This is a genomic window from Magnetococcales bacterium, from assembly GCA_015228815.1.
Lineage (GTDB): Bacteria > Pseudomonadota > Magnetococcia > Magnetococcales > UBA8363 > UBA8363.
The window spans coordinates 1-57,671 of record JADGCV010000025.1 but is presented as its reverse complement, the minus strand read 5'-3'; the positions used below and the strand labels follow the sequence as shown (position 1 = coordinate 57,671).

At 55.9% G+C, this 57,671-nt stretch carries 49 protein-coding genes (1 of these 49 running past the window's edge); 34 read left to right on the top strand and 15 right to left on the bottom strand.

Annotation, left to right across the window (positions count from 1 at the left end; translation table 11 throughout):
• The 3 genes from HQL76_11530 to HQL76_11520 all read left to right on the top strand — a co-directional run.
• Positions 1–928, top strand: the 3' portion of a protein-coding gene (locus tag HQL76_11530; protein MBF0109798.1) for a hypothetical protein. It extends 428 nt beyond the left edge of the window; 928 of the gene's 1,356 nt are visible here — the last part of the coding sequence; the start codon falls outside the window, past its left edge; its stop codon occupies positions 926–928.
• Between the two features lie 631 nt (positions 929–1,559).
• On the top strand, positions 1,560–2,912 hold the full coding sequence (locus HQL76_11525) for a hypothetical protein (GenBank protein MBF0109797.1): 1,353 nt from the start codon (positions 1,560–1,562) through the stop codon (positions 2,910–2,912).
• 175 nt (positions 2,913–3,087) lie between these two features.
• The gene (locus HQL76_11520) at positions 3,088–3,645 is read left to right on the top strand and encodes a DUF3576 domain-containing protein (GenBank protein ID MBF0109796.1); all 558 of its coding nucleotides are present in this window, start codon (positions 3,088–3,090) and stop codon (positions 3,643–3,645) included.
• Between the two features lie 71 nt (positions 3,646–3,716).
• Here HQL76_11520 and HQL76_11515 read toward each other — a convergent pair whose 3' ends face one another.
• Positions 3,717–4,319 (bottom strand): hypothetical protein, encoded by a 603-nt coding sequence (locus tag HQL76_11515; GenBank protein ID MBF0109795.1) that lies wholly within the window; start codon positions 4,317–4,319, stop codon positions 3,717–3,719.
• Between the two features lie 332 nt (positions 4,320–4,651).
• Between HQL76_11515 and HQL76_11510 the strand changes: the two genes are divergently transcribed.
• Positions 4,652–4,879 carry a sulfurtransferase TusA family protein gene (locus tag HQL76_11510; GenBank protein ID MBF0109794.1) on the top strand — a complete coding sequence of 76 codons (228 nt, stop codon included), beginning with the start codon at positions 4,652–4,654 and terminating at the stop codon, positions 4,877–4,879.
• Positions 4,880–4,891: 12 nt separating this feature from the next.
• A complete protein-coding gene (locus HQL76_11505) occupies positions 4,892–5,362 on the top strand; it encodes a DsrE/DsrF/DrsH-like family protein (GenBank protein MBF0109793.1) in 471 nt (156 codons plus the stop codon).
• 60 nt (positions 5,363–5,422) lie between these two features.
• Here the strand turns inward: HQL76_11505 and HQL76_11500 are convergent, their stop codons facing one another.
• Positions 5,423–7,579 (bottom strand): PAS domain S-box protein, encoded by a 2,157-nt coding sequence (locus HQL76_11500; protein ID MBF0109792.1) that lies wholly within the window; start codon positions 7,577–7,579, stop codon positions 5,423–5,425.
• A 115-nt stretch (positions 7,580–7,694) separates the two neighbouring features.
• Between HQL76_11500 and HQL76_11495 the strand changes: the two genes are divergently transcribed.
• Entirely contained in the window at positions 7,695–9,914 is a 2,220-nt protein-coding gene (locus HQL76_11495) for a hypothetical protein (GenBank protein MBF0109791.1), read from the top strand.
• 60 nt (positions 9,915–9,974) lie between these two features.
• Here HQL76_11495 and HQL76_11490 read toward each other — a convergent pair whose 3' ends face one another.
• Positions 9,975–10,961 (bottom strand): Rpn family recombination-promoting nuclease/putative transposase, encoded by a 987-nt coding sequence (locus HQL76_11490; protein ID MBF0109790.1) that lies wholly within the window; start codon positions 10,959–10,961, stop codon positions 9,975–9,977.
• Positions 10,962–11,155: 194 nt separating this feature from the next.
• On the opposite strand from HQL76_11490, the gene HQL76_11485 reads away from it, so the two are divergent.
• Genes HQL76_11485 through rpe form a run of 10 tightly spaced genes read left to right on the top strand, consistent with a single transcriptional unit; the run spans position 11,156 to position 19,350 of the window.
• Positions 11,156–11,689 (top strand): HAD hydrolase family protein, encoded by a 534-nt coding sequence (locus tag HQL76_11485; GenBank protein ID MBF0109789.1) that lies wholly within the window; start codon positions 11,156–11,158, stop codon positions 11,687–11,689.
• Positions 11,686–12,846: a class II D-tagatose-bisphosphate aldolase, non-catalytic subunit gene (locus tag HQL76_11480; protein MBF0109788.1), complete on the top strand. Its 1,161-nt coding sequence runs from the start codon at positions 11,686–11,688 to the stop codon at positions 12,844–12,846. The genes HQL76_11485 and HQL76_11480 overlap by 4 nt, the downstream gene beginning before the upstream one ends.
• The gene (locus tag HQL76_11475; protein ID MBF0109787.1) at positions 12,846–13,670 is read left to right on the top strand and encodes a hypothetical protein; all 825 of its coding nucleotides are present in this window, start codon (positions 12,846–12,848) and stop codon (positions 13,668–13,670) included. The genes HQL76_11480 and HQL76_11475 overlap by 1 nt, the downstream gene beginning before the upstream one ends.
• A gap of 26 nt (positions 13,671–13,696) precedes the next feature.
• Positions 13,697–14,065 (top strand): cupin, encoded by a 369-nt coding sequence (locus HQL76_11470; GenBank protein ID MBF0109786.1) that lies wholly within the window; start codon positions 13,697–13,699, stop codon positions 14,063–14,065.
• Between the two features lie 3 nt (positions 14,066–14,068).
• Positions 14,069–15,655, top strand: coding sequence for an NTP transferase domain-containing protein (locus tag HQL76_11465; protein MBF0109785.1), 1,587 nt, complete (start codon positions 14,069–14,071; stop codon positions 15,653–15,655).
• On the top strand, positions 15,627–16,553 hold the full coding sequence (locus tag HQL76_11460) for a class I SAM-dependent methyltransferase (GenBank protein MBF0109784.1): 927 nt from the start codon (positions 15,627–15,629) through the stop codon (positions 16,551–16,553). Before HQL76_11465 ends, HQL76_11460 begins: the two co-directional genes overlap by 29 nt.
• A 5-nt stretch (positions 16,554–16,558) precedes the next feature.
• Positions 16,559–16,891, top strand: coding sequence for a nuclear transport factor 2 family protein (locus tag HQL76_11455; protein MBF0109783.1), 333 nt, complete (start codon positions 16,559–16,561; stop codon positions 16,889–16,891).
• A gap of 6 nt (positions 16,892–16,897) precedes the next feature.
• Positions 16,898–17,758: a glycosyltransferase gene (locus tag HQL76_11450; protein ID MBF0109782.1), complete on the top strand. Its 861-nt coding sequence runs from the start codon at positions 16,898–16,900 to the stop codon at positions 17,756–17,758.
• Positions 17,759–17,812: 54 nt separating this feature from the next.
• Positions 17,813–18,676 carry a zinc metalloprotease HtpX gene (gene htpX, locus HQL76_11445; protein ID MBF0109781.1) on the top strand — a complete coding sequence of 288 codons (864 nt, stop codon included), beginning with the start codon at positions 17,813–17,815 and terminating at the stop codon, positions 18,674–18,676.
• Complete coding sequence (gene rpe / locus HQL76_11440) at positions 18,673–19,350, top strand: ribulose-phosphate 3-epimerase (GenBank protein MBF0109780.1); 678 nt, start codon at positions 18,673–18,675, stop codon at positions 19,348–19,350. The genes htpX and rpe overlap by 4 nt, the downstream gene beginning before the upstream one ends.
• Before the next feature lie 78 nt (positions 19,351–19,428).
• Here the strand turns inward: rpe and HQL76_11435 are convergent, their stop codons facing one another.
• Complete coding sequence (locus HQL76_11435) at positions 19,429–20,577, bottom strand: anhydro-N-acetylmuramic acid kinase (GenBank protein MBF0109779.1); 1,149 nt, start codon at positions 20,575–20,577, stop codon at positions 19,429–19,431.
• 80 nt (positions 20,578–20,657) lie between these two features.
• Between HQL76_11435 and HQL76_11430 the strand changes: the two genes are divergently transcribed.
• Positions 20,658–21,875: a tyrosine--tRNA ligase gene (locus tag HQL76_11430; protein MBF0109778.1), complete on the top strand. Its 1,218-nt coding sequence runs from the start codon at positions 20,658–20,660 to the stop codon at positions 21,873–21,875.
• 20 nt (positions 21,876–21,895) lie between these two features.
• Here the strand turns inward: HQL76_11430 and HQL76_11425 are convergent, their stop codons facing one another.
• Together HQL76_11425 and HQL76_11420 are read right to left on the bottom strand one after the other, a co-directional pair.
• Positions 21,896–22,543, bottom strand: coding sequence for a TSCPD domain-containing protein (locus HQL76_11425; protein ID MBF0109777.1), 648 nt, complete (start codon positions 22,541–22,543; stop codon positions 21,896–21,898).
• A gap of 28 nt (positions 22,544–22,571) precedes the next feature.
• Positions 22,572–24,695, bottom strand: coding sequence for an adenosylcobalamin-dependent ribonucleoside-diphosphate reductase (locus tag HQL76_11420; GenBank protein MBF0109776.1), 2,124 nt, complete (start codon positions 24,693–24,695; stop codon positions 22,572–22,574).
• A gap of 331 nt (positions 24,696–25,026) precedes the next feature.
• On the opposite strand from HQL76_11420, the gene HQL76_11415 reads away from it, so the two are divergent.
• The 6 genes from HQL76_11415 (at position 25,027) to HQL76_11390 (ending at position 33,733) form a co-directional block, all read left to right on the top strand.
• The gene (locus HQL76_11415) at positions 25,027–28,557 is read left to right on the top strand and encodes a PD40 domain-containing protein (GenBank protein ID MBF0109775.1); all 3,531 of its coding nucleotides are present in this window, start codon (positions 25,027–25,029) and stop codon (positions 28,555–28,557) included.
• Between the two features lie 78 nt (positions 28,558–28,635).
• A complete protein-coding gene (locus HQL76_11410; protein MBF0109774.1) occupies positions 28,636–30,402 on the top strand; it encodes a TolC family protein in 1,767 nt (588 codons plus the stop codon).
• Positions 30,399–30,983, top strand: a complete 585-nt coding sequence (locus HQL76_11405; GenBank protein MBF0109773.1) for a hypothetical protein — start codon at positions 30,399–30,401, stop codon at positions 30,981–30,983. The genes HQL76_11410 and HQL76_11405 overlap by 4 nt, the downstream gene beginning before the upstream one ends.
• A gap of 182 nt (positions 30,984–31,165) precedes the next feature.
• Positions 31,166–31,837 carry an efflux RND transporter periplasmic adaptor subunit gene (locus tag HQL76_11400; protein ID MBF0109772.1) on the top strand — a complete coding sequence of 224 codons (672 nt, stop codon included), beginning with the start codon at positions 31,166–31,168 and terminating at the stop codon, positions 31,835–31,837.
• Positions 31,827–33,209 (top strand): HlyD family efflux transporter periplasmic adaptor subunit, encoded by a 1,383-nt coding sequence (locus HQL76_11395; GenBank protein MBF0109771.1) that lies wholly within the window; start codon positions 31,827–31,829, stop codon positions 33,207–33,209. The genes HQL76_11400 and HQL76_11395 overlap by 11 nt, the downstream gene beginning before the upstream one ends.
• Positions 33,210–33,334: 125 nt before the next feature.
• Positions 33,335–33,733 carry a hypothetical protein gene (locus tag HQL76_11390; protein MBF0109770.1) on the top strand — a complete coding sequence of 133 codons (399 nt, stop codon included), beginning with the start codon at positions 33,335–33,337 and terminating at the stop codon, positions 33,731–33,733.
• Between the two features lie 237 nt (positions 33,734–33,970).
• Here the strand turns inward: HQL76_11390 and ubiB are convergent, their stop codons facing one another.
• The 4 genes from ubiB to HQL76_11370 form a co-directional block, all read right to left on the bottom strand.
• Positions 33,971–35,605, bottom strand: coding sequence for a 2-polyprenylphenol 6-hydroxylase (ubiB, locus tag HQL76_11385; GenBank protein ID MBF0109769.1), 1,635 nt, complete (start codon positions 35,603–35,605; stop codon positions 33,971–33,973).
• Between the two features lie 5 nt (positions 35,606–35,610).
• On the bottom strand, positions 35,611–36,318 hold the full coding sequence (locus tag HQL76_11380; GenBank protein ID MBF0109768.1) for an SCP2 sterol-binding domain-containing protein: 708 nt from the start codon (positions 36,316–36,318) through the stop codon (positions 35,611–35,613).
• A gap of 3 nt (positions 36,319–36,321) precedes the next feature.
• Complete coding sequence (ubiE, locus tag HQL76_11375; GenBank protein MBF0109767.1) at positions 36,322–37,071, bottom strand: bifunctional demethylmenaquinone methyltransferase/2-methoxy-6-polyprenyl-1,4-benzoquinol methylase UbiE; 750 nt, start codon at positions 37,069–37,071, stop codon at positions 36,322–36,324.
• 80 nt (positions 37,072–37,151) lie between these two features.
• The gene (locus HQL76_11370) at positions 37,152–38,183 is read right to left on the bottom strand and encodes a DUF475 domain-containing protein (protein ID MBF0109766.1); all 1,032 of its coding nucleotides are present in this window, start codon (positions 38,181–38,183) and stop codon (positions 37,152–37,154) included.
• 85 nt (positions 38,184–38,268) lie between these two features.
• On the opposite strand from HQL76_11370, the gene HQL76_11365 reads away from it, so the two are divergent.
• Both HQL76_11365 and HQL76_11360 read left to right on the top strand, forming a co-directional pair.
• Positions 38,269–40,086 carry a UbiD family decarboxylase gene (locus HQL76_11365; GenBank protein ID MBF0109765.1) on the top strand — a complete coding sequence of 606 codons (1,818 nt, stop codon included), beginning with the start codon at positions 38,269–38,271 and terminating at the stop codon, positions 40,084–40,086.
• Positions 40,083–40,616: a thermonuclease family protein gene (locus HQL76_11360; protein ID MBF0109764.1), complete on the top strand. Its 534-nt coding sequence runs from the start codon at positions 40,083–40,085 to the stop codon at positions 40,614–40,616. Before HQL76_11365 ends, HQL76_11360 begins: the two co-directional genes overlap by 4 nt.
• Here HQL76_11360 and HQL76_11355 read toward each other — a convergent pair.
• Positions 40,611–41,297 carry a TIGR04211 family SH3 domain-containing protein gene (locus HQL76_11355; GenBank protein MBF0109763.1) on the bottom strand — a complete coding sequence of 229 codons (687 nt, stop codon included), beginning with the start codon at positions 41,295–41,297 and terminating at the stop codon, positions 40,611–40,613. The genes HQL76_11360 and HQL76_11355 overlap by 6 nt on opposite strands.
• Before the next feature lie 78 nt (positions 41,298–41,375).
• Between HQL76_11355 and argB the strand changes: the two genes are divergently transcribed.
• From argB to HQL76_11340, 3 genes are all read left to right on the top strand, one after another.
• Entirely contained in the window at positions 41,376–42,260 is an 885-nt protein-coding gene (gene argB / locus HQL76_11350; protein MBF0109762.1) for an acetylglutamate kinase, read from the top strand.
• A gap of 50 nt (positions 42,261–42,310) precedes the next feature.
• Positions 42,311–43,711 carry a glutamate--cysteine ligase gene (locus tag HQL76_11345; GenBank protein MBF0109761.1) on the top strand — a complete coding sequence of 467 codons (1,401 nt, stop codon included), beginning with the start codon at positions 42,311–42,313 and terminating at the stop codon, positions 43,709–43,711.
• Positions 43,712–43,779: 68 nt separating this feature from the next.
• Positions 43,780–44,580, top strand: coding sequence for a sulfite exporter TauE/SafE family protein (locus HQL76_11340; protein ID MBF0109760.1), 801 nt, complete (start codon positions 43,780–43,782; stop codon positions 44,578–44,580).
• A gap of 116 nt (positions 44,581–44,696) precedes the next feature.
• Here HQL76_11340 and HQL76_11335 read toward each other — a convergent pair whose 3' ends face one another.
• The 4 genes from HQL76_11335 to HQL76_11320 form a co-directional block, all read right to left on the bottom strand.
• On the bottom strand, positions 44,697–44,951 hold the full coding sequence (locus tag HQL76_11335; GenBank protein ID MBF0109759.1) for a DUF1640 domain-containing protein: 255 nt from the start codon (positions 44,949–44,951) through the stop codon (positions 44,697–44,699).
• 90 nt (positions 44,952–45,041) lie between these two features.
• Positions 45,042–46,436 carry a phosphomannomutase/phosphoglucomutase gene (locus tag HQL76_11330; GenBank protein MBF0109758.1) on the bottom strand — a complete coding sequence of 465 codons (1,395 nt, stop codon included), beginning with the start codon at positions 46,434–46,436 and terminating at the stop codon, positions 45,042–45,044.
• Positions 46,437–46,439: 3 nt separating this feature from the next.
• Positions 46,440–47,756 (bottom strand): UDP-glucose/GDP-mannose dehydrogenase family protein, encoded by a 1,317-nt coding sequence (locus tag HQL76_11325; protein ID MBF0109757.1) that lies wholly within the window; start codon positions 47,754–47,756, stop codon positions 46,440–46,442.
• A gap of 92 nt (positions 47,757–47,848) precedes the next feature.
• Positions 47,849–48,241, bottom strand: a complete 393-nt coding sequence (locus HQL76_11320) for a hypothetical protein (GenBank protein ID MBF0109756.1) — start codon at positions 48,239–48,241, stop codon at positions 47,849–47,851.
• A gap of 413 nt (positions 48,242–48,654) precedes the next feature.
• Here HQL76_11320 and carA point away from each other — a divergent pair, with 413 nt between their 5' ends.
• The 6 genes from carA to guaA all read left to right on the top strand — a co-directional run bounded on the left by carA (position 48,655) and on the right by guaA (position 57,495).
• Positions 48,655–49,818 (top strand): glutamine-hydrolyzing carbamoyl-phosphate synthase small subunit, encoded by a 1,164-nt coding sequence (gene carA / locus HQL76_11315; protein MBF0109755.1) that lies wholly within the window; start codon positions 48,655–48,657, stop codon positions 49,816–49,818.
• Between the two features lie 13 nt (positions 49,819–49,831).
• The gene (gene carB, locus HQL76_11310; protein MBF0109754.1) at positions 49,832–53,104 is read left to right on the top strand and encodes a carbamoyl-phosphate synthase large subunit; all 3,273 of its coding nucleotides are present in this window, start codon (positions 49,832–49,834) and stop codon (positions 53,102–53,104) included.
• A 46-nt stretch (positions 53,105–53,150) separates the two neighbouring features.
• Positions 53,151–53,627 (top strand): transcription elongation factor GreA, encoded by a 477-nt coding sequence (gene greA, locus HQL76_11305; GenBank protein ID MBF0109753.1) that lies wholly within the window; start codon positions 53,151–53,153, stop codon positions 53,625–53,627.
• 15 nt (positions 53,628–53,642) lie between these two features.
• Positions 53,643–54,296: a 23S rRNA methyltransferase gene (locus HQL76_11300; GenBank protein ID MBF0109752.1), complete on the top strand. Its 654-nt coding sequence runs from the start codon at positions 53,643–53,645 to the stop codon at positions 54,294–54,296.
• A 143-nt stretch (positions 54,297–54,439) separates the two neighbouring features.
• Complete coding sequence (gene guaB / locus HQL76_11295; protein ID MBF0109751.1) at positions 54,440–55,900, top strand: IMP dehydrogenase; 1,461 nt, start codon at positions 54,440–54,442, stop codon at positions 55,898–55,900.
• Positions 55,897–57,495: a glutamine-hydrolyzing GMP synthase gene (guaA, locus tag HQL76_11290; protein ID MBF0109750.1), complete on the top strand. Its 1,599-nt coding sequence runs from the start codon at positions 55,897–55,899 to the stop codon at positions 57,493–57,495. The genes guaB and guaA overlap by 4 nt, the downstream gene beginning before the upstream one ends.
• The last annotated feature ends 176 nt before the right edge of the window (positions 57,496–57,671 follow it).

The window sequence follows — 57,671 nt, the reverse complement described above, 5'->3', positions numbered from 1 at the left end:
CCTCAACGACAAGATCCTTGTCGGGGATGACACCTCCTCCCATGGCGGTCTGCTGCTCTCCAAAACCTTCGGCAACATCACCGCTGTCGTTGGCAACATTCGGATCAACGAGGACGTGAACGCCGGCACCGCCACCAATGACGCCGCCACCAAGGGCGCCGACAGTGACGATGCCAATCTGTGGGCCGCGAGCCTCTTTGGCAAGGTGGGTCTGGCCGACTACAACTTCACCCTGGCCTATGCCGATCTCCAGGAAGCGTCGGACTTCATGGAAGTCCTGGAAACCGTCTGCGGCGCGACCACCTGCACCACCACCGATGCGAGCAACATCTGGGCGGCTCTGACCCTGAGCGGCAAGCTGGGTTATGTCAACGCCGTCGGCACCTTGATCTACGAAGACGGCTATGATCTGTCGCAGGACACCACCGGTTCCAAGATTTCCAACCTGTGGTCCAGTTCCGGCATTCTCGGTGCGTTGCGCTTGAGTGGCGCTACCGGGTTCGGTGAATGGAATGCCTACGGCTTTGTCGCTTCCGAGGATTTCAACAACATCACCAACGATCGTGCGGAGTGGTCTCCGACCTGGGATATGAGTGGACCGGGTGGCATTGATCTTCTCAATACCTTCGCGACGGGCGGTGGCACCAATACTTCCCCCAGCGAAAACATGACCGGCATCGGCGTTGGGCTGAAGGTCAAGGCGGCGGGCTGGACCATCAATCCCAACCTGGACTACGCCGAAGTGACCGAAGCGCAAACGGGCGGTACCTGGGATTCCGCGATCGGTGGCAGCCTGCTCCTCTCGACCCAGATTCAAAAGGACACCACCCTGCTGCTCGAAGCGGCAATGGTGAATCCCGAAGGAATCAACATTACCAACGAGGACAACGCCTACTTCGCTCAGGCGGGCATCAAGATGAACTTCTGATCGGTTTGATTGACATACCGTTTCGCAAGGTATGACCAAAAAGGGGTGGCGAGCGATCGCCGCCCCTTTTCTTGTTTTGGGAAATGATGCTAATATGCAACATGCGCTGATGGATGGAGAGGTCGGTTTTAGCGGCAATCGTCTCCTGGAATCTGGTCTTTGCGTCAAATCTTTTTGGTTTTTGTTTTCATTGAATAGAAAGGCATTTTTTATTGTTTTCACAAAAAAGTCAAAAATAATGCCGTAAAGAACGCCATGATGCCCGAATCGAATGCACTGCTGATGCAACATTGGGCAGCCCCTGTTTTTCATGCGTTTGTGGCAGGATTATGACAGGGTGTGTTTATTTGGCAACATGTGGAGCCACTTGTAAAATTTCAATGAATTCAATCGGTTTTCTTTCATTGATCGTTGCTTTTGATTGTTGGCCTCTGGTTTGCAAGTACCTATGACAGTATGTGTGGCAAGTGTCGATGGTTCCTGGCCGATGTGTGGGAGATGGGTTTGACTTTGGGGCATGATCGGTCGCGTTCCATCCCATTGAGATGTCGTCACCTGTAAATCCCTTGGGATTCAGTGACATTCGATCCGGGATATCCGGAAACAGACTCTTTCGACAAGGAAAAAGCTGATGAAGAAAACGTTGATTCTTGGTTTGGCCGCTGTTGCCGCTGCCTGGATTCCTTCCGCCGACGCCGGTGAAGTCAAACTGGGAGGGGGGTACATGGGCCGGTGGCAGATGTATGATGCCAATATGGTGGATGAAGTGGCCCCGGCGGATCGTGGCGAGGGGTATGTTCATGAACTGATGTTGAACGCCGACATGATCGCCTCGGAAAAAAGCCATGCCCACATGCGCGTCATGGTCCTCGATTCGGCGGTGATCGAAGGGGCCGATCTGGGCTCGGTTTCTTCCGACACGGGCGCTGCGGGTGGCGTGTCCAACACCCAGGTTTCCAACGTCGTCAATCTGGCCGACCCCTGGGAAATCCGGCAAATGTGGTTGGAAACCGAAGCCTGGGGCATTGGCATCAAGTTTGGCGAAATGCCTTTGATGTTGAACGACAGCATCCTGGTGGGTGATGACACTTCCGCCAACGGTGGCTTGTTGCTTTCCAAGACGTTTGGCAACGTGACGGCGGTTTTGGGCAACATTCGCATCAATGAAGACGTGAACGCCGGCACCGCCGCCAATGACGGAGCCACCAAAGGCGCCGACAGTGATGATGCCAACCTGTGGGCCTTGAGCCTCTTTGGCAAGGTGGGTCTGGCTGATTACAACTTTACCCTGGCCTATGCCGACCTTCAGGAAGCTTCCGATTTCATGGAAGTTCTGGAGACTGTCTGTGGCGCGACCACCTGCACCACGACCGATGCGAGCAACATCTGGGCGGCTCTGACCATGAGTGGCAAACTGGGTTATGTCAACGCCGTCGGTACCTTGATCTATGAAGATGGCTACGACCTGTCGCAGGATGCCACCGGTTCCAAGATTTCCAACCTGTGGTCCAGCTCCGGCATTCTTGGTGCTTTGCGGTTGAGCGGAAACCTGAGTTTTGGCGAGTGGAACGCCTACGGCTTTGTCGCCTCCGAGGATTTCAACAACATCACCAACGACAACATGGTGTGGTCGGCGACCTGGGATCAATCCGGACCCAATGGTATCGATCTGCTCAACAACTTTGCCATTGGTGCCGGCACCAACACCTCTCCGAGCGAAAACATGACCGGTATCGGTGTCGGTCTGAAAATCAAGGCGATGGGCTGGACCATCAACCCCATGATCGACTATGCCGAAGTGACCGAGGCCCAGACGGGCGGCACCTGGGATTCGGCGACGGGTGGCAGTCTGCTCCTTTCCACCGACATCCAGAAGGACACCACCTTGTTGTTGGAAGCGGCGGTGGTCAGCCCCGAGGGGATCAATCGGACCGACGAAGATGGTGCTTTCTATGCTCAGGCGGGCATCAAGATGGCCTTCTGAACATTTTTCAAGCGCCAAGGTTGCATCGACAAAAGGGGGTGGCTCTGCGGGGTCACCCCCTTTTTTTTATTGATTTTGCAACGGATGGATAAAAAATTAACGACATCATTGGCGGTTTCGCGGGATTCTGATAAAGTGGAAAAAATTCCGAAACCTTGAACGTGACAGGAAAATCATGAAAGGAACGATTAAAATCATTTTTGTTGCCCTTCTGGCATGGGGTGTGGCGGGTTGCTCGAAGGATGTTTGGACCAGTCGCAACAAGCTGGATGAGCATCCATTGGCCAAATTTGGCCACAAGAAGGAACTTGATGACGCCAAGGAGAGCGGGTCACCCAATTCGGCGCATGAAGCGGGGAGCGAAAGCCTGTTCAGTTTTGGCAGTGAGGAAGGGGGGCTTTTGGGCCGAGGTTCGGGCAAGCGCAAGGAGCAAGTTCGTGCCGACAAATTGTTTGCCGGGGCCTTGGATGTCGCCTTGGGATTGCCGATTCAGGTAGCCAGTCGCGAGGGGGGGTTGGTCAGTACCGATTGGAAGATCGATCCGGAAAACAATAATGATCGGTATCGTCTTAATATTCGTGTGTCGGGCAGGGATCCTTACGGGGAGGTCAAGGTGGCTGTTCTCAAACAATCCTTGAGAAATGGTGTGTGGGAGGATGTTGCCGCCGATCCGACCATGGGAGACCATATTGCCAAGAAGATCAGGAAACTGGCGGAAGAGGCCCGCCCTTAGGGCGGGTCTTGTTATTGAAAGAAAAAAGGGGTCTGGGGGAGGGGGGGTCGTTTTTTATCTCTTCCCGAACATCAATCCATCTTCTTTTCATCCTCCGTTTCTTCCTCATCCGCGTCATCGTCGAAGATGACCTCTGGCGTTTTTTTCGCCGGTTCCGTGCTTTCAAGAATGACCGGTTTGGTTCCCACCGGCTGGACGGGAAGAGGAAGCGTCAGATTGACCATGGCGCGGGTGACCGGTGTTTCCAGGGGGGCGAACTGTCCGTTCTTGTAATCGACGAATGTGCCTGGCCAATCGTTTTCCCGGATGCGACCGATGATTTCGTTGGCCATGGTGGCGGGCGTATGCGCCAGGCAAATGCCGAATCCTGCCCGATCGGAGATGGCGATGGAAAACAGCTTGGTGGCGGAAGTGATTTTGGCCAGGGTGTCTTCCTTGAGATAACCCAGTTCCATCAGAGAACCTTCCGTGCCGGTAATGGTCCGTGGATAGTAATTTTTATCCCGGTAATGCTGAATGCAGGCGCGACTCAGGGTGTAAAACAGACCGACAAGGATGGTGGTTTTGTCGGGAGGGAGTTCCTGGTCCACCAGGCGTTCTCTCATGCGGCGCAGGCGCAACAGAAGCCAGAAGACGATGGCCAGAATCAGCAGAAGGATAAGGATGGCGGTCATGATGACATCGTCGGGGTTCGAGAGGGAAGGTTTGGGATCAGCCGTCTGGAAGGATAGGTCTTTTCGTGGCGCATTTCCAGATGGATTGGGCAAAGGGTCACAAGTAAATCCATCCAGGGACGACCGGGTTGGCGCGAACGGGGCAACTGAAAAACAATCCTTGGCAGAGGACGGCAAAACATGCACAATGGACTTTTTATCGTGTCCGTTCGGGTCGCGGAATGCATGGGCCGAAAAGGACACTCCGGCTTGAGACTCAAGCCGGAAAAAGTGAAAGGTTAACAAATTTTTCCAACAAACTCCCGCGAAAACCGATCTGGAGGTCAAAAAACATGGCTGACGCTACCCTTGACGCCAAAGGATTGAATTGTCCCCTGCCCATTTTGCGCGCCAAAAAATCCTTGAAGGGGATGACGGACGGTCAGATTCTGGCCATCGAAGCAACCGATCCCGGCTCCGCCAAGGACTTCGAGTCCTTCTGTGCCCAAACCGGAAACAAACTGGTCAAGGCCTCCGAAAACAACGGCGTTTTCTATTACGAAATCCAGAAAAACGGATAAGGGAGCGGGATCATGGCCAATCAAAAAAAGCTGGCGATCATCGCGACCAAGGGGACCCTTGATTTCGCCTATCCACCGTTGATCCTTGCCACGACCGCCGCGGCGCTCGACTATGACGTGACCATTTTCTGGACCTTCTATGGACTCCAGGTCGTCAAGAAGGAGCGAGATCTTAAAATTTCTCCCCTTGGCAACCCGGGCATGCCCATGCCGGTCCCCATGCCGGTCCTGGTCCAGATCCTTCCCGGGATGGAGGCCATGGCCACCGTCATGATGAAACAGAAAATGTCGAGCAAAGGGGTGGCGACCATCGACAGCCTGTTGGAAATGGCTCTGGAAGCGGATGTCAAGATGATCGCCTGTCAAATGACGGTCGATTTGTTCGATTTCAAACATTCCGAGTTGATCGACGGCCTGGAGTTTGCCGGTGCTGCCCGGTTCTTCGAAATTGCGCAGGATGCCGATATTACCCTGTTCATCTGATTTTTGACTGCGGGATTCCGGAAAGTGGTTGTCCTCGTTCCGGAATCCTCCTCTCCGAGGCTATGAATTGTTCCCCTTGTTGTGTTGCCGTGGTTGTCGTGTCACGATTCCCGTTCCTTCATTGTTTTCTCCCGCCGACTTTTTTTTCTCCAATTGTTCCTGGTAGAGTTCCTGTGTCGGCAACACGATCAGAAATTCCGTCGCCATCGGCGCCGATGTTGCGGGGGAATGGGCGCTGATCTGGCCGAAATGATCCTTGATGATGCCATCGACGATGGCCAGTCCCAAACCGGTCCCTTTGGTTTTTCCCTTGGTGGTGAAGAAGGGGTCGAAAATCTTGTCGATCAGGGTGGAAGGAATTCCGGGTCCGTTGTCCATGACGGCGATCCAAAGGTGTCGGTCCCGAAGGTGGCCCTGGATCATGATCTGTTTTTCCCGGGTATGAGATGTTTCCAGGGCATCCATGGCATTGTTGATCAGGTTGATGAACACCTGTGACATTTGTTGCCGGTCACAATAGATCATCAAATCGTGAGCAACGTCGAATTCCAGGCGGAATCCTTTTTTCAGGCGGTGGTTGAGGAGGATTTCCGCATCCTTGATCGGGTCGATGACGCGACAGCAGATGCGATCGGTTTCCACTCCCCCCTTGGAGTATGTTTTCAGACTATCGACAATCTTGGAGATTCGTTGTGATCCGATCATGATTTCATCGAGGGTATGATCCACTTCCCCGACAAAGGCACTGAGACGCGGCAGATTTTCCCGGTTGAGCGATCGTTCGAGGATGGGGCGGGCTTCGTGCCAGAATTGTTTGAGAAAATAGATATTGCCGGCGATGAAGGAGTTGGGGTTGTTGATTTCATGGGCCATGCCGGCGGAAAAGGTTCCCAGGGTCGCCAACCGTTCGGCGTGTACCAGTTGCCGGGTCCGTTCGGTGACCATGGTTTCGAGTTGCTCTGAATATCTTTTAAGTTTTTCTTCTGATTCCTTTCGTTGAGTCACGTCGCGCGCGGTGGTGATGAATTGTATCTCCTCGCCCATGCGTACATGGGTGATGGACAATTCGAGAAAAACACGACTGCCATCCTTTCGTTCTCCTGGAAACTCGCGGTTGGCCATTACCTCTCCCCGAAGATGCTGGTCGATCCGGTTCTGGACGTGGTGTTCATGAAAGGAAAGATACCGTGCGATCATCGTATGAAGCTCCTTGCGAAAATCGGCAGGGATCAGAATGTTGACGTGTTTTCCGGTCAACTCCTCGGAAGAGTGGAGAAAAATGTCGGCGACTGCCCGATTGGCAGTGCGGATGATTCCCTGTTTGTCGGTGGTGATGATGGCTTCGTTGACATTGTCCATGATGGTGGAGAGACGGGTTTCATTCCTGCCGATCAACTGATAGTTTTCCTGAAGCCGGGAGAGCATGTGATTGAAGGTTTCTCCGACCGATTCCAGTTCCAGGCTTTCCTGTGTTGCAACCCTCTGGTTCAGATCGCCGTCGCGGACCCGTTCCATGGTGCGGCAGACCTCTTGCAGGGGAATTTCCAGATGTCGGCGCATGCCGAAGTGGATGATTGCCATCATGATGATGAATGCCAGTAACGACAGTTGCGCCGAGAATTTTCCGGTGGTGGCGATCGATTTCAAAGCGGGATCGAGGCTGGTGGTCAATTGGATCAATCCCAGAATCGGTCGTGCAGTGTCGTGGCAATCATGGCAGGAGGGGTCGGACAGGATGGGCGCGAGAAAGGTCAGAAGACGGTGTCCCTGGGGATCGACATGATCATGGAAAGTGGTCTCATGGCTTGAGAGCACTTTGAGAAGATCGGGATCATTCTTGGAGAGGATTGGCACCGACTGTTGACGTGGTTTTCGGGGAAACGGATGGTGGTTGTTTTGTTGGTTGACCGCATCGATGGTTTGGTTGTCATGAAAGGCTTCGGTGCCATCGGTACGCAGTATTTGAAACTGGACGATTTCTGGAACCATTTTCAAGGAATCGGCATAGAGTTGGGCATTGCGGGCCGAACCGGAAAGCATGACGGTTTTGAGTCCTTGAATGGCGGTATCGATCATTTGTAATTGAGCGCGGCGGTTGTGTTCGAGGATGCTTTCCTCCTGGTGTCGAATATGAAAAAAAAGAAGGCCCGACAGGGTCAGAAGAATGGCCATTCCCACCAGTAGCATTATTTTGGTGCCGATCTTTACTTTCTTCATTGAAAACTCCCCTCCGGGAAAAAATATTGATAATTGTCCAGGTATCCTCCTGGGCAGTTACCTTTTTTCTTTTAATAATTTTTAAACGTAACCAATCAGGATCGGATTTTTCGTGATGAAACAGGATTTCACTCGCTCCGGAACCAACGGAAAATGGTTTCTTTTCTGGATGCTCTGGTCATTGGCCATTTCCAGTGTCTATTGGATTTTGGGTCCCGGCTCCTACCTCAGAATTCGCGATGCGGCGGATTCCGATCTTGCGCTGCAAATAATAGCCTCCAGAGATTTTCTGATTCATGGTGCCACATTCTGGAATCCACATGCCAGCGGTGGATTGCCAGCCTGGTGGTCGCATCAGGTGGACAGTCTGTTGCTGGCCATGCCATTTTTCTTCCTTCCCCCCTGGGCCGCCCTGGGGTTGATCTTGCAGTTGCAGCGGTTTGTCGCCGGATATTTTTCCTACCTTCTTTTTCGAAGATTGAATTGCAGCCCTGGCGTCAGTCTGCTTGGGGGTATCATTTTTTCTTTCAATAATTGGAGTTCTGATGACTGGAGGTTGATGGACGCCTTCGGACCCCCGGCGACCCCGATGTACCTTTACCTGTTCGATCGATTGCTGGGTCTGTCATCCAGGAAAGTCGCCATGGCTTTATCGGTGGCTCTGGGGATGGCGGTCGGTCTTGGGGCTTCGGCGGCCTATTATACCTCTTTTTTTTTATTGTTCTTGCCATTGTGGTTTGTCGTCGTGCGCAAGACTCCGTTGCGGCAACTCTGGCCTTTTTATCTTTTGTTTGCCGGTGGCGCCCTGTTGATGGAAGCACCCGAGGTCATCGCATTGTTTTTCTTTGCGCTTCGTTCCGCACGTGTCCTTGTCCGCGACAACGATGACCCCGGATTGATCGATATGCTGGATGGTACATGGAATTATTTTAATAATATTTTTCCAATGTCAATGATCATTCTTCTGTCGTTGTCGTTGTTTGGCATGATCCTTGGCCGCGCCGACCGCGGATTGTTTGGCAGGTCCTTCCTGATTTTTTCGTTTTTCCTGTTGTTTCAACCTGTATGCCAATGGTTTCTGTTTCTGTCCGGAAAAAAACTCCCATTTACTGGGGCAAGTATTTATGATCTGAAACAATTTTTATTTTTCTCCACGGTCGTCATCGTGACGGTCGGATTGCATCGGTTTTTGGAGGGCATCAAGGAATCGGGCCTTGTGCCGACCGTATGGAAATCAAGAATGGAATGGATGATCTTGACGGCATGTTTTTTATTGGTCGTGCATGCGGGCCAGGCAGTCGTGGTCAATCTTGCCCGGCGTATCCATTCCGACAATTATCAGGCCATTTTTGAAAATCCTGCGTTACTGGAACTGGCTGAGAAAACCAGGAATGATCCACCGTTTCGTGTCGCAAGCCTTGTTGCCCATGGTGCGACCACCAGCAGTGCCTCAGGGCATAATTTTTATCCCAATTATCAACTTGTCTATGGTTTTGCATCGATCGACGGCTTTTATCGCATGTATCCCCAACGCCTTTATCAATATTGGCGGCGGGTCATTTTAAAAGTCATCGAGGAGCGCCCCGTTTTGGGAGAAAAAATAAAATTCTACCAATATCTTTTCACGCCCGCTTCTCATGGCTTCGACAGAAGTCAGGCGATGATTCCCGTGGCCAATCCTGATCCCATTGATTTTTCAAGATGGTATCGGCTCAATCTCCTGTCATTATCCAATACTCGTTTTATTTTTTCCCATTGGCCCTTGAGCCATCCCGAGCTGCGCCTTGTTCATGATCCCGTGGAAGAAAAAAAGGTGCGTGGAAAATGGGAAGGGTTCCGGAAACGGGAGATGATTTGGCGGGCATTGCATGGAGACCTGCCACCACAGGCACTCCATATCTACGAAAACATTTCCGTTTTGCCTCGGGTGTTCATGGTGGGACAGGTGAGGACGTTTTCGGATCAGACCGCTTTGCTTGATACTTTGGAAGGGATGCCGGTGTCCGAACTTTCCCGGATTGGACTGGTCGAGGAGGGGGTGATCGAGAATCCATCCCGCTATCGGGCGCCATTGGCGGGGTTCAAGGCACATGTTTTTTATCCCCGTCCCGACCGGGTACGGATCCGGTGCCGCGCCGAGGCGTCATCCATTCTGGTATTGACGGACAACTATGACGTGTTGTGGCGTGTCTGGGTCGATGGCAGAGAACAAAAGCTGTTCCCGGTGGATCATCTGTACCGTGGGGTCGCGCTGGAACCGGGACCTCATGAGGTCATGATGACGTTTCAGAATGGATTGTCGTTGGCCCGGGTCATCAGGCAGGATCGGCATTGATTGGCATGGCGTTCTCTTTTGTTCTGGAAATTTCGGCATACCCAAATGAGCCGTAAACGCTCAATTCCGAAGCGCCAACGCCTCTTCCAGGGTTCGGGCATCCAGGACACGGTCGATCCATGTTTCAAGGGTTGCGATGTTGGCTTTGGCAATCCGGGTAGTGGCCCATTCCGGCAACGGCCCGAAACGGCGTTGCAGCAAACGGCGTAGCGACGTTGCTTCGCCTTCCTGTAGCCCTTTCCGCTCGCCTTCCTGTAGCCCTTTCCGCTCGCCTTCCTGTAGCCCTTTGGTGAAATGTTCCTGTGCAAAGATGGACATCATGTTCAGTTCCTCCTCGGGTTTGACACGGCGCACGATTTGCCGCACGGATGTTTCGTCCAGGCGGGAGAATGTCGTCAACAGATACAACAACACCGAAAACTGGAGTTCCGGTGTTTCTACCAGGATGGAGATGATTTCCTCCAGCGCGGCCATCTGGGTTTCCGGGTCACGGGTGCCATATTTGAGCACCATCAAACCGACCCGCAAATGGGCATGCCGGGAAAGCTCCCGGTCCGGAATAGGACCCAGATCGACCATCGCGAACCGAAAGTTCACAAGCCAGGGATGCATGGCTGCGTCGGCATCGATCAGGCTCAGGAATTCATTTGATGACCGCCATTCCTTTTCGCCATGATAAACGAGCAGGGGCAGCACCGCCGGAAGCCGTTGCCAGTTTCCATCCTCCCGGGCCTTTTGTTCTAAAAAACCTGAAATTCCACGAAAAAGCTGCCAGCCGACCCGATCATCCTGGTAACTTTTATGCTCGATCAGGACATAGAACAACACGGGCTTGCCGGTGATCGTCCGGGCCTGGAACAGGCGGTCGGAATAACAAGAGCGCAGGTTCTCCTCGACAAAGGTCCCTTCGACCAATAGTGGCGGTTCGGGAGCCAGGAGCCTGGCTACCTCGGGTGGCAGCCGCTCGCGCAACAAGGCACCCGCCGTTTCTGGTGACGACAGGAGAATCTTGAACAGGCTGTCATGAGGTTGGGAAATTTCGATCATGGGGACGAACTTGAATCTTTTCGCGACCAGAAGTCAACAGCAAAACCAAAATGACTTCATCCGCATCTGGACCCGGTTTCGATACCGTTGTCCTGCCTCTTTTTATTTGTTGCGGCGGCACGGTGCCATGGATTCCGGATGTGTGAATGTGGTAGCATGAGAGAATGTGTCGTTCTGGAAAATAAATATTGTTTATGAAAGAAGAACCGAACGTGAACGTGTTCATACTCGATGTCGATGGCGTCATGACGGATGGAAAGTTTTTCTATTCCAGGGATGGAAAGATAATGAAACAATTCGGTCCCGATGACAATGACGGTCTTTCCCTGCTCAAGCCTTATATCGAGGTGTGCTTTGTTACCGGAGATCGTAAAGGATTTGAAATCACCAAAAAAAGAATCCAGGATGACATGCACTTCCCGCTCCACCTGGTCAGTACCATCCGCCGTGTCGAATGGATTGCCCAACGGTATGCTTTGGATCAGGTCATCTACATGGGTGATGGAATTTTTGATCATTACGTCATGAAGAAGGTCGCCTATGCCATTGCCACCGCGGATGCCGATCCCCTTGCCATCGAGCATGCCCATTATGTGACCCGTCGTACCGGGGGAAACCGTGCCGTGGCGGAGGCCTGTCTGCATGTGTTGGAAAAATTTTTCGAACCCTACAATCCCGAGGCCCTTCCCAATGAACAGATCAAACTCTCGGGGGAATGGGCGGTATGATTCGGCGTAAATTGCAGGCGTTTACCGCCAATCGTCGTTGCACGTTGCTGGGTGTCGGTCCGATGAGCCTCAATTGCGTCGATGCCGCCATTGAACTGGCCAACGAGCATGATTCCCTCATCATGCTGGTGGCCAGTCGCCGGCAGATCGATGCCGATGATTTCGGCGGGGGTTATGTCAATCGTTGGTCCACACGGCGTTTTGCCGAATATGTCATCGGTCAGGACAAGAAGGGGCGTGTCATCCTTGCCAGGGACCACGGTGGGCCGTGGCAGAACGACCAGGAACGAAAAGCAGGTTTGAGTTTGCGTCAGGCGATGGATTCCGCCAAGAAATCGTTCAAGGCCGATATCGAATCGGGCTTTGACCTCATCCATATCGATCCCAGCATCGATATACACGGCGAACCTGACGTCGATGAGGTATTGCAGCGTATCTTCGAGCTTTATGAATATTGCTGGAGCGTCGCTCAGGACCATCGGCGCAAAATTCTGTTCGAAATCGGCACCGAGGAACAAAGCGGCGCGACCCATCATATCGATTATCTGGCTTATGTTTTGAACGAGGTCAAAACATTTTGCAAGAAAAACAATCTACCCTTTCCAACTTTCGTCGTTTCCCAAACCGGCACCCGGGTCATGGAAACCCGGAATGTGGGGTCCTTCGAATCCCCGATACGCCTTCCTTATGAACTGCCCGCAGGGATTCAGGTACCGCGAATCGTCGATCTGTGTGATCGCCATGGGGTCTGGCTCAAGGAACACAATGCCGATTATCTGTCCGACGAGGCGCTTTCCTGGCATCCCAAGCTGGGCATCCATGCCGCCAATGTGGCCCCGGAATTTGGTGTCGCCGAAACCAGGGCTTTCGTCCAGTTGATGCGGCGCCATGCCCTGTACGAGGAATGCGATGCCTTCCTGGAACTGGCCCTCCGTTCCGGAAAATGGGCGAAATGGATGATGGACCAGACCTCTGCCGACGATACCCAACGCGCCATCATTGCCGGACATTATGTCTTTTCCGATCCCGTGTGTATCGATATCAAGAACAGGGTTCAATCCAGGCTTCCCAACATCCGCATCGATGATATCCTGAAAAACGAGGTCAAAAAGACGCTGTTCCGCTACATGAAATTCTTTCATTTGACGGGGCCTTGATGAAAAAGACCGCGACGATCATTCTGAACCGGAACCTTCCGGAAGTGACCGACAAACTTTATGATTCCCTGGTCAGAAACAATGGACACCTTACCGATGTATACATTGTCGAAGCAGGGTCCGATGATGACAAACTGGCACGAAACCATTCCTGGCATGCCCGTTGGGATCAGGCGCGCCGGGAAGGATTGCGGACTCCTCGGGGATTCAATTATGGTCTGACGCGATTGTGGGAAGAGGGAAAATTTTCTTCCTACGATTTTTTCTTTCTGCTTACCAATGATACCGAATTCGATGAAAGTCCGTACCTCGAAGCATTGTTGGACGAACTCGAAAAACATCCCCGGGTCGGAATTTTGTCGCCGTGTTCGAAATACTGGGGCGAATGGTTTCTATTGAAGGAACAGACAACCCTTTATTTTTGGTATGTGTTGAATACCGCCTTGCTCTTGCGGCGCGAATTCATCGAGTCGGTCATGACGCCCGATACCCCTGATTATAATAATTTTATTTACGATGGTTCAAATTTTAGAGGTTATGGAACGGAATTGGAGTTGATTGCCAAGGGCTATGCCAATGATTGGGCAACGGCTCTGACCCGCCGGGTATGGTCGGAGGAGAATGAGACTCATCTGAAGGAACGACACGAGACGATCAACACCGAATCCTATCAGGATAATCTTCGCTTGGCGGTCGCGGAGGGAGAATTGTGGATGCGGCGCAAGTATGGATTCAAGAGCCGGTGGAACATGCAACTTTATTCCAAGGGTTTCTATGATCTTTTTTTCAAGCTGTTTCCCCAATACCGTAAATACAGAATATAAATCGAACATTCGCAGAGGATGGGATCATGCATCAGCATGTCTTGATCAGTCGGATGCCCACGGTGGAGAAACCATGGGGACGGGAAAAACTGGTGGCATGCAATGAACATTATGCCTTCAAGAGAATCGAAATGGTCGCCGGAACCCGCTCCTCGTTGCAATCGCATGAAAAAAAGGTGGAGACCATCTTTGTCCACTCCGGGTCGATCCGGTTGGAAATCGGTGACGATGTGACACGACTGGAAGTCCGGGATTATGGTCCCAACGAGGCCTATCATTTGAATCCGGGTGTCCTGCATCGGGTGACCGTGCTTGCCGATTGCACGTTGTACGAGGTTTCGACACCGCAGCTGCATGATGTCATCCGTCATGCCGACGATTATAACAGGGTTTGATCGATGAACGTGTGCATCCTGGCGGCGGGACAGGGAAAACGGATGGGACCAATGGGCGAGGTGGTCCACAAGGGGCTGTTGCCGCTGGGCAACCGGGCGGTCCTGTCGCACATCATCCGTGCCTTGGGCGAACATTTGACCTACGTGGTTGCGGTTGCCCCAGGGAGTGGCGAGATCATTCATGATTATCTGGCGCTTGCCCACCCGTCGCTGAATCTGGAAATCGTGACCGTTCAACAATACACAGGTCCAGGCTCGGGACCGGGACAATCGTTGTACGAATGCCGTCATCGGTTGCAGGAGCCTTTTTATTTCGTTGCCTGCGATACCATCGTGACCGGACCGCTCCCGGCTGGTGATGAAAATTGGCTGGGGATCCGGGAGGTCGATCATCCGGAAAGGTTTTGTACCGTCGTTCTGGATCGGCAACGGCAGGTCATTGCCGTGGAAAACGGGGGGATGCGCTCGCGGCAGGCCTTTGTCGGTTTGGCCTTTGTCCGGGATTTCCAGCCGTTCTGGGAGGCGTTGCAACATGATTCCACCTTGCATCGCGGGGAAAAACAGGTCAATCAGGGGCTGGCGGGATTGATTCCCCATGGGTTGCGGGGCGTTTCCGTCGAATGGGTGGATACCGGCACTGCCGAAAGTTATCGTCAGGCGCTGGACCGGTTTGAAAAAAATTTCACGTTTCATGGAAAAACCACCGACATCACCTATCGCATCGATGATCGGATCATCAAATATTTCAAACCTCCGGGTTTGGCGAGAAAGCGATTTGAACGGGGCCAGGGCCAGAGCGCGGCGTTCGTCGAGGTTTTGGAAACGCGGGGCTGTTTCTTCAGCATGAGGTATGTCGCTGACGCCCGTTTGTTTTCCTCAAGATTGAACCATGCCACCATCCGCCACTTTCTGGAGTGGGCCGAAACATCCTTGTGGCGTCCCGCGCAGGCGGAATCGGTCGATCTGTACCAGGCGTGCAAGGAATTTTATGGTGAAAAAACACTTCTCAGACTGGCCGCGTATGACAAACGCTTTCCAGAACACGAGGCGAACCGCGATGTGCGGATCAATGATCGTCCCTGTCAACCGGTACGGACACTGGTGGCACGGTTGCTGCCAAAGTTTTACGATTCCGGGGTGGCCTCGGGGTATCACGGCGACCTCCATGGGGACAATATTTTGATCGATGCGACGGGAAGCTATCGCCTCATCGATTGGCGCGACGGGTTCGGACCGTTGGTTCATGTCGGTGATTGCCACTACGACCTGGCCAAGTTTCTTCATACCCTGGAATTGAGTGTCGCGGTCATGGACGGGGGCGGGTACGAATGGACCTGGTCGGAGGGGGGCGTTCGTCTGGAACACCGGATGGACTTCAGTCAATGGGATGCCATGATGGCGTTCGAGGAATTCGTGAAGCGTCGTGGATATGATCTTGCCCGGATCAGGATCATCGATGCGTTGATCTTTTTGAACATGGCGCCACTTTACGATGATGTGATGGCAACCTATCTCTACCATCTGGGACGTTATCTCCTTCAGGGAATGGCCGATCAGGATCATGGACAACTCTTTTTCCAACCAGCATAAACGCACCAAACAAAGCGCCTACTGGGACGACCTGGTCAATGGCACCACCGGTCGTTACAAGGAGGCGTGGATCGAAAAACTGGTGCATGAGCATCTGGAACTTTCAGGCGGCGCTTTGTTGGATATCGGATGTGGTTCGAGTGCGTTCATCCTTGCGTTTCGGGATCGGACCCGGGCTTCTTCCGTGACCTTTCTGGATTACGATGAACACATCATTCAACGCATGCGACAAAAAAATCAGGGTGCGGGCATCGATTTTCAGGTGGCGGACATTCTGTCATCGCCGGTGAAGGGTCGCTTCGATCTGGTTTTTTTTCTCGACATGTTGCATGAGGTCTATTCGTTTCATGGCAGGCCCGAGCTGGATATGGAACGTCCGGTGGATCATCAACGGGGCATGAAGGCGGTGGAAAAGGCCGTGACCCGGATTTCCCAGGTGGTCAATCCGGGAGGGGGAATCGTGATTACCGACAATGTGTTGTGCGAAGAGAACGGGACTGTCGAGGTCGAAGTGTTGCATGCGGCGGTGAAACAGGCCCTGGTGCGTTTTTTTGCCGAATATGCCACGCGCCACATTCCTTGCCAATGGCTGGATTCCAACCGGTTTGCCATCAATGCCCGTGACTTCTGTATCTTGTTGACGCAATACAACAAAATCAAAAACAAGGACGAAGCACGCTGGGCTACCGAGCGGATGGAAATTCATCAATACATGACCCTGAGTGAATATCGCGCCCTGTTCGAAAATTTGCGATACACGTTGTATCATGAAATCGGAACCCCAAGGTCCGCTTATGAAGAATGGTGCCAGGATTTTCGGGTCGTTCGTGGGATGGACCGGATTCCGCAGAAACGGATTACATTGTTGGCCGTCAAACGACCTGAACGAGGGGCCTGAAAATCATGGATTATTCCAAACTGGCAAACAATTATTTCCAGGCGTTTGCACGCAAGGACATCGATGTCCTGGCGCGGATGTTCCATCCCGGGGTGGTAGTGACCGACTGGGAACATCATGTTCAGGGTCGCGATGCCGTGCTGGCCCTTGATCGGGGGGTGTTCGAATCCTTCGAGGAAATCAAGGTCAACCTTCTTCATCTGCACGAGGCCGGATCGACGGTGGTTGGGGAATTGGAAATCCTGTTGAACCGTGGGGCTTTGCGGCTGAAAGTGGTGGATGTGATCACGTTTGATGAAACGGGAGTCATCCGTTCCATCCGCGCCTACAAAGGATAAGGGTCCATGGAACCTGCTTTTCCTCCAGTCGGGCCGGGTTGCCAAACCCTCGCGATTGTGATGCCGGGATACAATGTCGCAAGCACGGTGCGCCAAGCTTTGGGTAATTTTTCGCCAGCGACGCTCGATGCCGTTGCCGAAATCGTGTTCATCAACAACCACAGCCAGGACGAAACCTTGGCAACCGTTCGCGCCATGCAGGGGGAAAAGGATGGGCTTGGGGGGCGCTTGACGGTAATCGACAACAAGCGTAATTTTGGTCTTGGTGGCAGTCTCAAGGTGGGGATTGCGCATGTATTGAACCGGGGGCACGATGCCTTCATGATTCTTCACAGCGATGGACAGGGGGACAACGAACAGATTGCCGGCGGATTCATTCAACGTGCCTGCCTGGAAAAACACTGGGATCTGATCGTGGCCAGCCGCTTTGTGGCGGGATCCGATTTGCGCGGATATGACCGAAAGCGGATCTGGGGCAATCTGTTTTTCAACCTGTTGACGACACTCCTGGCAGGGGTTCGCATGTCCGACGCGGGTACGGGGATCATGATGATCAAGAGTGAACTGTTGCGTCGGATTCCTTTTGCCAATCTGACCTCGAATCTGCAATTCAATCCAATGCTGAATATTTTGATGTATCGGACGCCAGGGGTTCGCATCGTCGAGATCCCCTTGCACTGGCATGATTCGGACGTGGCTTCGACGGTTGTTCCATGGCGTTACGTCCTGCAACTGAGCAAAATACTTGCCCTTTATCGCATGCGTAGAATCCTTGGGCTGCCCGGATTTCCCGGGACCCTTTCCGATCCGGACTGGATCGGTCATTTTCCCCATGAGGTGTTTTTTGGCGATACTTTGAAACAGTGACAACAAAATCGAATGGAGCTCCGATCCAGACCCAATGCCGGGAGGAAAAAAATGATGACCGACATGCGAACATTTATTCTTTTGGCGGGAATGACTGCCTTGTTTCTGGTGGCGGGCCAGGCGCTGGGTGGTCACAACGGCATGATCATGGCGTTGATCATGGCGGTGGCGCTCAATGCCTGGGCTTATTGGAATTCCGATCAAATGGTCTTGCGGATGCATCATGCCCATGAGGTGGGACCTGAAAATGCCCCCGAATACTATCGTATTGTCGAGGAGTTGGCGCGGCGGGCGGGGCTGCCCATGCCGCGGGTATACATCATGGAGGATGCGTCTCCGAATGCCTTCGCGACCGGGCGTGATCCCGAGCATGCGGCGGTGGCGGCGACAACCGGATTGTTGCGTATTCTCAATCGGGAGGAACTGGCCGGGGTCATGGCGCATGAGTTGGCCCATGTACAAAACCGCGATATTCTGATCAGCACCATTACCGCCACCTTTGCCGGAGCCATCACCACCCTGGCCAACATGGCGCAGTGGGGGGCTTTGTTGGGGATGGGGCGTTCCGACGAGCAGGGGGAGAATCAAGGTGGGGGTTTGAGTGGCATTCTGATGATGTTGTTGGCGCCACTGGCGGCCATGATCATCCAGATGGCGGTTTCCCGTTCACGGGAATATGGCGCCGATGAACGGGGGGCACATATTTGTGGCAATCCCCTGTGGTTGGCCTCGGCCCTCGACAAGCTGGATTCCGGAAGCAGGCGTTTGCTCATGGGGTCGGCCCAGGCCCATCCTGCGTCTTCGCATCTGTTTATCGTCAATCCCTTGTCGGGGGGGGCCCTGGCGGGGTTGTTTTCGACCCATCCTCCGATGGAGGAACGGATTCACCGTCTGCAACTCATGGCCAAAACTCTATGATCAAAATATCCCCCTCCATTCTGTCCGCCGATTTTGCCCGTTTGGGCGAAGAGATCAAGGCGGTCGAGCAGGCCGGCGCCGATGCCATCCATGTCGATGTCATGGATGGTCATTTCGTCCCCAATCTGACCTTGGGACCACCCGTCATCGCCAGTCTGGCCAGGGTGGCGACACGTCCGTTGGATGTCCATGTCATGGCCGCGCCGATCGACCACGCTGTGGCCGATTATGTCACGGCGGGGGCTGCCATCCTGACGATTCATGCCGAAGCGACCCATCATGCCGACCGGTCGCTCAACCTGATTCGCGAGCTGGGGGCCCGACCGGGATTGGCCATCAATCCGGGGACGCCGGTGGCGGTTCTTGAGGACCTGTTGCATCTGACCGATCTGGTGTTGATCATGAGTGTCAATCCTGGTTTTGGCGGGCAATCCTTCATCCCCAGGGCGCTGGAGAAAATTCGGGCGGTGCGACGGATGATCGATGAACGTGGTTTGTCGGTGGAATTGCAGGTTGATGGGGGGATCAAGCCGGACAACATTTTTCAGGCGGCCCAGGCAGGGGCTGATTTTTTCGTCGCGGGTTCGGCTGTTTTTTCCAAGCCCGATTATCGGACGGTCATTGCCCAACTCAGGAGCAACGCCGAGGCGGGATCGGCGGCACGCGGAAAATAACTATTGAAAGAAAAAAGGGGTTTCCGCCGTAGCAGGGAATGACGGGGAATTGCCCCAGGATTTTGGTTTTGTTTGAAGTCAAAATTGTAACACCTTCTGGCATCGATACCCCGGCCCGGGGACATGGATCGAACCCAGGATGGCCGGTCCATCCGCGCCTGTGGCTTCGGGCAGGTTCGAGGCGTGTCCGATCAAGGTCCGGACTGCAAACCAGGCGAAGGCTTCCGCTTCGAGAAAAGCGGTATCGACACCCAGGCTGCTGCTTGACACCACTTCGGCTGGAGCCATCCGCTCCTTCAGGGCCGCCACGATGACCGGATTGTCGGCGCCACCGCCACAAAGGACCATTCGATCGGGTTGGGGGGGAAGAAGGCGTTCACAGGCCGTCGCGACTGTTTCCACCGTCAATTGGGTCAAGGTACGGAAACGGTCAACCGATTCCATTTGCGGGAAGGCGGCGAGAAATTCATCCAAAAACCGGGCGCCAAACATTTCCCTGCCGGTTGATTTTGGAAAAGCGCGTTCAAAGTAGGGATGGCGCAGCAACCATTTCAGGGCGTCTGGATCGACCCGTCCCTGGGCCGCATGACATCCATCGCGATCGCACTGATCGCGGCCATCGCTGACCCGTTCGGCCCAGTGGTCGATCAGGGTGTTGGCGGGTCCGGTGTCTCCAGCGACGATGGGGCCGGCGATGGGCAAGGCGGACACATTGGCGATGCCACCCAGATTGACCACCGCCGTGTTGCGTCGGGGATCGCCGAACAGGAGTCGATGATACAACGGGACCAACGGAGCCCCTTCACCACCGCGTACCATGTCGGCTCTGCGGAAATCGGCGATCGTCAGAATGCCGGTTCGGTGGGCGATCATGAACGGATTGCCGATCTGAATGGAAAAATCCGGGGGACGATGGCGTACCGTCTGACCGTGGCTTCCCACGACATCGACCTGATGGGGGGAAATCGTGCCCTTCCGGCAGACTTCAAGGGCGGCGGTCGCAAAAAAATCTCCCAGATCTCGATCCAGGACGCCCAGGCGGTCCACTTCGTTGTCCGCCGGTTCATAGAGGGCCAGGATACGGCGACGCAGGGGATCGGGGTAGGGGAGGGGGGCATGGGCCAAAACTCGCGGTGCCGTGGTTCCGTCGGTTTCGAGCAGGACTGCATCGACGCCATCCGCCGATGTTCCTGACATGAGTCCGATGGCGCGGTAGATTGTCTCCATGTCTCGTTCCATCCCATCGCTTTGTGTTAGAATATCCGTTCGCCTTGTGGATCCAACCTGTCATCTGTCTGGAAAAAAACATGTTCAAACCGGTTGCGGAACAAATGGATCTTATTCGCCGTGGGACGGTGGCCATCATTCAGGAGTCTGCACTCGAAGAAAAACTGGAGCGCAGTCGCAAGACGGGACAGCCGCTTCGCATCAAGGCTGGATTCGATCCGACGGCTCCCGACCTTCATTTGGGCCACACGGTGTTGATCCAAAAAATGCGCCAGTTTCAGGAATTGGGGCATGAAGTTTTTTTTCTTATCGGTGATTTTACCGGTCTCATCGGTGACCCCACCGGGAAAAGTGAAACCCGCAAACCGTTGACTCCGCAGCAGGTGGCTGTCAACGCCGAAACCTACAAGACGCAGGCATTTCGAATTCTCGACCCCGAGACCACCCGGGTCGTGTTCAACAGCACCTGGATGAAGCCTTTCAGCGCCGCCGACATGATTCAACTGGCCTCGCATCATACCGTCGCCCGTATGTTGGAGCGTGATGATTTTGCCAAACGCTACCGTGACAACAAGCCCATTGCGATCCATGAATTTCTCTATCCTTTGGTTCAGGGATATGATTCGGTCGCCTTGAAGGCGGATGTCGAATTGGGTGGGACGGACCAGACGTTCAATTTATTGGTCGGGCGGGAGTTGCAACGGGAATATGGTCAAGAAGCGCAGTGCATTTTGACGGTACCCATTCTTGAAGGGTTGGATGGCGTCAATAAAATGTCCAAGTCATTGAACAACACCATTGCCATCATGGATCCTCCGGGAGAAATCTTTGGCAAGGTGATGTCGTTGTCCGATCCGCTCATGTGGCGGTATTATGAATTGTTGTCTTCCCGGTCGATGGTGGACATTCGGGAGGCACAACAGGCGGTTGTGGCGGACCGTCTGCATCCCATGGAGTGCAAGAAACAACTTGCCATGGAATTGACGGCCCGTTATCACGGTGATGAGGCGGCACTCAAGGCCAGGGAATCCTTCGAATCGGTTTTCAGGCATGGCGAGGTTCCCGAGGAGGTTGTGGAGGTGACCCTCGCATCGGAAAACGGGTATCTTGGTTTGGCGACCGCCATGCGTTTGGCGGGCTTGGTGGCTTCCAATGGTGATGGGATGCGTTTGATTCGGCAGAGTGCTGTCCGTGTCGATGAAGTTCGTGTGGAAGATGCACGGATGACCTTGGCGGCGGGGGGGCGTTATTTGGTTCGGGCGGGAAAGCGTAAATTTGCCTGGATTATTGTTACTTGACCCGTGACATGGTCGTTGGATCAACCACATTTGGAATAACCACACTCCAGGCAGGTATCACAGCCATCCAGGCGTGCCACGGCCAATTGTCCACACTTGGGACACTGGTCAGCCCCAAGAATGCCAACCGACTGCGCCCGTTCCCGTTTGTCGGCCAATTCGTGGGAAATCTCCGGCGGTTTGATCAGGCCGATCTTGATCAGATGATTTTCAATGCACTCGCCAATCTCCGCCACCAGGCTGGGCATGTATTTTCCCCCTGGCTTGAAATATCCACCGCGGGGATCGAACACCGAACGCAATTCCTCCACCAGAAAAGTCGCATCGCCACCATGACGAAAAACCGCCGACAAGATGCGGGTCAGCGCCACGATCCAGGCGAAATTTTCCATATTCTTGGAATTGATGAAAATTTCGAAAGGACGCCGCTTGCCGTTGACCACGATGTCGTTGATGGTCACATAAAGGGCATGCTCCGAAAGCGGGGTGCGAATGCGGTAGGTGGATCCTTCAAGTTCCGTCGGTCGTTTGAGCAAGGGTTGCATCATGATGACCTCGGCGCCCTCCCGGGATTTCGCTTCGGGAGTGGACACGGCAGGTTTGTCCTCCCCTTTCCGGGACACCACCTCGTAACCGACAATCTTTTTCTCGATCTTCACAGCCTTCACAACTCCCCTTGGATGAATGAACCCAGACTCACAGCTTGCCGTAATAGCCCTCCTTGAGGGCATCGTAAAGATTGGCGGCGGTATGCGTTTCGCCGTCGTATTCGATCGTTTCATTGCCCCGGACCTCGACGGTGCCACCATCCTCCAGGACAAAACGATAGGTCGTCGCCGCCAGATCCTCCTTTTTGACCAGGACGCCCTGGAAAGCCTCCGGGTTGAAACGGAAGGTGGTACACCCCTTCAACCCCCGTTCATGGGCATAAAGATAGATTTCCTTGAATTTTTCAAAAGGATAGTCGGTTGCGACATTGATGGTCTTGGAAATCGAGGAATCGATCCATTTTTGCGCCGCCGCCTGAATATCGACATGGGCCTTGGGATCGATGGCATTGGTATCGACGAACTGCCGCGGCAATCGGTTTTCGGTCTCCATGGCCTCGGGATCGGCGTCGGGATTGATCATGGCCCGATAGCAATAGAGTTCGTGGGACAGGACATCCACCTTTTCCTTGGTCTTGCGCCCCTGGCGAATCACGTTGCGGCTGTACTTGTGCGAAAAACTGGGCTCAATGCCATTGGAGGCATTGTTGGCCAGGGAAAGAGAGATGGTTCCGGTCGGAGCGATCGAGGAATGGTGGGTGAAACGGCACCCCGACTCGGCGATCCGCTCTCGCAGTTTTTCGGGAAACTGTTGCAGATACCGACTGTACCGGGCCATCAAAACCTTTCCCGGAACCCTGTCGCCCACCGAATGACCATCCCGGACCAACTGCGGACGCCGGGCGATCATGGCGGGAGTGATCTCGAACAATTCTTCCATGATCGGCGCCGGTCCCTTCTCCCGGGCCAATTCCACCCCCACCTGCCATCCGGTGATGGCCAGTTCGCGCGTCACATCCTCGGTCAACCGGATGGACGCCTCGTCCCCATAGGTCATTCCCAGCATGACCATGCACGAGCCCAATCCGAGAAAACCCATGCCATGACGGCGCTTGCGCATCAATTCCTGCCCCTGCTCTGCCAGAGGCAGGCCATGAATGGCCACCACATTGTCCATCATTCGGGTAAAAATCGCCACAACCTCGCGAAATTTGGGAAAGTCGAACGTGGCATTGGCGGCAAAGGGATTCTTGACGAAACAGGTCAGGTTGATCGACCCCAGAAGGCAGGCGCCATACGGGGGGAGCGGTTGTTCTCCGCAGGGATTGGTCGAACGAATGTTCTCACAAAACCAGTTATTGTTCATCTCGTTGACCCGATCCACGAGAATGAACCCCGGTTCGGCAAAATCATAGGTGGAGCGCATGATCGAATCCCACAACCGTCGCGCCGGAATCGAGGCATAAATGCGACAGGCCACGTCCCCCTGGTCGTTCTGGCGATACCCTTCCCGCACCGGCCAGGGGCCATACATCTTGGGACAATCGGGATCTTCAATCTCATTGGCATTGGCGGGAAACACCAGATTCCAGTCGGCATTGTCCCGAACCGCCTGAATGAAGGCGTCGCTGATCAGGCAGGAAAGATTGAACTGCCTGAGACGTCCATCCTCTCTTTTGGCCCGAACGAACTCGCGGATGTCGGGATGACTGATGTCGAAGGTGGCCATCTGCGCCCCCCGCCGTCCGCCGGCCGAAGAGACAGTGCGGCACATGGCGTCGAAAATATCCATGAAGGAAAGCGGTCCCGAAGTGCTCGCCCCCGCTCCCGCCACAAAGGCGCCCCGCGGTCGCAACGTGGAAAATTCATATCCAATGCCACATCCCGCCTTCAACGTCAGTCCCGCCTCCCGCACCTTGTCGAGAATCCCGATCATGGAATCGTCGATGATGCCGGAGACCGTGCAATTGATGGTGCTGGTGGCAGGTTTGTATTCCTGGGCCCCTGCATTGGAAATGATCCGTCCCGCGGGTATGGCACCGTTTTCCAATGCCCAGAAAAATTTTTCATACCATGTTTCGCGTACCGTTGGTTCCTCGACATCTGCCAACGCCCGCGCCACCCGTCGATAGGTGTCCGCCACGGTGTGATCGACCGGAGTTCCATCCTGCTTTTTCAGACGGTATTTGCTGTCCCAGATGTCCAACGAAGCGGGTTGCAGGGCAGTCTCCTCCAGGTTCAAGGGAAGGGTTTGAACAGCGCGGACGGCCATGAACCGTTACCTCCAGCAAAACAATGACTTACGAAATTTACAATATTTTTCAACAACTTGTAAAGCGCATTAACTCTATCACCGACCCGGGAAACTTGGAAGGTGAAACCTGACAGCACCCTCCAGGGAAATTTTTATCAAGACATAATTCGCCATTTGATTCTTCGATATCATCATGAAAAAATGATGCATCCAAGACATTCGCCCGTTTGTTGCCCGAGTGCCCGGACGATCGTGGCCGTGGCGGTTTTATCCTGGTCGGGCGTTTGTGCATGGATCTTGCTGAAAAATGGTCGAACGATGCCCACGATGAAGTCCTCCAGGACATTTCATGGAAATGCCGCGCCTTCTTGATGGTTTGTTGCGAATGTTTCGACGACTTCGTGGCATTGAGCGCCATGGTTTGCGCCGATGGTCTTCCGTTGGCGGAGGTCTTCTGGCGTTGGAACCGCGAATGATGTTCGATGCCGCCGGATTTTCCGATGCGCTTGCACTCCAATTCCAGGAAGGCGATGGCGAACCGACTTCCAAGCCCCCGGACCTGAAGACCCAGGATTCCTCTCGCACCTTTGCCACGGACGGGATTGCGATCACCCTTCCCGCGATGACGCTTGGGGACGAAGGGCATGGCCAACTGGTCGAGGCGCGCCTTGAATTCATCGGCCCGCACGACGCCATGGCCGATAAACTTGATTATTCAGACAATACTTCCATGATTGGTCGCTGGGACGATGGCGTTTTGACCTTGTCTCCCAGGGAAGGTCAACCCCTTGCGGCGGCGGAATTTCAGACGGCCCTGAACGCGGTTCGTTATCTGTATCGTCATACCGGAAGCGAATCCTCCCTGACCCTTGAGGATCGCACCCTTCGGGTGACGGTTACCGACGCCGACGACCGCGACGCCACTCTGATCCTGACCTTGAAACAGGATTCCGCCATTGCCGCCAGGACCGGGCTTGATTTTGCTCCGACCCAGCAGGCATGGGGCGATGCGGTACTCCTTCCCGACCGCTATTTCGTCAAGGATCCCAAACTTGAACAGACCGATCCCGCTTCCATGTTGACCGAGGTGGGACACCTTGTCGCCAACATTCTCGGGAATCGTGTCGATGATCCCGACATCGAGGAGGACAATGACCCGGAAAACAAGGTAAGGTATCAGGGGATGGCCATCGTTGCCCGCGATGATGCCAATGGCCGGTGGTTTCATGCGACCGATGGCGGCAGCCATTGGCGTGAAATAACCGAGGTTTCCCCCGAGTCGGCCCTGCTCTTGACCGCCACCACCGAGGATCGGATCCGTTTTGTCCCCAACCCCGGATTCATCGGCGAGACCAGCATTGAATTTCGTGCCTGGGACGTGCGTGCCACTGATGAGATGATCTCGGGAACGATGGGGGTCGATACCCTGGACAATGGCGGCACCACCCCCTTCAGCAGCGAAATTGCGCGCTGGACCGCTTCCATCGTTCCCGGTGGCACGGTTACCCTTGCCAATGAGCTTGTTTCCACGGGGTTTGACAGTTCCGCGATCCGCCTGATTCCGGGCAACGCCGACAATCAGGAATCTTCACTGAGCGATGATGGTCGATTTTTGGTTTTTTCTTCCGATGCCACCAATCTGGTCGCTGATGATCGCAACGGTTTCAGGGATGTCTTTTTGCGCGACAACCAAACCGGTGAAATACGGAAGATTTCCACACCCGCCACCGGGCAGGCCAATGGCCCGAGCGACGATCCGGTGATCAGCGGCGATGGCAGCACCGTTGTTTTTGTTTCCGCCGCCGCCAACCTGGTATCGGGCGACAACAATTTTCGCGCCGATGTGTTTCGCTTTTCCCTTGCCGACAACCGTCTCGACCGGGTTTCGGTCCGTTCCGACGGTATCGAAGGCAACGATGCCAGTTTCGCTCCCGATGTTTCCGCCGCCGGCGATCGGATCGTTTTCATTTCCCGCGCCACCAATTTGAGTGCCGGCGACGACAACCGGGTTCAGGATCTGTTCCTGCGCGACGCAACCTTGAAAACGACCGTTCGCCTTTCGGTCGCCATGGACCTTGGATCGGCCAACGGCGCCAGTTTCGATCCTGCCATCAGTGCCGATGGTCAATGGGTCGTATTTGCATCCGATGCTTCCAATCTTGCTTTGCTCGATCACAACGGCGTCACGGACATTTTTCTCGTATCCGCCCAGGGAGGCACGACCGCGCAACGCCTCCAGGGGACCGCACCAGCCGATGGCCCCAGCCGCACTCCCGACATCAGCGCCGATGGCCGTCTCATCGTCTTTGCCTCCCACGCCACCAATCTGTCCGAGAACGATGTCAACGAAGCCGGAGATGTTTTTCTTTATCAACGAGACCAAACCGGACCCTGTCGCATCCTGTCGCTCGATCGCCAGGGCAACGGCGCCAACGGGGACAGTTTCGATCCTGTCATCAGCGCCGATGGCCGGTTCGTTGTCTTTCTCTCCCAGGCCACCGACCTTGACAATCCGGGCATCATCACCGTGGACAGCAATGAGGCCGTCGATCTGTTTCATCACAGCGTCGAAACCGGTCAGACGGTGCGTCTTTCCCGGAATGCCTCGGGAGCGGGTTCCAATGGGGCGGAAATGATGCGTCCCGGCATCAGCGGCGACGGACATCTGGTTTCCCACGTCTCGACCGGCGGCAATCTGGTCGATGATGCCTTGGTGGCAACGGTCGTGCATCATCTTTTTTTGACCGAGGTCAACATTTCTCCCCGCCTTGACCTGGAACGCATCCCCTCCGAACACATCATCGGCACGGGGGAGCTGGAGCGGGGATTGACCATCGCCGATGTTTTGCGAGGAGGATTGATCGACGTCAATTCCGATGACGACCGGGGCATCGCAATCACCCGGACCGGAGGAAACGGTTCGTGGCAATTTTCCACCGACAACGGGGCCAACTGGTCGGAGTTGGCCCATGCGTCCGATGCGGATTCCTGGATGGAATCGGCGGCGACCCTGTTGATGGATGACGGTCGGACCCGTCTGCGTTTCGTTCCCGACACCCTGTCTTCCCGTTCCGATGCCACCCTCGTTTTTCACCCCTGGGATGGAACCTGGGGACGCAATGGCCAGGGCGGCATCACCCTGGAATTCATCGGCGGGGCCACCGCCATCGGCCAACAGTCGCACACCATCGTCTGGAGGATTCAGGATCCGCTGACCCCCGGTCCCGTTCCGCCCGATCCGGATCGTTTTCAGGATCCTCCTTCCACAACGACCCTTTCCGGGACAAAGGGATCCCCGACATCGACGCAATCCTCGTCCCTCGTGTCGTCTACCCTCGTTTCCGCCCCCCGGCGGGAATGGACCCGTGCGCTTCAGTCCCATCGCCCGGATATTGTCCGACCGACGAACCTTGAATTCTCTTTTTCGGGGATTCAAGGAGTACCGGCCCCTGGGGCGATTTCTTCCCGGACCACGATAAGCCTTTTTCCTGGAAACGAATCTTCCATGATCAACCTTCCGTCCCCCTCCCTTGCGACATTTTTCCGGGACAGTGGCGGGTTGCCATGGAACAGAATTCTTTCCTTCGATCCCTTGCTGGAAGAAACGAAACATCAAGGTTCGATCCCATTGTCCGCGGCGCCCCCCGCCAACGGATCCACGCCCGTCACCGCCGCACCACCAACGCAAGAAGGAGGCGACACCCTGGAACAAAACCTTTTCGACCCGACCAAGACTTCGGTTCCATCTGCCACGGAGACTCGGGAACCATCCTCTGAACCTGTCTCTTTCGGGGAACGATCAAGTCTTCCCCTTTCGGGTCGTCCCGGGTTTTCCCGGCAGATTTCGGCGATGATGGCAACGATTGCGGTTCAGGGATGAAATCCTGAAAAGATCGGCATGCAACCTTTTGCCATTCCATACTCTTTCAAGCGCATCCGTTCTGGAGATCGAGGTACCGTGATCGCTTTCGACAGACACCCGACATCATCACTTCACCTGCCGCGTCTTTTGGTTCTTGGATGGGTGTCGCTGCTGATCAACGCCTGTTCGGTACAACCATCTCCCTTGCCGGCACAGGCCATCGCCGATCGGGCGCTGCATGATCAGGAACAATTGCAGATCGAGGCCCCCCGGCCCGGACAACCCGTCACCCTGGAACATGCCTTGAAGATGGCCTTGAACCATAATCTGGAACAACGGGTCAAAATGGTCGAGGCCGCCCTGGCGCATGGCCGGCTGAATCTGGCATTGCAACAACTTTTGCCCGTGATCGGCGGCTCGTTGACCCGCCATGAGCGGACCCGGGATGCTGCCAGTTTCAGCGATCCCATCGAGGGTGGGACCACGGCCAGCGGTTTTTCCACCTCCCTGGAAAAAATCTACACCTCGGGCGATGCGACCCTGGTCTGGAATCTGCTCGATTTCGGCGTCAGTTACATCCATGCCCACCAGCAGGCGGACGACCTGCTGATCGCGGCGCAACGGCAGCGCAAGGTGGCCCTCGACATCGTTCGCGACGTTCGCTTTGCCTTTTGGCAGGCTCTCAGCGCCGAAGCGCTCCTTCCGGAAGTGGAATCGGGGCTGCAAACGGCGCGACTGGCGCTCGAAAAATCACGACGGCTGGAACGGGAACGGTTGCGATCTTCCGATGAAACAATGGACGATCAGGAAGAATTGCTGCGGCAGATCCAGTTCATGGTGGAACTGCAAAAACAGTTGCTTCAGGCCAAGACACGTCTGGCCTCGCTCATGAACATTCGTCCGGGGACCCCCTGGCTGCTGGATCTTTCGGTTCGGGACCATCTTGAGGTCCCCGAAGTTGGTTTTTCAACCGGGCAGTTGGAAGAGCTGGCCATGGTCAGCCGTCCGGAACTGCTCGAAGAGGATTATCGACAGCGGATCAGCGCCATGGAAACCCGGGTGGCATTGCTCAAGATCCTTCCCGGACTGGAAACCACCCTCGCAGGCCGCGCCGATGACAACCGCTATCTCAGGCATTCGGGATGGGGCGAGGTCGCCTGGGAACTCAGTTACAGCCTCAACGATCTGTTCGCCGCTCCGGAACGTTTCCAGACGGCCCGGATCGGCGAACAATTGGCCATGGCCCGCCGTCTGGCGATGGCCATGACAATTTTGACACAGGTCAATCTGGCGGTTCAGGATTTCCAACAGGCCAAAAGCGATTTCGCCCTTGCCGATGAATTGTATGCCCTGAAAAAACGGCAGACGCTGCGTGAATCGGCAGCCAAATCAGTTCGGGGCGGGGCCTCCCTTGCCCTGGAACGGCGGCAGGTCGAAGGGTTGGTGGCGGCCATTCAACGGGACCGTTCCTACGCCGAACTGCAAAACGCCTACGGCATGATTCTTCATTCGGTCGGACTCGAACAACTTCCCCCTCCCGAAGTGGTGCATGGGGGGGATCTGCGCGCCCTGGCCCGGTTTGTTCATGAGGAACGCCATCCCGATCGACCCCTCGAATGGACTCCTCCCGCCACGGGCACAGACCGGTTTGACGCCATCATGCCCTGGTTTGGACGTTCCGCACCGCCACCGCGTCCTCTGAGTCCACGCCGCTGGCCGCTGGTGGGGGATCAAGACACGAACCCCAATATTCCCGCTCCATCCGCTGCGGACGCCTCCGGCAAAACCGTCAGGGGCTTCGCGTCACCCGCCGCCTCGAACTCTTCAGAGGGGACAAAAAAATGGATTCTTGTCGATCAATGACTCTTTCAATGGGTTTACTGGCATCTTTTCGATGGTTTCTGACACTGATGATGGTCGGATTTCTCTCGGGATGCGTCACCGAAAGTTACAAACCCTCCCTTATCGAATTCACCCATCCGGCGGCGGACCGTCTGGTAGACAACCTGGGTCAGGGAATCGATCAAAAACTCAATCCCCTTCAGAGCGACAAACCGTTGCTGGTGGCCAGTTTCGTCGAACTGGACAATCTTGATAAAACCTCGACTTTTGGCCGGTTGATCGCCGAGCAGATCGCTTCGCGTTTAACGCAGAAGGGGTTTGCCTTCATCGAACTTAAATTGCGGGAACAATTGTACATCCATTCGACTTCCGGAGAATTTGCCCTGTCACGCTCCCTGAAACACATCAGCCGCGAACAGAATGCCCAGGCCCTGTTGGTGGGGACCTATTCGGTCGTGCAGGATCATGTCTATGTCACCGCGAAAATCGTCCGTAGTGACGGACATGTCCTTGCGGCACATGATTTTGCCATTCCCAGAAGTCATCTCGTCGAACGCTCCGTCAAGGGGCGTTATGATGATTGGCAACGTCCGGAATATTGAACAAGAGGTCATCCTTGAAAATCCTTGGATTTTGTCACACATCCCGCCGGGGGGGAAAGACCTCTTTACGGACGGATCGTCGCTGTTTTTCTTCAGGTCGTCATGCCTGGGTGTCCTTGATTTTCTTTTCGGGAATTTTTTTCCCAACGTCGGCCCAGTCTGAATCCGGTGTGCAGCGGGCCATGCTGGAACCTGCCGCCTTTGCCACCCTTTCGAGCCGCATGGCGGGGCGGATCGAGGTGATCCATGTCCGGGAGGGAGGTTCGTTTTCGAAAGGGGATCTTCTGGTGGTTTTCGACTGCGCGATGCCCAAGGCGCAATTGGCCAAGGACCAGGCCGATCTGCACATTGCGGAAAAAAAACATGCGGTCAACCGCCGCATGGCGGAACTCGATAGCGCCAGCCAAATGGAACTGGCCTTGTCCGAGGCGATGGTGCAAAAATCGCGCGCCGATGTCGGCATGGCCCAGGTTCTGGTGCGGCAATGCGATCTTCACGCCCCGTTCGACGGTCGGGTCGGCAAACGGCATGTCCAGCCCTTCGATGGCGTCGCCGCGGGAGCGCCGCTTCTCGACATCATCGCCCTTGGTCCCCTCGGAATCTCCATGTATGTCCCGTGGGCCTGGTCTTCATGGCTCCGGCCCGACATTCCGTTTGAATTTCGTCTCAAGGAGGGGGGACCGGGTTATCCGGCACGGGTGACCGCCATTGGGGCGCGTGTCGATCCGGCCAGTCAAACCCTGGGGGTCTGGGGTTCGATCAAGGGGGTTTTCCCCGAACTTCTGGCGGGAATGAGCGGCATGGCCTTTTTTCCGGGACCGACATCTCCAGAAGTCGATGCCCATGGTCGATGATCGTCGTTCGCTCCATCCCGGAACCGGAGCCGACGAAGCGGCATGGTTGGAGTCATTGCTCGGCCTGGAACATTCCTTGAGAAAAGCGCCGACCCGGGAGGTGGCGGTTCGCATCATGCTCGACGAAACCCGGAACCTGTTTTCCTTTCGGATGGCGGTTTTGTTCGGGCGTTTCGCGGGAAAGCGCTGGCGGGTCCAGGGGGCGTCGCATGTTGTCGATCCCGACCCGCAGGGACCGTTTCTTTCATGGCTGACCGCCCTGTTGCACCAATGGACCTTCGAGGAACCTCTTTTCCAGCCGCAACGCATCGATACCACCCGTCTTTCGGCGGCGCAGCGTTTTTTGTGGGAACAATGGTTGCCGCCCCATGGGTATTGGGTGTTCCTGGTTTCTCCTTCCGGTCCCCCCATGGCGGGAATCATCTGGTTTTGCGACACACCGCTTTCCCCACGTCAATTGTGGCTCCTCGGGCATCTGGGGGGCAGTTTCGGGGAGACCTGGGAACGGTTTGTCGTCGGGCGATGTCTTCTTCATCCCGGACGTTGGTTGCGACGTTTGAAGCCGGGAGGGGCCGTTTTCCTGACGTTGACGGTCGTGACGGTGTTTGCTTTCATTCCGGTCCACCTGACGGTCCTGGCCCCGGCGCGGATCGTCCCGATCGATCCGGTGGCCATGAACGCACCCCTGGATGGCGTCGTGGCGCGCATTTTCGTCCAGCCCAATCAGGAAGTCCGCGAGGGAACTTCACTTTTTCGCCTTGAGGACACGGAACTTGAAAACCGTCATGCAATTGCCCTGAAAGGATTGGAGGTGGAAGCGGCCAATCTGGAAAATGCGCGACGAAAAGGTTTTCATGATGATCGGAGCCGTTTCGAAGTCGCTTTATTGGAGGCTGCGGTGGCGATGAAGGAGGCGGAGGTTCGGTTTGCGGCGGGACAATTGGCCCTGGTCGAAGTCCGTGCCTTGCGTGACGGGGTGGCCGTCTTCAACGATCCCAACCAATGGCTGGGACGACCGGTCCGGGTAGGTGAATCGGTGATGGTTCTGGCCGATCCGGGAAAGGTGGAAGTGGAGGGGTGGATTCCCGTTGCCGATGCCATCGCCCTGGAACGGGGGACAAGGGTTGGGATGTTCTTGAACATTCATCCGCATCAACCATTGGCGGCCCGACTTGTGATGGCCGATTTCGAAGCGCGTCCTTCTCCGGAAGGGTTGTTGGGATTTCGTTTTCGCGCCCGATTCGAGGGGGAGGTGGACGGGGTGCGGTTGGGATTGCGGGGCGCCGCACGGATCGAGGGGGCGCGGGTGCGGCTGTGGTATTATCTGTTGCGCCGCCCCCTGGCCTTCCTGCGTCAGAAGACGGGATGGTAGAATAATCCAGGCACTGCATTTGCAAAGGATGATGCGGGAACCCCAGTGATTTTATTGGGTCCAAGTGGTATCCTGATATGCATTGCGGCTTGCCGCGGAGGGACGAATTTTTTGAGGTGACAGTCATGAATCGGGCTTTTCTTGAGGGAATGAGCAGCATCCTGAACCTGGCTCCCGAAACAAGGGAACGGGTAGAGCATCGAAAGGACGGCTCAGTCACGATCAAAGTGCCATCCTTCAAAAAGGGCGGGCTGGTTTTTTCCGATGTGGAGAACACACTTCCGCAGTGCGACACGCTGTATGCCGCCTCCATGCGCAACACGCTGCATGACGCATCGATAAAGATGGCAATCGCTGCGTTGTCGCAGGATGGTTCGCGGATTTACCAGGATGGCAGGAAGGTGATGCAGGCAGCTGCTCGTGTGGCAGGTAGATCTGTTGTGAAGGACCTCCAGGAATCCCGAAGAGACCTGAACCAAAAACGGAAAAATCTTCTTCCGTTGGAACCTTCAAGAAGAACATGATTGTGAACTCTTTTTCCGTTAATGATTCGTCCCAGGATCTCATCGAAGCGGATCAGGAAAGCGGCGATTTGCACAATCGAAAGCCGAACGGAAAGAAAAACCCAAAGGCCAAGATGAGCCGGCGATCGAAGAGGAAGAATCCTCTGTTTACGTATCGGAAAAGCAACCTTTTTAAGAAAAAAAGTCTCCAGGGATTTTTCCCAGGGTTTTTATTTTTTCCCGAAGGGCATCATGTTCTCATCGGTTGGGCATGACCGCCAGGAAAAAATAGCACGCCGCCAGCATGAGTGGCGGACCAAACCAGGCAATCGGCAGATCGGAACCCGCCATGATCGCCCCCCCCATGAACAAACCGGCCCCCGTCACCGCCATGCTCAACCGCTTCAACCCCGTGGACAAACGCCGTTCCAACCGTTCCAACGATTCGCCATACACCTCGATGGCCAGTTGGTCATTGGCAAGTTTTTCCACGCTGCGCATCGCCAGTTCCGGCAATTGCACCGCCGCCGTGGAAAAAGTGCGAAACCGCTCGCGAACCGACCGGATCTTCCCCTTCGGACCCATGTTGTCCACCATCCAGTCACGGATCAGGGGTTCGGCCAAAACCCACATGTTCAATTCGGGATTGATCTCGCGCCCCACCCCTTCCAGGGTCAACATGGTTTTTTGCAACAATAAAAGATGCGGCTGGACCGCCATGTCGAACCGCTCGGTCACCTTGAACAATTGCGCCAACAATCGGGCAATGGAAATATCCTTGAGCGGTTGCCCGAAAATAGGCTCGGCAATCTGACGGCAGGCATCCTCGAATTCATCAATATTGGTATGCCGCGGAACAAATCCCGCCGCCAGATGAATCTCGGCCACCTTGCGGTAGTCGCGAATGATGAACCCCTGCAACAATTCCGCAAGCCAAATCCGATCCTGCACCGAAATGCGACCGACGATGCCAAAATCGAAAATGGCCACCGTCCCATCCTTAAGCACAAAAATATTTCCCGGATGAAGGTCGGCGTGAAAAAAACCGTCGCGAAAGACCTGTTTGAAAAAACTGACGATCAAATTTTTCGATACCTGGGTCGGATCAAGATCGGGATGGGATTGACGGGTCAATTCGTCGATGGGAATGCCATCGAGCCATTCCATGGTCAAGACCCGGGTGCTCGTCAATTCCCAGATGACCGTCGGCACACGCAACTCCTGATCGAGCTGAAAATTTTCCCTGAATTTGTGCGCCCGGGAACCTTCGACCTGAAAGTTCATTTCATTGCGAATGGAAGTTGCGAACTCTTCCACCACGCGACGCAAACAAAATCGCTTCCAGTCGGGAATATATTTATCGATCTGCTTGGCCAGGGTGGTCAACAGATGAATGTCGGTTTCGACCAGCTCGGCGACGTTGGGACGCAATACCTTGACTGCCACATCCCGGCCCCCCTGGGTGGTGGCATGATGCACCTGGGCGATGGAGGCGGAGGCGACGGGAACCGGATCGAAATCGACAAAAAAACGAGACAACGTCCCTTCCAGATCCGCTTCGACGATCTGGGTGACGATGGAAAACGAAAAGGGCGGGACATCATCCTGGAGTTTTTTCATCTCCAGCCCCACATCTTCCGGCAACACATCCATCCGGGTGGAGAGGGCCTGGCCAAATTTGATGAAGGTGGGTCCCAGTTCTTCCAGGGCGCATCGCAGCCGTGCCGGAGGACTCAATTCCCGACGCATTTTTTCGATGCCCGGCTTGAATCCCACGAGCCAGGCGATGAATTGATAGACGAGAAACCGTTCGTTCAGAAATTCGATGCGGTATCGGGCCAGAACCCAGATGATGCCGAGCAATCGTTTGAAGGTGCGGTAATGGATGATCATCGTTTTCAGTCAGGGGCGTTGATGGTAGCATCCGGAACGTTGCCGCCGGTTGCCACGCCACTGCCGGCCACGGCACGCTTTCTCCCCAGGCGGGTCACGCTTTTTTCGAGCTTTTCAAAACGTTCGTTCAGGACATCGACTTCCTTGGCGAATTCCTGCAACTGGTTGCGCGACGGAAATCCTTGTCCCAGAAGCCAGGATTCCACCTCCGATTCAACCCGTTCTTTTCCCTGAAGGCCCGCCTGACGCGATTTCCGGGCCAGATCCATCAGGGTTTTGGCCCCCCGTCGGCCTACCAGGACAGCGAGCTCCCGTTCCCAGTCGATTTCGACGTTATCCAGAAGATTCTTGAAACGAAGTCCGGTATCGGTCTCTCCCGATAATTTGAGCTGTCTTGAAAAGAACAATGAATCTGGATCCGAGGTGTGAAACAACAGCGAAAGAAATGCCGCCGCGTTTCCCGACATGGTGACATGGGGAATGGTGTCGCAATAGGTGTGGATGCGCAATTCACCTTTTTCATCGACGTTCATGAACAATGATTCGGCCATATCTTCGATTTCAAACTGAAAAATTTTTCCATCCAGTTCTCCGAGACGTTTTTTTAACTCTGGATAGCGGGTAAAAAACAGATTGAGGACAATACCGAGCGAGACCGCCGTGACCGGTTGGGGAATGATTTTCAATGGGGCCGACAACAGGGACATGATCATGATTCAGACCTTCCATCCATGATGAACGGCGGCGATGCCGCCGGTGAGATTATGATGGCGCACTCCCGATAAACCATTATTTTTCAGCATGGTGGCAAAGGTTTCCTGATCGGGAAAACGGCGAATCGATTCCACCAGGTACTGATAGGAATCGCGATCGTTGGCGACTCGCTGTCCCAGTTCGGGCAAAATTTTAAAGGAATAAGCGTCATAGAGGGGTTGCAAGATGGAGATGGAGATTTTGGAAAATTCAAGACAAAGAAACGTTCCACCCGGTTTGATGACGCGAATCATTTCCTGAATGGCCGCCTCGATCTGGGTGACGTTGCGGATGCCAAAGCCGATGCAGGCGATATCGAAGGAATTGTCGGCAAACGGCAATTCTTCGGCGTTGCCCTGAATCCACTCGATGCCGGTCACGATCCCCTGATCGGTCAGTCGAGCGCGCCCCTTTTCGAGCATGTTGGCATTGATGTCGTAGACGATGATGCTTCCGTTTCCTTCCAGACGGGGATGCATCAATCGGGTCAGATCTCCCGTTCCGCCGGCGACATCGAGGATTTTCTGTCCCGGACGGATGCGCAGGCGACGGATGGCAAAACGCTTCCACAGACGATGAATCCCGAGGGACATCAGGTCGTTCATCAGGTCGTATCGGTCCACCACCGAATCGAAGACCTGGCGGACACGATCCACTTTTTCATTCAAGGGTATTTCACTGAATCCAAAGTGGGTCGTCGGGTTATCGGCCATTTCGAGCACTCCCTCATGCAACGTTCAAAATTCAAACGCGATATGATAACACAACATACGCCCGTTTTGGGAATATCCCTTCATGCCCCATTCACTTTTCGGGCGTGGAAGGATGAAATCAGGGAAAGACCGATAAGGAACAGGCCGATCAATCCCGTGACCATTTCAGGGACATGAACGTTGATGCTTGACAGCATGATGACGGCCAGGGCGCCGATCGCATAATGGGCGCCGTGTTCGAGGTAGACGTATCTGGCCAGGGTTTTCCGATGGACAAGAAAAACGGTCAGCGACCGGACGAACATGGCGCCGATGCCCAATCCCATCATGACGAGGACCACATCCGTCGTGATGGCAAAGGCGCCGATCACGCCATCGAAGCTGAAGGAGGCATCGAGGACTTCCAGATAGAGAAAACCACCGAGACTTCCGCGCATGAGCACATGTCCGGCGCCGCCATCCGATTCATCGCCTTCGAGAAAATCGCTCAGGAGTCGAACCGTGCCATAAACCACGATTCCCCATACCCCGGAGCGAAGGACACAATCTTGAGTCTCCTGGGAAACAAGGGAAACGGTCCCAAGCAGGGACAGCAATGCCAGGATGATCGTTACCGGTCCCATTTTTCCGATACGGGGCAGATGTTTTTCAAGGGGGGAAAACCAGTGAATCTTCTTTTCCTGGTTGAAAAAAAAGTTCAAAAAAACCAGAAGGAGAAACATTCCGCCAAAGGCGGCCACCTGCGCATGACTTGCGCCAAGATGCCGCGAATATTCATGTGGATCCACCAGAGCCAGATTCCAGACCTTCATCAACTCCAGGCCGGTGGCCTGGGAAACGATGACCAGGGGAAACAGCAGTCTCATGCCGAACACCGCCACCAGGATGCCCAGACCCAGAAACAGCTTTTGCCAGAACGGGGACCAATGTTTGAGTACCGAGGCATTGACGACCGCATTGTCGAAAGAGAGCGAGACCTCCAGGACACCCAGGATCAGGGTGATCCAAAGGGCGTGGACCAGTCCTGCGAGTCCGGCATTGTGGAATCCCCACCCTCCCGCCACGGCAAGGAGCATGAGAGAGACCATGATTGAAAAACCGAAATGGCGCATGGGTCGCTCCCGAGGTATTATTTTTTGGCTTGATAGAGTCGGAAATGATTCTGTTCTTTACTTTGCCGATCAATGGGAGGATCACATGTCCAAGGCATTTTCCGATCTCAGGGAATTTCTTTCTTTTCTTGAATGCCACGGCGAACTGGTCCATGTCGAGGTCGCGGTTGACCCGAGGTTGGAAATCGTTGAAATCAGTCGCCGATTGCTTCTTTCGGGGGGACCGGCGGTGATGTTTCACCGGGTGAACGGATCGTCGATGCGGGTCGTCGTCAATCTGTTCGCGAGCGCCCGCCGGATCGGCATGGCCCTGGGTCGTGAGCCTGAAGAACTGCATGCGTTGGGCGAAGCGCTGGCACGTTTGAAACAACCCGATCCTCCCAAAAATCCTGGTGACCTCCTTCGGCTGGCGCGGCTTTATGCGATGGGTCGATTCATGCCGGTCAAGCGGGTCTTTCGTCCACCCTGCCGGCAAACGATTCTTTCGGGCGATCGGGTGGATCTTGGTCTGTTGCCGATTGTGACCTGCTGGCCCGAAGATGCGGGTCGCCTGATCACCTGGCCTCTGGTCATCACCCGCGGACAGAGCGGCGGGCCGGTCAACATCGGGGTCTACCGCATGCAGGTCCTCGGACGAAACAAAGTCATCATGCGCTGGCTTAAACATCGAGGGGGGGCCCTGCATTCTGCCGAATATGAAAAAAAGATGCCGGTCGCGGTCGCCATCGGCTGTGATCCGGCGACCATGCTTGCCGCCGTCACTCCGGTTCCGGAAAACCTGTCCGAATATGCCTTCTCCGGCCTGTTGCGGCAACGACGGGTCGAAACCACCAAGGGGTTGTATCCCGGCCTTCCGGTTCCCGCCACCGCCGAAATCATCCTGGAAGGGACCATCGATCTTGACGAACGGGCCCAGGAAGGGCCTTTCGGCGATCACACCGGATATTACAACGAGGTGGAATTTTTTCCGGTCATGACGGTGGAACGGATCACCATGCGTCACGATCCCCTGTACCTCAGTACCTATACCGGCCGACCTCCGGATGAACCGGCCATTCTGGCCGTCGCCCTGAACCGCATTTTTACCCCCTTGCTGCAAAAACAATTCCCTGAAATCAGCGGTTTTCATCTTTCCATGGCCGCGGCTTCCTATCGGGTGGCATTCGTCGGTTTGAAAAAAAGCTATCCCGGACACGCCTTTCGCGTCATGATGGCCATCTGGGGTTTTCTGCGGCAGTTTCTCTATACCAAATATGTCATCGTCGTCGATGACACGGTTTCCCTTGAGGACCCGGCGGCGGTCATGGCGGCGATGGTGCGCCACTGCCATGGCAAACGGGACCTGGTTTTGTTGCGGCACACGCCGATCGATTATCTTGATTTCGCTTCCTGCCACAATGGTCTGGGTGGCAAACTTGGCATGGATGCCACGACCAAAACCGGCATCGAATGTGATTCCATTCCATCCTTCCCAGGTGAAGCGCGGTCGGGCGAATGGGTCGCCGATCTTGTCGCCACCCACGGCTTCATCGACAATATCCATCTGTGGTTCGAGGGAACCCTGGCGGTCGTCCGCGTCGATGGCAAAACGCCCGAACGCGGCGCGACGACGGCCCGAATCCTTTTGCGACAGGTCGATGCCCGGACCGGGCCCAGGCAGTTCTGGATCATCGACAGTGATTGTCGCATCGATTCATGGGAAGACCTTCTCTGGTCCATGGCCACCCGGACCGATCCGGGACGGGACCTGTCGGTCGATGAAACGACAGGGCGTTTCGTCATCGATGCCACCTGGAAAACCTTTGCCGAAACAGGACGCCACTGGGGCAAACCTTTGCATCCCGACCCGGAAACGGTCGCGAAGGTCGATCGACGCTGGAGGGAATACGGATTTCAAGAATGAAAAAATTGTTGAAGATCGTGTGTTTGTCGCTCTCCTCCATCGTCGCCTCGCCCCTCGTCGGCGCTGCCACGGAAACGCCCTCCCGTCAAGGACGTGTCGTTTTTGTCCAGGATGGGGATTCGATGAAAGTTGCCGTTGGCAGTCGTCTCCTGACCCTGCGGCTCCAGGGGATCGATACCCCGGAGAAAGGTCAACCGTTTGCCACGGAGGCGACCCGTTTCGTCAAAAAAAAAGTGATGGGTCGCACGGTGACCTTCCGGATGTCGGGTTTGGATCTCTATCACCGGATCGTCGCGGAGGTCATCCTGAACGACGGCCACAGTCTGAATCGGGAACTGGTCGCGGCGGGACTTGCCTGGCGGGACCCGAGGTATTCCAGGGATTCGACGTTGAAAAAATTGGAAAAGAAAGCGCGAAGCGAGCGGCGGGGCCTTTGGGCCATGCCCGATCCGCTTCCCCCCTGGGAATGGCGCCGCGATCATCGGCGCCGAGGAAACCATTTTGTTGGCAATGGTTCTCCAGGATCATAAAGAATTGTAAGGATTGCGCCGTTTCCTGGCGAGGATGAATCCTGCCAGCATCCCCAACCCCAACACCGTCGCCCCGGAAACGAAAAACGAAGTGTCCGACTGACGTTCCAACAATCGTTTTTCATCCATGGCCTGCATCAATTCATTGTTCAATTGATCGATCTTCTGCTTGAACTGTTTGTTTTCACTGTCCACCTTCAGGGTATTCTGCATCAGGGAACGCAGACGTTCCAACTCTGCCCGGTCCTGATTCAAGCTCAGGTTGCTTTGCCGGACTTCATTATATTTTTTCTCCAGGGCATCTCTTTCTCCCCGGAGGGTCTCCACCGCCAGTTCCAGATCCGCCACCCGCAGTGACGCCGGAACCTTGTCGGTCAGATACCGGTCGAGGATCCAGCCTTCCTTGTCATTTTCGTCGCGAACCCGACTCCAACCATTGCCATTTTTTTCCAGAACGCGCAATTTCATTCCGCTCTTGAGCATGCGAATGATTCGATAATTGACTTCGGGTCCGCTGCGCATGGAAATGTCCACGCTGTCGGCAACATAGCTCATGTTGCCCGATCCCTCGGGAGCGGCCAGTCCTGGCGCGAGGAAACACAACCCGATCCCCATCGTCGCCAACATTGCGGCAAAGCGACGGATCATGACCGGGCGGTGACGAAGGAAGTGAACCATCATGGACCAACGTTGGTTTGTTGTTTGCACGATTGCTTTGCGAACCAGGTTACCGCATCCCCAACCTTGAAGGAGATTGACATGCCTCTTGAAGATCGGGTTGACAAGGCGCGCGTTCTCATCGAATCCCTCCCCTACATGCGCCGTTTCGATGGCAAGACCTTCGTCATCAAGTATGGTGGCCATGCCATGGTTGACGAGGCTTTGAAGGTTTCCTTCGTCAAGGACATCATCCTCATGCGTCAGGTGGGAATCAAGCCGGTCGTCGTCCATGGCGGCGGCCCGCAGATTGGTCAGACCATGAGTCGCATGGGGCTCAAACCGCATTTTGTCGATGGATTGAGGGTGACGGATCAGGAAACCGTCAATGTAGTGGAGATGGTGCTGGCTGGCAAGGTAAACAAGGACATCGTCAGCCTGATCAATCTCAACGGTGGTCGTGCCGTGGGATTGTCCGGCAAGGATGGTCACACCATCCAGGCGCGAAAGCGGCAGCACATCCGTCAGGGGCCGGAACTGGAAACTCCGGAAATCATCGACCTGGGTTGGGTGGGCGATGTCGAACGGATCGACACCACCCTGCTGGATCTTCTGTCCCATTCCACCTTGATCCCGGTGATTGCCCCCGTCGGTGTCGGCGAGGCGGGTGAAACCTACAATATCAATGCCGATACTGTTTCCGGGGCCATTGCCGTCGCCCTGAAGGCGGAAAAACTGATTCTCCTGACCGATGTCCTCGGAGTCAAGGACAAGTCGGGCCGCCTGATCAGCGAACTCCACACCACCGATGTCGGCGGTTTGATCCATCAAGGAACCGTCACCGGCGGCATGATCCCCAAGGTCGAAACCTGCGTCAAGGCCATCGAGGGAGGCGTCGTCTCGACCCACATCATCGACGGTCGTATCGAACATGCCCTGTTGTTGGAAGTCTTCACCGACAAGGGGGTGGGAACCTGCGTCCGCTGAGCCTTATCGGGCCGATCACGGCAACGTTCCATTCCACGAAGGGAATCTATTTGAAAACGTCCCAAGAAACAGAAAAAGAAAATCCGCCGGTAGAATCAAGGGAGACCCTGATCGCCTGGTTTCATGAGGGTAACAAACCGCGCCATCAGTGGCGCATTGGCACGGAGCACGAAAAATTCGGCTTCCGCAAAAAAGACCTGACGCCCATCCCCTATGAAGGGGATGCCGGAATCAAAGCCGTCCTGATCCTCATGGCGGAAAAATTTGGTTGGGAACCGGTCTTCGAAGACGGGCTTCCCATTGCCCTTACCCGAGGTCCTGCCGCGATCACCCTGGAACCGGGTGGTCAACTGGAACTTTCCGGCGCTCCTCTTGAAACCATTCATGAAACCCAAGATGAAATCAACGAACACCTCCATCAATTGGGGCTTGTCTGCCGTGACCTGGACATTGCCTTTCTCGGGATCGGGGTGCAGCCCAAATGGCGTTTCGATCAAATTCCCTGGATGCCCAAGGGACGTTACCGCGTCATGCGCGACTATCTGCCCACCCGGGGAAAACTCAGTCTGGACATGATGACCCGAACCACCACCGTCCAGGCCAATCTTGACTATGCCGATGAACGGGACATGGTGCGCAAATTTCGCCTGATGATGGCTGTGCAACCCGTCATCACCGCCCTTTTCGCCAATTCCCCCTTCATCGACGGCAGACCCAACGGATTCACCAGCTACCGGGCCGAAATCTGGCGTCATACCGATCCCGATCGATGCGGTTTTCTGCCGTTCGTTTTCGATGAAACCTTCGGCTTCGATCGTTATGTCGAATACGCCTTGAACGTTCCCATGTTGTTTTATTATCGTGAAGGCCGTTACCATCCGGCGGGAGGGGTTCCCTTCGGCGAATTTTTCGCCGGACGTTTCCCCCTTCTTCCCGGTCAGCGGCCCACCCTTGACGACTGGGCGCTGCACCTTTCAACCCTCTTTCCCGACGTCCGTCTCAAGCGCTATCTGGAGACCCGGGGCGCCGACGCCGGCAACTCCGCGACACTCTGTGCCTTGCCCGCCTTCTGGAAAGGATTGCTGTACGACGACGATGCTCTGGAGGGGGCATGGGACCGGGTTGCCCAATGGTCTTTGGCCCAACGTCGCCGCCTTCACGCCGAGGTGCCCCGGACGGGTCTCGGGACGGCCCTGCCGGGTGGGGGGACGTTGCGGACCCTGGCTCTCGAACTCCTGGAGCTGGCCCGTGACGGTCTGCGGACCCTCGATCATCGCAACCCGAATGGTTGCGATGAATCAATCTTTCTCAAGGTGCTCTTTCAATGGGCCGAATCGGGCCGGTCTCCCGCGGATCGTTTGCTCGTGGCATACCGTGAACGCTGGGGAGAGCGGGTCGATCCGGTGTTCACCGAGGAGGAATTCGAATCTTTCTATGGTGAATGTGGTTGAATCTACTTCGTGAACCGTATTGACCTGGATGTTCGGTTCGACAATCGTTTTTCCCTGGAGAAGCGGACATGAGTTTCACCCTGTTCCTTGCCGCCCTGTTGACTGGACTGATCGCCGGCATCATTGCCGGTCTTTTTGGCGTGGGTGGAGGCATCATCATCGTTCCCGCCCTCCTTGTCCTTTTCGCCAACAGCCAGATCGCATCCGAAGTGATCATGCATCTGGCGGTCGGGACCTCTCTGGCGACCATCGTCATCACCAACATTTCCGCCACCCTGAATCATCATCGCCGTGGCGCCGTCGATTGGCGGCATGTCGTTCAATTCATCCCCGGCATCTTTTTGGGCGCCTGGTTCGGGTCGCAACTGGCGGCTTTGATGAATGGCGGATTGTTGCGTCTTCTCTTCGGGTGTTTTGAAATCATCGTCGGCATCGAAATGTTGCGCGGAAAAAAAGGGGATGGTTCGGGAAAACCTTTGATCGCCGAACTTTTCAATCCCCTGCTCGGCTTGATCATCGGCGCCATTTCCAGTCTGTTCGGAATTGGTGGCGGAACTCTGGCGGTCCCGGTGTTGAATCTTGTCCGGGGATTGCCGATGCTCCGTGCCGTCGGTTCCGCTTCCGCGATGGGATTTTTTCTCGCTTTTTCCGGGGCCATCGGCTATGTCCAGGCGGGATGGGGCAATCCACATCTACCGGAGGGTGCCTTTGGCTTCATCCTGCCCCAGGCCTTTCTCGGGATCGTTTGCGGCACCCTGATCACGACCCCCATCGGCGTTCGTCTGGCGCATGCCCTGCCGCAAAAACACCTGAAACGCGGTTTTGGTTTGTTTTTGATTGCTGTCGGCATCAAACTCATACTGAAATAATATCTATGCGGCAGGCCAATGTTCGTCCCGCTCGGTGTGCGCTACGACTACCACATGACCGCACAGCAGGCCCAGAGTCAGAAACCGTTGTTCGTCGATGTTCAATGGAGACAAGTTCAGAGAATTTTAACCAAGGCAGCCACTACGGTAACGCCAACCACCAGCATACCGCCAAGTCGCACGGTCAATGTATGGGTTAACCGCATTTCCAACTCTTTAAGGCCGCGTTCCAAATCCTGTTTGGTAGCCAACCGTTCATCAATCAGTTGTGCCAAGGTTTCAGCCTGAACTTCAGCTTGTTCCTCGGAAACTCCAACGGCTTTGAGTTTTTTGACGTAGACGTGTGTATCGAAAGCAATTGCACCGGGCATATGGCCTCCTAAGTCACAATCCAGAATACGAGGGGGCGCTGAACGGTCACGATTTTTGCCACGCGCTCTTTTTTCCGAGGCTGCGACCTTCTATTCCCACACGGGAAGTCTGATTCCTTCCGGCTGCAACAAGGCCTCCAGGCCCGTGAGGATTTCCAACAACCGTTGGCGACTCTCCGCCTCGACCCGGGCCACGAGGGCCGGTTGGGTGTTGGAAACCCGCAACAACCACCATCCCCCCGGACAACGGACCCGAACACCATCGACATCGGAAAAATCGGATTTTTTCTTTTTCTCCCCTTCGAGAATCCGTGCCATGACCTGAAATTTTCGGGCGTCGGGACAGTCGATGCGCAATTCGGGTGTGGCAAAAACCTCCGGCAGGTCGGCAAGACGTTGCGCCAGGTTTTGCGGTGATTCGGCGACGATTTCGATCAGACGCACCGTCGCATACAGGGCATCGTCGAATCCCAGATAACGGTCGGCGAAGAAAAGATGCCCGCTCATCTCTCCCGCCAACGGTGCCCCTGTTTCCTTCATCTTGGTCTTGATCAGCGAATGTCCCGTTTTCCACATCAAGGGTTTCCCTCCGGCCCGGGCCACGGCATCGAACATGACCTGCGAACATTTGGCATCGCCGATGATGGTCGCTCCGGGTTGCGTGGCCAGGATCTGCCGGGCAAAAAGGATCATCATCCGATCCCCCCACACAATCCGTCCCTGGTGGTCCAGGGCGCCAATCCGATCCCCATCGCCATCATAGGCGATTCCCAGTTCCGCGCCCGTCTCCTCCATCCGCCGCCGCAGATGGTGCAGATTTTCCGGCAGGGTCGGATCGGGATGATGATTGGGAAAACGACCATCGACCTCGGCAAGGATGGCCTCTCCCTCGATGCCGGGCAGATGCCGCAACAATTGCGGCGCAATGACGCCACTGGCGCCGTTGCCGCAATCAAGGACCACCTTGACCCGGCGGCCCGGCCTGAAATCCGCGGTGAGTCGTTGCAGATACGGTTCGAGAATATCCTCCTGTCGTATGGAACCACCCGGATGATCGTGAAAAGTTCCGGCAACAAGGGCCTCCCTGAGATCCTGGATCTGTTGTCCATAGACGGGCCGGCTTGCCTTGACCATTTTCAGGCCATTGTAGTCGGATGGGTTGTGACTTCCCGTCACCATGATGCCGGCGTCTGCCTGGAAATGATGCATCGCGAAATAAAGCCCCGGACTGGGGACGAGGCCGACATCATCGACCCGGGCCCCCCCCTGGGCCAACCCCAGGGCCAGTTGCCGGCTCAGTTGTGGCGAGGAAAGACGGCCATCGCGACCAACCGCCACCCGAGGTGCCGTGGTCGTCGCCAACTCGTCACGCAGACGGCTGGCAAACATCCGGCCCAGATCGAAGACCAGGGATTCGGTCAATTCGCTTCCGGCGATGCCGCGGATGTCGTATTCGCGAAAAATGTGCGGATTGATTGCATTCATGGGTCAACGGCCTACGCAGATGTAGTGGAAACCCTGTTCCTTCATGAGGCTGGGTTCGTAGATGTTGCGTAAATCACAAAAGACACGGCGTCCGTCCGGTTGTGGTTTGAGCAATCCCTTGAGACGGTCAAGTTGCAGATTGCGAAACTGGTTCCATTCGGTCAGGATGACGACGGCATCGGCATCCTTGCAGGCTTCGTAGGGACCGGCAACCAGTTCGATTCCCGGAAGGTATTTGGCCGCTTCCCGCATCGCCTCGGGATCGAAGGCACGGATGATCGCCCCCCGTTGCAACAGCCGGGGCAGGATGGTCAGGGCGGGGGCATCGCGTAAATCGTCGGTGTTGGGCTTGAAGGCAAGACCAAGAATGGCCAGTTGCCGACCGGCGACCTCCCCGCCGAGCGCCGTGACAATCTTGTCTACCATGCGCAGTTTTTGCTGCTGGTTGGCCTCGATCACCTTTTCGACGATGCCGACCGGCTGGCCATGTTCCCGGGCCGTCTTGGCCAGGGCCTGGGTATCCTTGGGAAAACAGGACCCGCCATAACCGGGTCCGGGTTGCAGAAAGGGTGCCCCGATCCGCCGGTCCAGTCCCATCCCCTTGGCCACATGATGTACATCCGCCCCCACGGCTTCACACAGATTGGCCAGTTGGTTGATGAAGGTGATCTTGGTGGCCAGAAAGGCGTTGGCGGCATACTTGGTCAATTCGGCGGTGGCGATGTTGGTGATCAGGATGGGGGTTTCGCTGCGATACAGGGGCCGGTAAAGGTTTTTGAGCGCCTGGGCCGCCCGTTCCGATTCCACGCCGATGACCACCCGGTCGGGATTCATGAAATCCTCGATGGCCGCCCCTTCCCGCAAAAATTCGGGATTGGAGGCCATCTCGAAATCGGCCCCGGGGTTTTCCTCGCGGATGATCCGGGCCACCTGTTGTCCGGTACCGACCGGTACCGTCGATTTGGTGACCACCACGGTGAATTTCTCGATGCCCCGGGCCACATCGCGCGCCGCCTGATGGACATACTGCAAATCGGCGGCGCCATCGCCACGACGTTCCGGAGTCCCCACGGCGATGAACACCAGATCGCTTCGGGAGACCGCTTCCCGGGTATCGGTCTGAAACAGCAGGCGGCCCTCCCGGTGGTTGCGATGGACCAGTTCTTCCAGGCCGGTTTCGAAAATGGGAAGTTTTCCCTGGTTCAGACGATCGATTTTTTCACGGTCCACATCCACGCAGATGACTTCGGCGCCGAATTCGGCGAAACAGGCCCCGGAAACCAATCCGACATAACCGGTACCGATCATGGTGATGCGCATGGGTTCAAATCCTTAACAAGACCTGAAAATGGCTGCCTGCGATAAAGAAATGGTCCGCGATCATGCACACGTTCAGGGTTGCCGACGACTCTTTAATTGTTCCTGGCCCCCTGATTGACCCAGTCGCGCAGAATGTCGATTTCGCAGGTGGTGAGGCGTTTACGGTTGTGTGGCATGCGGATGCCGGCACGTCCTTCCACCAGGACGTTGAGATTGCTGACCATGGCGTTTCCGGGAATGATGATCGGTCCATAGCGGGTGCCGCGCATCAGGTTTTCGTAGGTCTCCATGTTCAGGCCGCTGCCGACGACCCCGGAACCGTTGCCCGAATGGCATTCCAGGCAACGAATCTGGAAAATGGGTCGGACATCCTCGTTGTAGCTGATCATGCCGCGGTTTTCGGCATTGACGGCCACGGAATGCCCCAGGGAAATTCCCAGAAATACCCATGCGCCAAGCATGGTCCTGCGTGCGATTGATGACATGGCACCACCTCTCAAGGAGAAAAGAAAGATCCGATTCATAATTTCTGCTGCCGGGTCGGTGAATCATAACCTTGTTGGCATGTCATCGCCAACGGTTCACCCGTTCCTGCCCGCGACATCCCGGTCAAGCGATCGGTTCACGATGGGAAAAAAAACAAGATTAACCAATTGTATTCATGGAAATCAAACATGGTTTTGCCTCTGGATTGTCGAAAACGAAAAAAAAATGGAAAAATTGATGAATACCGCATCCGGCTCCTGGAATCGGCCCCCGTTTGACAGGATCGAAGGGTGGGACGGGTCGATGATGAATTCTTTCGACAATTTTTTGTGGGTTGGCAAAAGGTCCGGACCGGTTTAGATTCAAGATGGTGGTTTGCCTTAACTCAAAGCGATCGAACGGATGGTCTTCGATGATCCATGGCGTGGACAGGGCGGTATTGATGTTGGATGACGGTACCCGGTTCGACGGCTTCGCCTGCGGCGCCGAGGGGGAAGCGGTGGGCGAGGTGTGTTTCAACACCTCCATGACCGGATACCAGGAAATCATGAGCGATCCTTCCTACGCCGGACAGATCGTCACCATGACCGCTTCGCAAATCGGCAATGTCGGCGTCAATCCCCTGGACATGGAGTCGCGTCGTCCCTGGCTTCGGGGGTTTGTGTTGCGCGAATCTTCCCGCATTCCCTCCAACTGGCGGTCCAAGGAGGATGTGTCGGGATTTCTCGCACGCCACCGGATTCCCGCCATCGAGGGGATCGATACCCGGCAACTGGTGGGATGGCTGCGTACACATGGCGCCCGGAGGGGCATTCTTTCGACGGTCGATTTCGACGGCGCTTCGTTGCTGGCCAAGACCAGGGCCTGGCCAGGCCTGGCGGGGATGGACCTGACCGACGAGGTGACCTGTGAGCAATCCTATCCCTGGCGCGACGGCCTCGTTCCCTGGAAAAACAGCGTCTGGCTGCCCTGGAACAGGGAACCGGTGGCGGAGTCTGGACCACCGTTCAAGGTGGCGGTGCTGGATTTCGGGGTCAAGCACAACATTCTGCGTTCCCTGGTGTCGGCTGGATGCTCCCTGGAGGTCTGGCCGTCCCGGGTGGAACCGGCGACGTTGTTGGACAGCGGTTGCGAAGGATATTTTCTCTCCAATGGTCCGGGCGACCCCGAGGCGGTTCGACACGGAATCGGTCTGATCGAAAAAATCCTCGAAACCAAAAAGCCCACGTTCGGCATTTGCCTGGGTCACCAGATGCTCGCCCTCGCTTTGGGGGGGACGACGACCAAGTTGAAATTTGGCCATCGGGGCGGCAATCATCCGGTGCGCCATCTTGGGACGGGACTGGTCGAGATCACATCGCAGAATCACGGATTCGTCGTCTCCCGCGACACCCTTCCCGCCGACGTGACGGTGACCCACGAATCCCTGTTCGATGGCACGATCGAGGGGATGCGTCACAATCGATTGCCGGTGTTCTCGGTGCAATACCATCCCGAGGCGAGTCCCGGTCCGCACGATGCCCATTATCTTTTTGGCGATTTTGTGACCCTGATGCGTCACGCCCGCCATTCATGACAAGGTGACGGCCATGCCCAGACGGCAGGATATCGAGAAAATATTTATCATCGGCGCCGGTCCCATCGTCATCGGTCAGGCGTGTGAATTCGATTATTCCGGGGCCCAGGCCTGCAAGGCGCTGCGCGAGGAGGGATTCCAGGTCGTCCTGGTCAATTCCAATCCCGCCACCATCATGACCGATCCCGAACTGGCCCATCGCACCTATGTCGAACCGTTGACCGTGGAGGTACTGACCCGGATCATCGACATGGAGCGGCCTCAGGCGCTGCTGCCGACCATGGGGGGGCAGACCGCGTTGAATCTGGCAATGAAACTGGCCCAGCAGGGGGTCCTGGAACGCTATGGCGTCGAATTGATCGGCGCCTCGCGCGAAGCGATTGCCAAGGCGGAGGACCGGGAACTGTTCAAGAAGGCGATGACCCGGATCGGCCTGGAAATGGCGCTGAGCGGCTTTGCCCACAATTGGGACGATGCCCTGGCGATTCAACGGCAGATCAATTTTCCCCTGATCATCCGCCCCAGCTATACCCTCGGCGGGACCGGAGGGGGGGTGGCCTACAACATGGAGGAATACGAAACCATCGTCCGCAGGGGACTGGCCGCCTCGCCGACCGCCGAAGTCCTGATCGAGGAATCGTTGATCGGCTGGAAGGAATTCGAGATGGAGGTGGTCCGGGACCGGATGGATAACGCCATCATCGTCTGTTCGATCGAAAACATCGATCCGATGGGAATCCATACCGGCGATTCGATCACCGTGGCGCCTGCCCTGACTTTGACCGACAAGGAATATCAGGAACTGCGCGACGCTTCCATCGCCATCCTGCGCGAGGTCGGCGTCGATACCGGAGGATCGAACGTCCAGTTTGCCATCAATCCCCAGAATGGCCGGATGGTGGTCATCGAAATGAATCCCCGGGTGTCGCGTTCCTCGGCCCTGGCCTCCAAGGCGACGGGGTTTCCCATCGCCAAGGTGGCGGCCAAACTGGCGGTCGGCTATACCCTGCCGGAGATCATGAACGACATCACCGGGGTGACTCCGGCCTCCTTCGAACCGACGATCGACTATGTCGTCACCAAGATTCCCCGGTTCACCTTCGAAAAATTTCCCCAGGCCGAACCGATTCTGACGACGCAGATGAAATCGGTGGGCGAGGCGATGGCCATTGGCCGGACCTTCAAGGAATCGATGCACAAGGCGTTGCGTTCGATGGAGACGGGGTTGTCGGGGTTTGATCCCATCTTTGCGGCGCAACGATTCGAATCGCGGGAGGAACGGGATGCCGCCCTGGAGCGGCAGCTTCATTTTGCCGGCCCCGACCGTATTCTTCTGGTGGCGGATGCCTTTCGCCTGGGCCGTTCGCTGGCGTGGATTCACAAGGTGACCGCCATCGATCCCTGGTTTCTCGATCAGATTCAGCAGATCGTCGAGAAGGAACGGCTTCTTTATGGCCGTCGCCCCCAGGACCTGACGCGGGAGGCCTGGTGGGACTTGAAGCGGATGGGTTTTTCCGATGCGACCCTGGCCAGGATCATGAATTCGGAGGAAACCACCATTCGCGGCATCCGGAAAGGCCATGGGGTTGTCCCGGTGTTCAAGAGGGTCGATACCTGTGCCGCCGAATTCGCGTCGCAGACCGCCTATCTCTATTCCACCTACGAACACCAGTGCGAAGCCCAACCCAGTTCCCGGCGCAAGATCATGATTCTGGGGGGAGGGCCGAACCGGATCGGTCAGGGGATCGAGTTCGATTATTGCTGCGTCCACGCCGCCTTTGCCCTCAAGGAGGGGGGATTCGAGACCATCATGGTCAATTGCAATCCCGAAACCGTCTCCACCGATTACGATACCTCCGACCGCCTCTATTTCGAGCCGCTGACCTTCGAGGATGTGCTCAACATTGTCGAAACCGAACGACCCGAGGGGATCATCGTGCAACTCGGGGGACAGACGCCGCTCAAGCTGGCCAAACCCCTGGAAGCGGCGGGGGCGCCCATTATCGGCACCAGCCCCGATGCCATTGACGAGGCCGAGGATCGGGAACGGTTTCAGGTTCTCCTGGAACGGTTGGGCCTCAGACAACCGAAGAATGCCATTGCCCGTTCCGAGGGGGAGGCGCTGGCTTCGGCCGAGTCGGTGGGTTATCCGATCGTGGTGCGTCCTTCCTATGTCCTGGGGGGACGGGCGATGGAGATCGTTCATGCCGCCAACGACCTTGAACGGTACATGCGTACCGCGGTTCGCGCCTCTCCCGACCATCCGGTGCTGCTCGATCATTTTCTCCGGGATGCCATCGAAATCGATGTCGATTGCCTGGCCGACGGGACGGATGTCCTGGTCGGGGGGGTCATGGAACACATCGAGGAGGCGGGGATCCATTCGGGCGATTCGGCCTGTTCGCTTCCGCCCTATTCCATTGGCCAGGATCTGATCGATGAGATCAAACGACAGACGGTATTGCTCGCCAGGGCGCTGAATGTTGTCGGGTTGATGAACGTTCAATTTGCCATTTGTCAAGGAGCGGTTTATATTTTGGAGGTCAACCCGCGGGCCTCCCGGACGGTGCCGTTCGTTTCCAAGGCCACCGGGGTGCCGCTGGCCAAGGTGGGGGCGCGGATCATGGCGGGGGGGCGGCTGGCCGACATCGGCCCAAGGAAGGAGCCACGCTTCGCCCACATGGCCGTCAAGGAGGCGGTCTTCCCGTTCGAAAAATTTCCCGGCGTCGATACGATTCTGGGACCCGAAATGAAATCGACCGGCGAGGTGATGGGTTTGGCCGATTCCTTTGCCCTGGCATTTGCCAAGGCCCAGGAAAGTGCCGGGACCATTTTGCCGCGACCGGGGAGTGGTGGAAGGGGGATGGCCTGTATTTCCGTTCGCGATGACGACAAACGGGCCGTCCTGCAACCGGCACGGCGTCTGGTGGAGATGGGGTTTACCCTCTGCGCCACGGAAGGGACGGCCAACTTTTTGCGACGTGAAGGGCTGCCGGTCACTCAGGTCAACAAGGTCAACCAGGGGCGTCCCGACATCGTGGATCTGATGAAAAACGGCGACATTCTTCTGGTGTTCAACACCACACACGGCAAGTCGGCCCTTGCCGATTCGCTGTCCATGCGTCGGAGTGCCCTGTTGGGGCGCATTCCCTATTTTACGACCATCGCCGGCATGAGGGCGGCGGTGGCGGCCATGGCGGCCATCAAGGAATCGGGCTTTCGGTGCAAGGCCCTCCAGGACTATCACCTGGAAATCCAACATGAAGCCATGATCACCGTGTACTGATGACCCAGGCGTTGGTGCGCGACAACTTGTTAAGGATGGTTTGATCATGTCCCAAAGGATCCCAATGACCGTTCGTGGCGCCGAAAAACTCAAAGAAGAGTTGAAACGGCTCAAATCGGTCGAAAGGCCCCGTATCGTCGAAGCCATCTCGGTGGCGCGCGAACACGGGGATTTGTCGGAAAATGCGGAATATCATGCCGCAAAGGAACAACAATCCTTCAACGAGGGGCGGATTACGGAACTTGAGACCCGTCTGGCCCAGGCGGAGATCATCGACCCGTCCAAGATTCAATCGAGCAAAGTTGTTTTTGGTGCCACGGTTACCGTCACCGACGTCGAAACCGACGAGGAGGCAACCTATCAGATCGTCGGCGTCGATGAAGCCAATCTGGAGCAGGGGATGATTTCGATCACCAGTCCGATGGCCCGCGGCATGATTGGCAAGGAGGAGGGAGATCGGGTTCAGGTTCACGCTCCGGGAGGCATTCGCCGTTTTGAAATTCTTGAGATCCATTATCATTGATCCCCGCCTGATTCGATGACCAAACGCCGACCTTCCAGCAGCCGCTGGTTGCAGGAGCATCATCACGATCCGTTTGTGCTTCAGGCGCGACGGGATGGTTATCGATCGCGGGCCGCCTACAAGTTGTTGGAAATCGCTGGCCAACCCTTCGGAGAAGCGGGGAGAGCGATTCTGGGTCCGGGGAAAACGGTGGTCGATCTGGGATCGGCCCCTGGTGGTTGGAGTCAGGTGGCGACGGGATTGGTGGGTGAACGGGGTCGGGTGGTGGCGATGGATCTGTTGTCGATGCCGCCATTGGACGGGGTGGTGTTCATCCAGGGTGATTTTCTTGGGGAGGTGGGGCTTTTACAGTTGCGGGAGGCGATCGCGCCCGAGCGGATGGTGGACGTGGTCCTTTCCGACATGGCCCCCAACATGTCGGGGATTGCCACTGCCGATCAGGCGCGGGGTGAACTTTTGGCCGAGGCGGCGCATGAATTTGCCCGCGCCACGTTGAGTCCGGGTGGCGTATTGGTGGTCAAACTGTTCCAGGGGCCGGGATTTCACGAAACGGTGCGGCGGGCCCATCTTGATTTTACGCGAGTCAAGGTGGTCAAACCCAAGGCCAGCCGGAGCCGTAGCGCGGAGCTTTATATGGTCGGGGTGGGATTCCGAGTAAAAAATTATTAAAAGAAAAAAGGGGCTTAAGGGATTGCCCCCAGGGTTTTGATTTTTGGGATCAATAAAAATTATAAAGAAGAACCCTGGGGGCAATCCCTTAAGCCCCTTTTTTCTTTCAATAATTTATTCCTCGCCAGCGCCAATGGAGGACCATGAAGATTCTCGATACCGCCCTGACGTTTGACGATGTTCTCCTGGTGCCTGCCTATTCCGAGGTTCTGCCGGGGAATGTCGATCTTTCCACCCGGTTGACCCGGGACATCGCTTTGAACATTCCCCTGATTTCCGCCGCCATGGATACGGTGACCGAGGGACGGGCCGCCATCGCCATGGCCCAGGAGGGGGGGATGGGGATCATCCACAAAAACATGTCGCTATCCGAACAGGCCGATCAGGTGCGGACGGTGAAGCGGTTCGTGGCGGGGCTGGTGGTCAATCCCTGGACTATTTTGCCGCAGGCGCCATTGCGCGAGGCCAACCGCATCATGCGGGAACATTCCATCAGCGGCATTCCGGTGACCCGCGAGGATGGGGTGTTGCAGGGCATTCTCACCAACCGTGATGTCCGGTTCGCCTCGGACGAAAATCAGCCGGTATCCGAATTGATGACCCAGGGCAACAAACTGGTGACGGTCCAGGAAGGGGTCTCGATGGACGAGGCCAAACGGTTGTTGCATCATCACCGCATCGAAAAACTTCTGGTGGTGGACCAGGCGTTTCGTTGCGTCGGGTTGATCACGGTGAAGGATATCGAAAAAGCCCAGACCAACCCCTTTGCCTGCAAGGATCGATCGGGACGGCTGCGGGTGGGGGCGGCGGTCGGGGTGGGGGCGGAGGGGCGGGAACGGGCCCAGGTCCTGGCGGCGGCGGATGTCGATGTCATCGTCGTCGATACCGCCCATGGGCATTCACGGGGAGTTCTCGAAACGGTCTCCTGGATCAAGAACCGCTTTTCCCACTGCCAGGTCATCGGCGGCAACGTCGCCACCGCCGAGGCGACCCGGGCCTTGATCGACGCCGGGGCCGACGCCGTCAAGGTGGGGATCGGACCCGGTTCCATCTGCACCACCCGCATCGTTGCCGGGGTTGGGGTGCCGCAGATCACCGCCGTGGCTGATTGTGCCCGGGAGGCGGATCGGGACCAGATTCCGATCATCGCCGACGGCGGGATCAAGTTTTCCGGGGAGGTGGCCAAGGCGATCGCCGCGGGGGCCTCCAGTGTCATGATGGGTTCGATGTTTGCGGGAACCGACGAGGCCCCGGGGGAGGTGTTTCTCTATCAGGGCCGTTCCTACAAGACCTATCGCGGGATGGGATCGCTGGGGGCGATGGCGGATGGTTCCAAGGACCGTTATTTTCAAACGGAGGTCGCGGTGCATAAACTGGTTCCCGAGGGGGTCGAGGGACGTGTCCCCTACAAAGGGCCTTTGGCACCATTGATTCACCAGATTCTGGGGGGGGTCCGTTCGGCGATGGGGTATACCGGTTGTCCCGACATACAAACCTTGCGCACAAAGCCGGTGTTCGTGCGGATCACGAGTGCCGGTTTGCGCGAATCGCACGTCCACGATGTTTCCTTGACCAAGGAAGCCCCCAATTACCGTCTTGAATGAACCGCTCCATGACCATGACCGTTGCCAACGATTCCATCCATTCCGAACGATTCCTGATCCTGGACTATGGATCACAGTATACCCAGATCATTGCCCGGCGGGTGCGCGAATGCGGCAGCTATTGCGAAATTCATCCCTGGTCGATGGAGGGGGAAAAAATTCATGCCTTTCGTCCCCTGGGGATCATCCTTTCGGGAGGGCACCGTTCGGTCTATGACGCGGGCGCTCCCGGCCTGAATCCTGCCATTCTCGAACTTGGGGTGCCGGTGTTGGGGATTTGTTATGGCATGCACCTGTTGGCACGGGATCTGGGGGGGCGGGTCGATCCTTCGGGCAAGAGGGAATACGGTGGCGCTGCGATCCATGGCACGGGGGAGGGGGGGTATCGTTCTCCTCTTCTTGCCGATTGGTTGGGGGGGGTGGTGCAAAATGTGTGGATGAGCCATGGCGATCACGTTGCCGGAATTCCGCCAGGATTTGTGGTGACGGCGATGAGTCATGGGGGGTTGGTGGCGGCGATGGAATCGACGTCGCGTTCCGTGTTTGGGGTGCAGTTTCATCCGGAGGTCGATCATACCGAAAACGGCGCCGCGCTGATCGAACGTTTTGTCCGGGGAATCTGTGGCGCCCATGGTCTGTGGACCGCCACCGGGTTCATCGACCATGAGATCGAGGCCATACGTACCCGGGTCGGGGGGGATCATGTCGTCCTTGGACTATCGGGCGGGGTCGATTCGGCGGTCACCGCAGCCCTGGTTCACCGGGCCATTGGCCGGCAGTTGACCTGCATTTTTGTGGACAACGGTCTACTCAGGTTGCACGAGGGGGAAGAGGTGATGGCGACCTTCGCCCGGCATCTGGGGGTGCGGGTGATCCACGTCGCGGCCCAGGAGCGGTTTCTGGGACGATTGGCGGGGGTGACCGATCCGGAGAAAAAACGACGAATCATCGGCCATGCCTTCATCGAAGTCTTCGAGGAGGAGGCGGGAAAAATACCGGGGGTTCGCTGGTTGGGTCAGGGGACCATCTATCCCGATGTCATCGAGTCAGCCGGCGGCAAGACCGGAGTCGCCACCAACATTAAATCGCACCACAACGTTGGCGGGTTGCCCGAACGAATGGGATTGAACCTGTTGGAACCGTTGCGGGAGCTTTTCAAGGATGAAGTCCGCAACGTCGGATTGGAACTGGGCCTGCCGCGGGAGATGGTCTTTCGGCATCCCTTTCCCGGACCGGGATTGGGGGTTCGCATTCTGGGCGAGGTCCGTGGTGATTTTGCCGACATCCTCAGGCAGGCGGATCACATCTATATCGAGGAACTGCGGCGGGCGGGTCATTATGAAAAAATTGCCCAGGCTTTTGCAGTGTTTCTTCCGGTCAAGAGTGTCGGCGTCATGGGGGATGGCAGGACCTATGAATATGTCGTTGCGTTGCGGGCGGTTGCCACGCGCGACTACATGACCGCCGACTGGTATCCCATGCCGACCGAGCTTCTGAAAAAAATTTCCAACCGCATCATCAACGAGGTCCAGGGAATCAACCGTGTCACTTATGACATCACTTCGAAGCCCCCTGGGACCATCGAGTGGGAATGATTTAAGGATCGTGGAAATTATTGGTAACTGCCCAGGTACCCTCCGGGTTTAGTTATTGAAAGAAAAAAGGGGTCTGGGGGATTGCCCCCAGGGTTTTGTTTTTGATTTTGTTTTTGACTTTGTTTTTTACGCGCCATTTCACCCGAAGCGAATTTCCGCGGTTTTTGCGGAAATTC

Excerpts from the sequence above, each read along its gene's own strand:
- HQL76_11460 (MBF0109784.1), top strand. The coding sequence starts at position 15,627 with ATGGACAACTCTTTTTCCAACCAGCATAAACGCACCAAACAAAGCGCC.
- HQL76_11325 (MBF0109757.1), bottom strand. The coding sequence starts at position 47,756 with ATGCGCATCACCATGATCGGTACCGGTTATGTCGGATTGGTTTCCGGG.
- HQL76_11450 (MBF0109782.1), top strand. The coding sequence starts at position 16,898 with ATGGAACCTGCTTTTCCTCCAGTCGGGCCGGGTTGCCAAACCCTCGCG.
- HQL76_11495 (MBF0109791.1), top strand. The coding sequence starts at position 7,695 with ATGAAACAGGATTTCACTCGCTCCGGAACCAACGGAAAATGGTTTCTT.
- carB (MBF0109754.1), top strand. The coding sequence starts at position 49,832 with ATGCCCAGACGGCAGGATATCGAGAAAATATTTATCATCGGCGCCGGT.
- guaA (MBF0109750.1), top strand. The coding sequence starts at position 55,897 with ATGAACCGCTCCATGACCATGACCGTTGCCAACGATTCCATCCATTCC.
- HQL76_11510 (MBF0109794.1), top strand. The coding sequence starts at position 4,652 with ATGGCTGACGCTACCCTTGACGCCAAAGGATTGAATTGTCCCCTGCCC.
- HQL76_11365 (MBF0109765.1), top strand. The coding sequence starts at position 38,269 with ATGTCCAAGGCATTTTCCGATCTCAGGGAATTTCTTTCTTTTCTTGAA.
- HQL76_11505 (MBF0109793.1), top strand. The coding sequence starts at position 4,892 with ATGGCCAATCAAAAAAAGCTGGCGATCATCGCGACCAAGGGGACCCTT.
- HQL76_11355 (MBF0109763.1), bottom strand. The coding sequence starts at position 41,297 with ATGATGGTTCACTTCCTTCGTCACCGCCCGGTCATGATCCGTCGCTTT.
- HQL76_11480 (MBF0109788.1), top strand. The coding sequence starts at position 11,686 with ATGATTCGGCGTAAATTGCAGGCGTTTACCGCCAATCGTCGTTGCACG.
- HQL76_11335 (MBF0109759.1), bottom strand. The coding sequence starts at position 44,951 with ATGCCCGGTGCAATTGCTTTCGATACACACGTCTACGTCAAAAAACTC.
- guaB (MBF0109751.1), top strand. The coding sequence starts at position 54,440 with ATGAAGATTCTCGATACCGCCCTGACGTTTGACGATGTTCTCCTGGTG.
- carA (MBF0109755.1), top strand. The coding sequence starts at position 48,655 with ATGATCCATGGCGTGGACAGGGCGGTATTGATGTTGGATGACGGTACC.
- HQL76_11395 (MBF0109771.1), top strand. The coding sequence starts at position 31,827 with ATGGTCGATGATCGTCGTTCGCTCCATCCCGGAACCGGAGCCGACGAA.
- HQL76_11390 (MBF0109770.1), top strand. The coding sequence starts at position 33,335 with ATGAATCGGGCTTTTCTTGAGGGAATGAGCAGCATCCTGAACCTGGCT.
- htpX (MBF0109781.1), top strand. The coding sequence starts at position 17,813 with ATGACCGACATGCGAACATTTATTCTTTTGGCGGGAATGACTGCCTTG.
- HQL76_11455 (MBF0109783.1), top strand. The coding sequence starts at position 16,559 with ATGGATTATTCCAAACTGGCAAACAATTATTTCCAGGCGTTTGCACGC.
- argB (MBF0109762.1), top strand. The coding sequence starts at position 41,376 with ATGCCTCTTGAAGATCGGGTTGACAAGGCGCGCGTTCTCATCGAATCC.
- HQL76_11405 (MBF0109773.1), top strand. The coding sequence starts at position 30,399 with ATGACTCTTTCAATGGGTTTACTGGCATCTTTTCGATGGTTTCTGACA.
- HQL76_11465 (MBF0109785.1), top strand. The coding sequence starts at position 14,069 with ATGAACGTGTGCATCCTGGCGGCGGGACAGGGAAAACGGATGGGACCA.
- greA (MBF0109753.1), top strand. The coding sequence starts at position 53,151 with ATGTCCCAAAGGATCCCAATGACCGTTCGTGGCGCCGAAAAACTCAAA.
- HQL76_11340 (MBF0109760.1), top strand. The coding sequence starts at position 43,780 with ATGAGTTTCACCCTGTTCCTTGCCGCCCTGTTGACTGGACTGATCGCC.
- HQL76_11520 (MBF0109796.1), top strand. The coding sequence starts at position 3,088 with ATGAAAGGAACGATTAAAATCATTTTTGTTGCCCTTCTGGCATGGGGT.
- HQL76_11470 (MBF0109786.1), top strand. The coding sequence starts at position 13,697 with ATGCATCAGCATGTCTTGATCAGTCGGATGCCCACGGTGGAGAAACCA.
- HQL76_11300 (MBF0109752.1), top strand. The coding sequence starts at position 53,643 with ATGACCAAACGCCGACCTTCCAGCAGCCGCTGGTTGCAGGAGCATCAT.
- HQL76_11500 (MBF0109792.1), bottom strand. The coding sequence starts at position 7,579 with ATGAAGAAAGTAAAGATCGGCACCAAAATAATGCTACTGGTGGGAATG.
- HQL76_11430 (MBF0109778.1), top strand. The coding sequence starts at position 20,658 with ATGTTCAAACCGGTTGCGGAACAAATGGATCTTATTCGCCGTGGGACG.
- HQL76_11525 (MBF0109797.1), top strand. The coding sequence starts at position 1,560 with ATGAAGAAAACGTTGATTCTTGGTTTGGCCGCTGTTGCCGCTGCCTGG.
- HQL76_11420 (MBF0109776.1), bottom strand. The coding sequence starts at position 24,695 with ATGGCCGTCCGCGCTGTTCAAACCCTTCCCTTGAACCTGGAGGAGACT.
- HQL76_11490 (MBF0109790.1), bottom strand. The coding sequence starts at position 10,961 with ATGATCGAAATTTCCCAACCTCATGACAGCCTGTTCAAGATTCTCCTG.
- HQL76_11400 (MBF0109772.1), top strand. The coding sequence starts at position 31,166 with ATGCTGGAACCTGCCGCCTTTGCCACCCTTTCGAGCCGCATGGCGGGG.
- HQL76_11475 (MBF0109787.1), top strand. The coding sequence starts at position 12,846 with ATGAAAAAGACCGCGACGATCATTCTGAACCGGAACCTTCCGGAAGTG.
- ubiE (MBF0109767.1), bottom strand. The coding sequence starts at position 37,071 with ATGGCCGATAACCCGACGACCCACTTTGGATTCAGTGAAATACCCTTG.
- HQL76_11370 (MBF0109766.1), bottom strand. The coding sequence starts at position 38,183 with ATGCGCCATTTCGGTTTTTCAATCATGGTCTCTCTCATGCTCCTTGCC.
- rpe (MBF0109780.1), top strand. The coding sequence starts at position 18,673 with ATGATCAAAATATCCCCCTCCATTCTGTCCGCCGATTTTGCCCGTTTG.
- HQL76_11415 (MBF0109775.1), top strand. The coding sequence starts at position 25,027 with ATGGAAATGCCGCGCCTTCTTGATGGTTTGTTGCGAATGTTTCGACGA.
- HQL76_11435 (MBF0109779.1), bottom strand. The coding sequence starts at position 20,577 with ATGGAGACAATCTACCGCGCCATCGGACTCATGTCAGGAACATCGGCG.
- HQL76_11380 (MBF0109768.1), bottom strand. The coding sequence starts at position 36,318 with ATGATCATGTCCCTGTTGTCGGCCCCATTGAAAATCATTCCCCAACCG.
- HQL76_11360 (MBF0109764.1), top strand. The coding sequence starts at position 40,083 with ATGAAAAAATTGTTGAAGATCGTGTGTTTGTCGCTCTCCTCCATCGTC.
- ubiB (MBF0109769.1), bottom strand. The coding sequence starts at position 35,605 with ATGATCATCCATTACCGCACCTTCAAACGATTGCTCGGCATCATCTGG.
- HQL76_11515 (MBF0109795.1), bottom strand. The coding sequence starts at position 4,319 with ATGACCGCCATCCTTATCCTTCTGCTGATTCTGGCCATCGTCTTCTGG.
- HQL76_11320 (MBF0109756.1), bottom strand. The coding sequence starts at position 48,241 with ATGTCATCAATCGCACGCAGGACCATGCTTGGCGCATGGGTATTTCTG.
- HQL76_11330 (MBF0109758.1), bottom strand. The coding sequence starts at position 46,436 with ATGAATGCAATCAATCCGCACATTTTTCGCGAATACGACATCCGCGGC.
- HQL76_11485 (MBF0109789.1), top strand. The coding sequence starts at position 11,156 with ATGAAAGAAGAACCGAACGTGAACGTGTTCATACTCGATGTCGATGGC.